Source organism: Haemophilus parainfluenzae, from assembly GCF_003252725.1.
In the GTDB taxonomy this organism is placed as follows: Bacteria; Pseudomonadota; Gammaproteobacteria; order Enterobacterales; family Pasteurellaceae; genus Haemophilus_D; species Haemophilus_D parainfluenzae_L.
This window is the reverse complement of sequence record NZ_QEPO01000005.1, coordinates 57672-115342: the sequence shown is the minus strand read 5'-3', so window position 1 is coordinate 115342 and position 57671 is coordinate 57672. Positions and strand designations below refer to the sequence as shown.

Sequence of the window (57671 nt, the reverse complement as noted above, 5' to 3'; positions counted from 1 at the left end):
AAAACAAAGCTTAGGTGGAGATTTCTACGCTTTAGGCCGTGCTGAATGGCGTATGCGTGGTGAAGCACCTTCACAACATGATTTTGACCATGTTTATACTCACCAACTTTATGCCGGTTTTGGCCATAAACAATTCGGTGAATTAACTTACGGTAACATGGTAACTATCACTGATGAAGTAAAACAAAGTGATTTAGCAAATACTTACAGCTTGACTGATGGTTTATTAGAGACTTCAGCTCGTCGTGTAACACAATATGTTTATAATGGTGACTACGGTTCAAATAAAGTGAAATTTGGTGCGTACTACGGCGGTTCAAGCAAACGTAACATCAAAAACGTAGATTTAAAAAATAACCGTAAAAACACTTGGGGTACAGGTCTTATCTTCAATCACGAAATTGATAGTATCCAAAATGTAACTGTCGCAGCAGGTTTCACTCGTGAAATTTCTGAAAATGCGAACAAAACAGCATACTACAGCAATGCTTATGCTTTAGGCTTAGCGTATAACTTTGTTCACACTACTTATGGTTTAGACTTAGCTCACAAAGATACTAAAAATAAAGATGGTGCAGGTAACAAAGTGAAAAATAATGAAGTAACTGCAGTGATTCGCCAAGGTTTAAATGAAGATTGGAATGTATATGCAATGTATTCTTACAAAACTGAGAAAACTTTACCTGTAGGTTCTGCATATTCAAAAGCGACTGATCGCCAGTTCTTAGTGGGTACTGAATACTATGTGTATAATCAAGGTTCGTTAAAAGTGAAACCATTCATTGAATGGCAAGCAACTCGTACTAAATACGAGAATACCTTTGATAAAGACTCAGGCAAACAACTTGATCGTAGCCGTGATTTCAAAACTGTTATCGGTTTACGTGCATACTGGTAATTTATCAGTTTAATTTTATAAAGCGAGCGGATAGTGAAAGCTATCCGCTTTTCTTTTTGGCTTGTAATTTTGATTTTCACCCCCATAATACTGCACAGGCACAAAGTGCGGTAACAAAACGACATCTTTTTTGAACGTTTACAATTTATTTTCAAAATTGACCGCACTTTTACTCAAAGAATAAATAGGAACAAATAATGAATTACACTCAAGACAATGACAAACTTTACCGTTACCTTTTTCAAAACCGTGCTGTGCGTGGTGAATGGGTACGATTAAACCAAACTTTTACGGATACCTTGAATACCCATCATTATCCAAAAGCGGTACAAAACTTATTGGGTGAGATGATGGTGGCGACTAATTTGTTGACCGCAACATTAAAATTTAACGGTAATATTACTGTTCAAATTCAAGGTGATGGCCCATTAAAATTAGCTTTAGTAAATGGTAATGATCAACAACAAATTCGTGCATTAGCCCGTGTGCAAGGTGATATTCAAGATGGTATGAGCCTACATGATATGATCGGCAAAGGCGTATTAGTGATTACGATTGCACCAACAGAAGGTGAACGTTATCAAGGCGTTATTGGTTTAGATAAACCAACCATTACGGAATGTTTAGAAGACTATTTTGTTCGTTCAGAACAATTACAAACCCAACTTATTATTCGCACAGGTGAATATGACGGTAAAGCCGTTGCAGCTGGGATGTTGCTACAAATTATGCCGGATGGCCAAGGTACGCCAGAGGATTTTGAGCATTTAACTATGTTAGCTGCAACCGTAAAAGATGAGGAGTTATTTGGATTGCCCGCAGAAGAATTGCTTTATCGTTTATATCATGAAGAAGTAGTGGAAGTGTTTGAACCACAAGCTGTTTCTTTCTTCTGTGGCTGCTCACCGGAGCGTTCAGGGGCAGCATTATTACTGATTCCAGAAGCTGAAATTGATGAAATCTTAGAAGAGCATAAAGGCAGTATTGATATGCAGTGTGAATGTTGTGGCACACATTACTTCTTCAATAAAGAAGCGATTGATAAACTCAAACAAGCCCAATAAGAAAAATCCCCGTTCATGATAACGGGGATTTTTTTATACGCTTTTATTGTTGAACTTGTTCCAAGCAATGTTTGATAGCGTCAGGAATCGAGCCACCATGATTTTTATTGGGAATGGAAATAAACTCTACGGAATTGCCTTGTTTTTCCAATATTTTCGCCAATTGATGCGCATTGATTGTTCGCATTTGTTTCCGTTGATTAATACGCTGTAATTGTTCTTCAGTCATATTCGGATCCTGCTCAGGATGTTCTTCATAATAGCCTAATGTAATTAGAATATGTGACGGTTTTTGGCTAATCCATAGCTTATTTTGAGGTAAAAATGAGCCATTTCCCCACCAAAGAGAAGGGCTTGCCAAGGTGTAATATTGAAATAAATCTGGTTGATGGAAGAGCACGTATAATCCAAACAACCCACCAAAAGAATGGCCAAAGAAATATTGTTTTTCCTTATTAATATTGAAATGCTGCTCAATGTAAGGTTTTACATCTTCTTGAATAAAACGTAGAAAATCAGCAGCTTTCCCTCCTTTGGCAAATTCAGCGCCTTCTACTGGAAAAGTGTAATCTCTCATTCGTTCCTCAATGACGTAAGCTTTATCAGATACATAACCAATACCGACAATAAGGGGGAGAGGTTTGTTAGGATTGACAGCATTCACTGCTATTGGAAATTGAGCGTTACCATCTAGCGTATAAAGTGCGGTCAGTTTTTTCGACGTTTTCGGTGGAATAGCAATAAACAAACGATAATTCTTGCCTTCAAAAGTAAAATCTTTTTGTTGAATTTGGTACATTTTTTTCATGCTTTCTTGAATAGGTGGAATCTTAAAGTCGGGTTCTGCTTGCGTGATTTGCGTAAATATCAGCAGACAAAATAAAAAGAGTAAACGCAAAAATGAGAACATAGTTATTGAGTCTTGAGTTGATAATAGTTCTCACTATATCGAAAATATGATGGGTAAATCAACCTTGTTGTATCTTAGCCTCTTAAACCACCTAAAAAGGGGTAGAATTTTCAGATGAATGTTCAAAAATGAGATCTAGTTAACATTTTTTTTTTGACAATTCCCATACAATAAACGTAGGAAAAATTTTTAAACTTTAATCAAGAGGTGAACTATGACTGATGTTAAAAACGTAATTAAAGAACTTGAAGCCGTTGGTATTCATGATGTTAAAGAAGTGGTTTATAACCCAAGTTATGAACAACTTTTTGAAGAAGAAACAAAACCAGGCTTAGAAGGCTTTGAAAAAGGTACACTTACCACAACGGGTGCGGTGGCTGTTGATACAGGGATCTTTACCGGTCGTTCACCGAAAGACAAATACATCGTTTTAGATGATACCACAAAAGATACTGTGTGGTGGACTTCTGATGTGGCGAAAAACGATAACAAACCAATGACTCAAGAAACTTGGTCAAGCTTGAAAGGTCTTGTGACTAAACAACTTTCTGGTAAACGTTTATTCGTGGTTGATGGTTTCTGTGGCGCAAGTGAACAAGACCGTATCGCAGTACGTATTGTGACTGAAGTAGCATGGCAAGCACACTTTGTGAAAAATATGTTCATTCGTCCGACAGAAGAACAATTAAAAACCTTTAAACCTGATTTCGTGGTAATGAATGGTTCTAAATGCACCAACCCGAACTGGAAAGAACAAGGTTTGAACTCTGAAAACTTCGTTGCATTCAACTTAACTGAGCGTATCCAATTAATCGGTGGTACTTGGTACGGCGGCGAAATGAAGAAAGGTATGTTCTCAATGATGAACTACTTCCTACCACTTAAAGGTGTAGGTGCAATGCACTGTTCTGCTAACGTAGGTAAAGACGGTGATGTAGCAATCTTCTTCGGTTTATCAGGTACAGGTAAAACCACCCTTTCTACTGATCCAAAACGTGAATTAATCGGTGATGATGAGCACGGTTGGGATGATGTAGGTATCTTCAACTTTGAAGGTGGTTGCTACGCGAAAACTATCCATCTTTCTGAAGAAAATGAGCCAGATATCTACCGTGCAATCCGTCGTGATGCATTATTAGAAAACGTCGTGGTTCGTGCAGATGGTTCAGTTGATTTCGATGATGGTTCTAAAACTGAAAATACTCGTGTGTCTTACCCAATTTATCACATTGATAATATTGTTAAACCAGTATCTCGTGCAGGTCACGCAACGAAAGTAATTTTCTTAACTGCGGATGCATTCGGTGTGTTACCTCCAGTGTCTAAATTGACACCAGAGCAAACCAAATACTACTTCTTATCTGGTTTCACTGCTAAATTAGCTGGTACAGAGCGTGGTATTACTGAGCCAACTCCAACCTTCTCAGCATGTTTCGGTGCGGCGTTCTTAACTCTTCACCCAACACAATATGCTCAAGTGTTAGTTAAACGTATGCAAGCTGCTGGTGCAGAAGCTTACTTAGTTAATACTGGTTGGAACGGTACAGGTAAACGTATCTCAATCAAAGATACTCGTGGTATTATCGATGCAATCCTAGATGGTTCTATCGAAAAAGCAGAAATGGGCGAGTTACCAATCTTTGATTTAGCGATTCCAAAAGCATTACCTGGCGTAGATTCTGCGATCTTAGACCCACGTGATACTTATGCGGATAAAGCACAATGGGAAGCGAAAGCGAAAGATCTTGCTGGACGTTTTGTGAAAAACTTCGAAAAATATGCAACTAACGCAGAAGGTAAAGCGCTTATCGCAGCAGGTCCAAAAGCTTAATTAGAGAATATCATATCTAATTAAACATCTCTAAAAATAACCGCACTTTGATTTGTAAACCAAAGTGCGGTTTTTATATTAAGTTTTTTGCGAGTTATTCTTTTGCTACGGTAAGAATAGACCAAATATAAGCCAATATGACCAATACCGCAGAGACAGAAAACATGATGCTGACCACATCAACGAAAAAGAAACTTTCCAGAATCGGTTTAGTGAAGATGCGTTCCGCATATCTCGCGACAAAAGTGATGATATAAGCCCATAAAGCCCAGGTAACTAGATCTAGTACAAAGCTTTTGGCTTTAATCAGCAAGGGAAGGCTGCTACCTTTATTAATAACCATCAATTGTTGTAAAGTGGCGGTTGCCATTATTTAAACTCCTCTGTCAGGGCTTGTCCAGACAGCTAGCTTGGACTTGTTTCTAAAAATCGCTTTTGGGATTCCAATGAGTAAGGTTACCGTATTGAGTAACCAATAAACGTAGGGATACCAAATGCAGGAAATTCCATATTGGATCAATCCTTTTTCATAACGTGAATCAATGTATAAGCTTAAGAGACACTGTAAGAAGAAGGAAAAAAACATGATCGAGATATTTGTTTCAAACAGCTCCATGTTTTGAATACCTACACCTAAGGTAATCTTGCGGTATAGTGAAAGTGCAACCAGTGCAACTAATAAGATTGCCCAAGTTGCGGTAACAAAATATTCGGCATACATTGGCCATAGACGGCGGTTTCTCCAACGCCAGACCTGAGGAAAATATTTGAGAATGGTTTCAGCACCACCTTGTGCCCAGCGTAAACGCTGTTTGTATAAGCCATAAAGACGTTCAGGCATTAATACCCAACATAAGGCACGAGGCTCATACATAATGTTGTAACCGGCTGTTTGGATTTTCCAACTGACATCAATATCTTCGGTGATCATATTGGTACTCCAGCCACCGATTTCTTCCATTACATCTTTTCGGAATAAACAACATACACCAGATACGGTGAAGATGGTTCCCATCAGGCTTTGAGCGCGTTTGATTAAACCGATAATGGAGCTAAATTCAGACACTTGTAAGCGACCTAGGATTGTACTGCGGTTACGTACGCGTGGGTTTCCTGTAACGGCGCCATAAGCACGGTTTAATTCGAGGGATTGCACCATGTAATCGATCGCATCGAAATCCAATACGGCATCGCCATCAATACAGGCCACATATTCACCTTTAGCAACTAACAAGCCATGATTTAATGCGCTGGCTTTACCTTGGTTTTCTTGGTGAAGCGCCACGATGCGTTCGTCAGCTTTTGCCCAACGTTCAATAATTTCACCTGTGTTATCTTTACTGCCATCATTGATAAAGATCAATTCATAGTTTGGGTATCTGAGTTGGAGCAAGTAAGGAATAGCTTCATCTAGATTGTCCCCTTCGTTGTAGCAAGGCACCATAATGCTGACCATAGGAACGCGTTCTTTGGACATTTGTTGGAAAGTCGGTTGCCCGAGTTTTCCTTCCATAAACAGGTAATAACACAGACTTGCCGTTACCCAATATATTGCCATCCCGGCAGGATACATGAATACGAAGATACTCACTGCTTCTAAGAATTGTTGGTTCATGATCAATCCTTATTTTTTCCCTGCATTCGTATTTACGGAAAAATACGGTCTCATTTTGTTCATATCCGGTTGGTTTGTTAAAAAGTTATCCGGATAGTAGCCATAGCTATAAATATGATTTTTTTGTAATAGCGTCATCCAATCAATCAATTCGGATTCAGGAATTGGTTTTTGAGTTCGCCAATTCACCGCTTGGAATTCAAATAAGACTTTATCTAATGGCGCTTGGGCTTTCACATTTTCAATGAGAGAAGCAAACCATTGATAGGCTTCTTTTTGTGAAATAGGCTGTTCATTTTCCATGTATGGCATCGCCATGATGGCAGTGGTATCGTAATTGTCGGTGAGCGTTTTTAAGTTTTGTGCCAACCATTCTTCTGCATTTGGATTTGTGATCACTGATGCATAAAGATTACGAGCCGTTTTAAGAGAATATGAACCACGCAAGAAATAAGGTTTTAACGCATCGGTGAGTTGATGGGTTAATTGGATTAAATCTTGTGTTTTTTGTTTTGCTTGTGGACTAACCATGCCTTCAGCGTGAGTGCCTTCAGCACCTTCAAAATCGGTTAGGAACGCATCATCGTGGAATAAAATGCCATTAAATTTGGCGTAGAATGACAAATCGTTATAAATGGATTTAATGATTTCGACATTCTGTTTGTTATAAGGTGAAAGGCGTAAATAAGCCTTTGTTGAAGGCTTGCCTGTACGGCTATCAATGACATATTCCGCCTCTTTTACGCTTTTTCGTAAATCAAAGGCGAGTACAGGCATCCAAGCATAAACTTGTACTCCTGCGCGTGTTTGTAATTGCCAGGCAATTCGACCAAAAATATCATCGCGAACAGGAAGATATTTATTAGGGAAATACAAGGCATCGGCTACGCCATCCCCATCTGGATCGGAGAAGGCTTGAAGATAAACTGTCGTCACACCATAGCGATAGATGCGGTCGATTAACTTATCAAGGTTTTTGGCTTGCTGAGCTTTATCCGCATCATAGACATAATCTAAATCGACATGCAGTACTCGTTGAATTTGTTTGCTTTCATCAATGCCATCAAGATAGTTTTTAACGGTATTTAGATCGGTTTCTGCATTAAGTAATAAGCGTCCAATATGTTTATCGCCCACTTTATTGATGATTTTTTCACCTAATGAGAAATAGTGTGGCATTCCTGCTTGTCGTGCAAGTTGCACAGCAACATCATTAAATTGTCCATAAGGCCACACCATTATACGTGGTTTCTTACCGATATGATTGACTAACGTTTGAACAGAACGAGTGAAATCAGATTTCAATCTGTTTTTGTAGGCATCTTCAGTTTCATATTTTCCGTTTTTATATTCAGGTGCAATCACTGAGGGTAATTGACCACCAGATGGGTTGGCATTTATACCGTTGTGAAGATTATGAGTATGTGAGGCTACTTCAATGAGCCCACTTTGTTCCATTTCTTTGACTTGCGACCAAGTGGCAAAAACGGAACGATCTAACATTTTATCGGCATAAGCGATTTTTTGATCTGCCGGCGTATCTAACCAGCCTGTCACTGGCGCAAAAACAGCAGGGTAGTTATAGGCCTTTAATAGAGGAAAGACCACGTTATACATGGTTTCATAGCCATCATCGAAGCTTAGCAATACCGCATTATCAGGTAATGTGCCTTTACCATTTTCAGCATCGATAACTTGTTGCCAACTGATCACGTTGTATCCATTTTCTTTTAGCCAATTAAAATGTTTAATTAAGGTTTGGGCTGGAATCGTTTGAGGAAAATAATGTTTTTGATTTTCAGCCGCACTTTCATCTACAACAGAGTGGTAAGCTAATACGCCATAACGATCTTGCGCAAAGGCAAAAGCCGAAAAAAGGGAAAGCGTGCAAATAATGATTTTTGCAAAATGTTTTAGAGATCTCATAAAGTTATACCGCTTAAGTATTTAATAATAAATAGAGAAGTTTAAATTTCCGAAATTGTTGAATTCAGCACTGCCGTCGTAAATATTCTTTTTACGACCAATTTCATAAGACACGCCAAATTTTTTACCAACACGCCATTGGTGTCCGTAACTTATCGACCACATTTTTTCTCGACTGAGTTCTGCCTGTTTATAAGCACCCACACTGGCTTTCAGGTGATGATTTAAGACTAAGCCATAATTAAGTGGTTGGTAGTAACTTAAATCCGCACTGAATTCCAAGCTTGTCGCTTTTGATGGGTTGTAATATTCAGCAGAATCAATGGTTTTATTTTTGCTGTAATCGACTCTGAAATTGTTGGTTAGCGCCCAACGGTCATGTTTGAATGTATTGAGATTCAACCAGAAATTGGCTTCTTTTCTTAAGTTGCCGTCATCAAATTTCATGACGCCACCACCTAGTCCGGCTTGGAAAATATCGGAATAGGAATACGTAGTAGAGAAGCCAATATCTTTGGTATACACACCTTTATTGATGGCTTTAACCGGTGTGCCGCTACCATTAATATTGGCATCTAAATTAAATGACCAGTGTTGGTTGAGGGTATAATTTGCTTCCGTCGAGAAATAGGCTTTATCATTAAGCTTAATGCCTTTCCCACCTTCCATTTTTACTTGAAGTGGATAGAAATTGAGTTCAGTGCCTACACCGATTCGACGCGAAATAAGACTTTCTTTGTCATAAGGGGAGTGAGTTTCTAAATAATGAACGTAGAGATCGTGACCATTTGCTGTTTTCGGTGTGTAAATCGCATAATCTTGACTACTTTCATTGCTATAACTTATTGGTGAGGTGCGATGCTGTAAGCCGACGCTCCCTACAACTTTGCCAGAACGTGCTTGTTCATAATGCTTAATAAGGGATTGCGCTGACTGACGTTGTTCTTCATTCATTGCATCAAGTGTTTTTGAAACTGTTGGTAAATCATTTTGACTCAAGGCCGTTTCAGCTAGGTTATTACGAGCTTCTTGCTGATCATTTTTACTCAAAAAATAACTGGCTTTTTCCGCCCATAATTTAGCATCATCATAATTGCCGAGATTTCGCTCAAGTTCCGCTTTTTGCAACATAACCCATGGATCACCAGGCGTTTTGTTAAATAGACGATCATCAATAAGTTGTTGAGCTAATTTGCTGTTACCGCGCCATAACGCTAAACGAGCTAAACCAAAATAGCGAGAATCGTAGCCAGGATTCAGAATTTTTGATGTTCGGGTATAGTCATTGATATAAACATTTGAATTCATACGCTCTAAATATTGTTGCGCCAATTCAAATTTGCCAGCATCGCTTGCAGTGAGAGAGAGTTTATGAAGTAGACCATCACTCACAGCGAGTTTATTGTTTGAGGCTTGTTGTTCAATTGATTGATAAATCGCTAATGCTTTGTGTGGTGAGCCTTTTGCTGCCCAATAATCACCAAAGGCTTCTTCTAAATATGCAGGCACATTAGATTGAGCCTGTAATGTATTGAAGTCATCTTTTATTTCATCAAATTTATTCAAGCGAACACCCATCACAAAACGATCTTGCAATGCTTGTTGATACAGAGGATGCTCAGGATTAATTTTGGTCAAAAGTGCGGTCAATTCTTCAAATGATTTTTCTTGTTGTGTAGGTGTCGTCGCATTTTTGGAGGAGGTAATCGTCTTACCATGCTCAAACCACATCATATCTTTTTGATTGAATTGATCGGGATAGGCTTTTTGTAGTTTCTCTTGTAATGGTTGAAGGTTGTATTTCGATGCTAAACGATACAACTCTCTCATTAAGGTGATATTTTTCGGATTTTGTTCTAACTGACGTTGCCAACGGCCAAGTTTAGCCATGTCGGGTTCGGTGAAATCAAGCAAATAACTTTCCGCATCAAGATAAGCATTATCTTGTCCAAAACGTTGTTTATAAACATTCAGTGCATTTTTTGCCGCAGTGTAGTTTTTAGTTTCAGTGGAGGCTAATGCGCCACCAAGCCATCCATTTGGATTATCAGGGAATTGCTTTTGCAATTGGGAATAGAATGCAACAGCACGGTCATATTGTTTTTCATTTCGAGCGGCTTTGCCTAAATTTTCCAGTTCATTTTGGGAAAATTGCGCTGGTGCGCAGCTTTCGCAAAGTGAAAGTGCTTTAGCGGATTGATTCGTCCTCAGATAGAGTGTAATTAAATCATCGCGCACTTTAATATCGTTTGTCCTCTTAAATAAGGCCTCAAGTTTTGGAATGGCTTGATTTAATTGTGTCTCTCCTTGACGAGAGAATATGATGATATTTTCTCGTTCGGTATCAATAGAGGAATTTTGGGCATAGGCAACCTGTGCTACCGAGGTACTGACACCTGCTAATAGCATTGCCTTAAAGACATGAGATAGAGATTTCATTTTTAAGTTTTACTATATTAATAATAATTATCTAGTGCTTCGTTATTTCTGACAATGTGAAGAAAGTGTAAGTTTCGTAAAGTGGTCCGACCTCGTGGTGAGCTATGAAAAACATTAGTTATGTATAACAGCGGGAATTTTAGGTGAAAAATAGGCGTTTTAGTAAAATAAAACGCCTATTTGATATTAGAGAAGTGATAGTAGGTTATTTCAAAATAAACATCGGTGTATTGCTGATAGGATCACGATGAATGATGACATCTAAATCAAACACATCCTTCAGTAACTCTTCGGTCATGACCTCATCAGGTGTGCCTTGTGCCATCACAGCCCCCTTTTTCATGACGATTAAGTGATCGCAATAGCGGCAGGCTTGGTTGAGGTCATGTAACACCGTAATCACCGTTTTACCGTTTTGTTGCATTTGTCGCATCATGCCCATGAGTTCTGCTTGGCGGTTTAAATCCAGATAAGTAGTCGGCTCATCGAGTAGCACTAATTCAGCATCTTGCGCAAGTGTCATGGCTAAAAATACCCGTTGTTGCTGACCACCAGATAAATCAGAAACCAACTGTTCGGCGAGTTCGGCAGTTTGTGTTTGCGCCATCGCCCAATTAACCAATTCTTCATCTTTTTGGCTGAGTTTACCCCAGAGGTTTAAGTAAGGTGAACGCCCGTAAGCGATCAATTCGCGTACTTTAATGCCTTCTGGTACCAAGTGTTGCTGCGGGAGAAAAGCCAATTCTTGGGCATATTCTTTAGGGCTTTTTTGCCAAATATCCTGACCTTTATGGGTGATTGAACCTTGCTTCGGTTTGAGTAAGCGAGCAACCGCTTTTAATGTGGTGGACTTACAGCAACCATTTGGGCCGATTAATGCAATCACTTTATTTTTCGGGAATTTTAGCGACAGATTTTTAACCACGAGTTTATCTTGATAACCTAAAGATAAATTATTGATTTCAATGCTCATTATTTAGTTCTCATCAATAAGTAGAAGAAATATGGCGCACCGATAATTGCAGTCAGAATGCCCGCTGGTAGTTCAGTTGGTGGGTCAATCACCCGCGCCAAAATATCCGAAAGTTGTAATAAGAGGGCGCCAATAATCAAGGCTGCCGGTAATAGGGTGCGATGTCTGCCGCCGACTAAACGACGGGCAAGATGTGGCGCAACCAAGCCTAAAAAGGCAATCGGACCACAAATTGCCACGGCTGTAGTAGAAAGGGCTACCGCTAACACTAAAACGCTAATTTGCACTTTATTTACGGTCACGCCCAAGGTGGAGGCTTTGTTTTCACCTAAACCAAGGGTATCGAGATCGCGACAGAAAATAAATGGCAAGGGTAGCAACACTACTAACCATGGCAATACCACATTCAAATAAGACCAGCTGCGCCCCCACAGGCTTCCTGTGAGCCATAACATTGCCGTGTTGATCTCGACCGGATTGGTAAGCATCAGATAATGACTAATGGCTGCCCACAATGCGGAAAGTGCGACCCCAATGATTGCCATTTTGATAGGGCGGAAGTTAAAACCGCACACGATCCATAAAATGACAAAAGAGAGCACGCCGCCTAAAAAGGCAAAAATAGGCATCCAGTAAAATGCCAAGTTTGGCAAGAACATCAATACTGAAACAGCAACCAACCCAGCCGCGTTGTTAATCCCTAAAATGTCGGGAGAGGCAAGTGGATTGCGCACCACGCTTTGCACTAACACACCAGAAATTGCTAAGGCTCCGCCTAATAAAATCGCTAATACTGCACGGGGTAGGCGATATTCCATCAAGGTAAAATAGTTTTTATCATCAGGCTGAAAGGCCGCCCAAATTTCCTCAAAAGAAAGCGTATAAGTGCCAAGGCGAATACTCAATCCAAAGAGTAGTACCATCAGGCTGAGCGTGATGACATAAAAGCCGATAGCACGAAAAGATACATGAGAGGTTCGCATTAGTGTCTTCCTCTGGCAAATAATACAAAGACTGGCGCACCGATTAAGGCAAGTACCGCACCAGCAGGTACTTCGCTAGGGAAGTTGACCGCGCGGGCAATGGTATCTGCAGCCAGCATTAAAATTGCGCCGAGTAGCATCGCCATGGGGAGCGATTTTCGCAAGTCATAACCAATCCAATAGCGGGCAAGATGGGGCACGAGTAAGCCAATAAAGGCCACGGGACCAGCAACACTTACGCTTGAACCCACAATCAATAATGCCATGATGTTAGCGTACCAACGTAAACGAAAGAGATTGATGCCTAGGGAACGAGCGGATTCATCGCTTAAATTGAGTAAATTCAAACGACTGGCAAAAAACAGGCAGAAAAGTGCGGTCAAAATAAAGAACGGAAATAACGTCAATAATTCATTCCAACGAGCATGTGCAATGCCGCCAGCTAGCCAACTCATAATACCGAAGGCATGATCTTCCGCGATAATGAGCACCAATTTCGTGAGGGCGGCACAAAGTAGTGATACAGCAATCCCCGCTAAAATCACTCGGCTACGATCCCCACTGTTGTCTTTCCAACCATTGCTGATCAGCATTACCACAAACCAACTCAGACCGCCGCCGATACTAGCCACTAAAGCAATGCTATAACCAGAAAGAATCAGGGGGCTAAACGCACTGGTGGTCACCATGGCAAGACTGGCTCCCGAGTTCACGCTGAGTAGCGTAGGCGAGGCTAGTGGATTACGCGTAATGGTTTGTAACAACGCTCCTGCCACCGCAAGATTGGCGCCTAAAATCATGCCAACTAATGCGCGCGGTAGGCGTAAATCGGTTACCGTAATTTTGGCAATTTCATCGCCATCGGGGAGGAACGCTTGTAACGCTGCAAGCGGTTGAATTTCGATGGGATAATACAAAAACAGGCTTCCCCATAATAGGAAAGCCAGAATGATAAGGGGAAGTCCCCAACGGAAAGCGGACTTCATCATTATTTTTGTTTCACGAAACCTTCAATTTGTTTTGCCATAATTTTGCTCGCTTCCAAGCCACGGCCACGAGCCCACATGTCGGCATCAACGCTGTAAACATGGTTCGCTTTTACGGCAGGAATAGCTTTCCACAGTGGCTCAGCTTCCCATTTGCGCGCAATACTTTCATCACGATAATGGGCGATGAACAAGTATTCCGGTTTTTCCATTACTAATTGTTCAAGGTTGATTTCCACGAAAGCTTGATCACTATTGAGTTTAGTTGGGGCAAAACCTAATGTCGTTAAGAAACTACCCACATAGCCATTGTCATTTTGGATATTAAATTTATCTTCTCGGGAAGTACCAAATGAGGCTTTTTTGCCTTGTACACCTAGATTTTTTGCAATGTTGGCAATGTAATCGTTATGTTCATTGATCTTCGCTTTCATTTCGCTACTTTTACCGACTAAATCACCAATTTTTTGCGTAGTTTCAAGATTTTCTTGATAACCTTCATGACGAGAATCGAACATCACTGTTGGTGCAATTTTTTTCAATTCTTCAAACACCGCTGTGTGACGGGACGGATCGGCAATAATTAAATCGGGTTTGAGGGAAGCAATCACTTCAAGACTTGGTTGAGAACGCGTGCCAACGGATTGCCATGCAGCAATTTTTTCGCGTACTTGCGGCAAAATACGATCGACTTTGTTGTCGTCAGCCACACCTACTGGACTTACACCGACTTGGGCTAAGGCATCCACAAAAGAATATTCCAATGCCACAACACGGCTTGGGGTTTTATCAAGGGTAAATTCACCTTTCGCATCTTTAACCGTCACGGCGCTAGCAAATGCAGATGCCATTAACAATGCGGAAGCTAAAGTAGTTTTGAATAATTTTTTCATGTTGTGTCCTCAATAATAAAAAGCATTTGGATTATACACTCAAACAATGTTATTGAGAATAGTTATATTCTAGCTATTTGGTCGGATTTCTCTATTTTGCCCGCATTCTGGCAAGTAAACTGACGGCAATAATAATGACTAATGAACCAATCCAGAAATTTAGGCTTGGTACGTTATCCCAGAAGAACCAGTCACAGATGCTGGAGAAAATCACGCCAGTAAAAGCAAAAGGCGTGATGACATTGGCAGGGGCGTATTTAAAGGCGCGAGTGAGTAATAATTGGAAAATAAGACCAAATCCGCCCACTAAAAGCAGTAATGTGAATCCATGTAGTGTTGGTATTTCCCATTGAGTAATAAAAAAGAGTGGCAATAAAATCGAGCCTAATAAGTGGAAGTAAAACACGATATTTTTAGGTGAGTTGTGTTTATTGAGCTCTTGTAAGCTGATAAATGCCATGGCCGCCAATACTGCAGCACCTAACGCATAGCCTACATGGATAGGGTTGATATTCATTGAACCGTTGGTCAGCATAATGATGGATACACCGATAAACCCCATAAAACTGCAAGCTAATACTTTTAATGGCGTTCTGACTTTAAAGAAAAACAGCAATAAAGGCACAAAAAGTGCGGACGTATTCATCAATAAAATCGCAATAGAAATCGGTAAATATTTAATGGCGTAGAAGGTTAGCAACATACTGGCAATGCCGGCTAGATTACGCAAAATGAGAAACTTCCATTGCGACATATCGACTTTGAAATCTCCATCTTTAATTAAAAAGGGCAAGAGAAAAACAAAACCAATAAAGAAGCGGGAAAATAAAATTTCACTGGACGGTAATTCATCAGAGGCGTATTTTACAAATACACCCATTAAGGCAATGCTGATGTAAGCTAACACCATACAAACAACAGCTTTTTGATAATTATTGCGGAGATGTATGTTTGGCATAAAGGTTCCTTGCACAACGTGCGGTAAAAAATTGCCTTATTTTGTAAGAAAATGGGCTTGTCTTCGTCTAATGAAATGCAAGCTGAAGATTTTTCTATAATAAGGAAAGAAAATGAAATATACAAAAACATTTCTCATATTGACCGCACTTTTTGGCGGTTTGCAAAGTAGTTTAACGTATGCTGATCACACAGAATCATCAAAGGAGCAAAAAATGACAATGGAAAGTAAACAAGAACAACAAATTATTTATCTTGCCGGTGGTTGTTTTTGGGGACTAGAAGCTTATATGGAAAGAATTCAAGGCGTGACTGATGCCGTTTCGGGTTATGCCAATGGAAAAGGTGATACCACTAACTACCAATTATTGCATGCGACAGATCATGCGGAAACCGTGAAAGTCACTTACGATCCAAATAAAATTTCGTTAGATAAATTACTGCAATATTATTTCCGCGTGATCGATCCAACCAGTATTAACAAGCAAGGTAATGATCGTGGCAGACAATATCGCACCGGCATTTATTATCAAAATGAGCAAGATAAAGCGGTTATTGAGGCAGCATTGAAAACTTTACAAAGTAAATATCAAGAACCGATTCAAATTGAAGTGGAACCGCTGAAAAATTATGTGGAGGCGGAAGAGTATCATCAGGATTATCTCAAGAAAAATCCGAATGGCTATTGCCATATCGACATCAAAAAAGCCGATGAGCCATTAATTGATGATAAAAAATACCCAAAACCAAGTGATGCAGAATTGAAGCAAAAATTGACCGCACTTCAATATGACGTGACACAAGGCAAACATACCGAACGCTCTTTTAGTAACGAATATTGGGATAATTTCGCGCCGGGTATTTATGTGGATATCACCACGGGAGAACCGTTGTTTTCTTCCAAAGATAAGTTTGAATCCGGTTGTGGTTGGCCAAGTTTTACTAAACCGATTGCCGCTGAAGTGGCGGAGTATCAAAAAGATAATAGCTTTAATATGACTCGTATTGAGGTATTAAGTCGCAGTGGTCATGCCCATTTAGGCCATGTGTTTGATGATGGCCCTCGTGATAAAGGTGGTTTACGTTATTGCATCAACAGCGCATCGATTAAGTTTATTCCATTAGATGAAATGGAAAAACAAGGCTATGGCGATTTGATTCCCTTTGTGAAATAAGAGGAAAAAATGAAAAAAATATTGACCGCACTTTTATTGTTTTTGAGTCCATTGAGCTTTGCACAAGAGAAGGTGTCTTTGGCGGATATATCCTTGAAGACGTTGGATAATCAAACTGTCTTTTTATCACAATATCAAGGCAAACCACTTTACATCAAAATGTGGGCATCTTGGTGTCCAATTTGTCTGGCAGGTTTAGCGGAAATTGACGATCTTAGTGCTGAAAAGAATTTGGATTTTAATGTGATTACGATTGCCTCACCTGGACAAAAAAACGAACAAAATAGCCAAAAATTTATCAATTGGTATAAGGGGCTAGATTATAAAAACATCACGGTATTATTGGATGAAAACGGTGAAATCATTAAACGAGCTAATGTATTAGGCTATCCGTTTAATTTGCTGTTGGATAAGGATTTAAATCTTATCAAAGAACAACCAGGGCATCTCAATTCAGATCAAATAAAACAATTTGTGAAGGAATAAAAAAGTGCGGTCATTTTGGACCGCACTTTTTATATTGGCTTGATTATGCAAATGCTTGTAATTCAGGATTGATTGGGGTTTCAGCGATGTTATTCACATAGTTACATAATGTGGCGAGGCTGACACCTAAAATCACATCAATAGCATTTTCTTGAGTATAACCTACATCAAAGAATGCTTTAAGTTGTGCTTCGGTTAATTTTGCTTTTTGCAAAATAACAGCAAGGGTGAAACGCGCTAAAGTATCGAGTTTTTTATCACTTTCAATACGAGCTGTTGCACGAATTTGGTTTACAAGCTCTTCTTCAAGTTTTAACACTTTTAAAGCAATTTTCGTGTGGCCTGCTACACAGAAACCACAACCGTTAACTACAGCAGCAGTAATTTGCACCACTTCGCGTTCTGTTGCGGTTAGGCTGTTACGACCATTAATGCCACCCACCGTGCGATAAGTTTCAAGTGCAGTAGGGGCATTCGCAAGAACACCAATTAAATTTGGAATAAACCCATTGGCATTTTGTACGGCTTTTAAAGCTTCTTGTGCTGCTTCAGGGGCTGATTCAATGGTGTGAATTTTAAATTGAGACATAAACTACTCCTAAGGGATAAATCATAAATTTCCGTTTGATAATACCTTTCTAACTTAAGTAAGAAAAAGAAGAAAAGCTTATTTCATATAGCTAAAAGTTATGATTATTTTGGCGTTGCTAGGCTAAATGCGTTTTGACGACAGACAGTAATCTCTCTAACTCTGTTTTGCCTTTTTCGGAAAGCACTTTGTTGTCGCGCAACATTTGGGTGGCGCGTGCTTCAATAAAGCGGAGGTAATCGCTGTTTTGGGTTTCTTGGAATTGCTTTTCGGCTAATTGCATTTCGGTGAAATCTTTATTGGTTTGAGCAATTAGCATTTTTTGACCGATTAACACAATCAGCGCCGCAATTAATGCGATGATGGCACCGTAGCCGTTAGTGGGATAATAAAGCATGCCCGCCAGAATAAAAAGTGCGGTCACTAAATTGGATGAATTTTTGATATAGCCTTCAGCCGGTGGTGGCTTGATGAGATCTTTCCAGTTCATAGGATTTATATGTCATGCTAAAAATTTGCCTTCCCACAAGAAAAAGAGGGAAGGCAATATCATAATGTATTAGGCTAACACACCAAAATGATAGCCTAAAATACCCACGCCGAATAAGGCGAAGATGATGTACATGGCGTTGATTTTTTTACGTAATAAATACATACATAAGAAGGTTAAACCTAACGCCGCAAGGCCTGGGAGAAGATCGTTTAACACGCTTTGTACGGTGGTCACTACTTCTTCGCCCATTTGGTTTTTATAGCGGGAAAGTTCTAATGGAATATTAATGCTCGTCCATTTCGATACCAGTGAGCCCATGACAAAGAGACCGAGGATAGACGCCCCCTGCGTTAATTTTTGTAAGCGGCCGCCGCCCATATCGTTAACGATTGTGGTACCTTTTTCATAACCGTATTTGAAACCATACCAACGAGTTACTGCACGGCAAAGGTTGATACCGATGAAGAAAAGCAATGGCCCCAAAAGGCTACCGGTAATGGCTAAACCTGCACCAAGTGCGGCTAATACAGGACGTAATGTTCCCCAGAAAATGGGGTCACCCACACCGGCTAATGGTCCCATTAAACCGACTTTCACCCCGCTGATTGCTGAGTCATCAATATCGTTACCGTTCGCACGTTCTTGTTCCATCGCGGCAGTAACACCAATGATCGATGAGGCCACCCAAGGCTGGGTGTTGAAGAATTCTAAGTGGCGTTTTAATGCCGCTGCTTGATCTTCTTTTTTGCTGTAAAGACGTTTAATGGCAGGGATCATAGATACACAGAAACCCATTGCTTGCATACGTTCAAAGTTGAAGGAACCTAGCAAGAAAGTTGAACGCCAGTAAGTGCTACGAATATCGCCTTTTGTTAATGATTTTTTAGTTTGTTCAGTCATAATTTCTTCCTTATAGTCCTTCAAGTTCATCGTCAGCTAATTCACGTTTTGCAACTGCTTGTGGTGCAGTAGATTGATGGAAACGTGGGTTCAATTGAATGTAAATCATCGCTAAGCATGTGCCTAAAATACCGAGACCGACAAGGTTGTAATTGGTGAAAGAGGCGATTACGAAGCCTAGGAAGAAGAATGGCATTAATGCGCCTGCACGCATCATATTGATGACCATCGCATAACCAACGACCACGATAAAACCACCAGCGATTTGTAAACCGCGAGTGACCACTTCTGGAATCGCATTCAATGCTTCAGTCACTGTATCCGTACCTGCCACTAACGCAACGAAGAAGGTTGGAATCGCCACGCGTAACGCTTGTAACGCAAGACCGCTGAAGTGACAGAATTCAATGCCGCGGAAGTTCGCTTTTGCGGCAAAATCATCGGCTTTGTGTTGAAGGAAGATGGTTAAAGTACGAACAAAGATGGTTAATACTTGACCTGCTGCGGCTACCGGAATCGCAATCGCTAATGCGCTCCCTTTATCTTGGCCGCCTTTGATGACGAGGATAGTCGCAATCACACTGGCTAATGCCGCATCTGGTGCCATTGCCGCACCCACGTTCATCCAGCCTAATGCCACTAATTCAAGGGTACCACCGACAATAATACCGGTTTCTAAATCCCCTAATACTAAGCCGATTAGGGTACAAGCAACTAAAGGACGATGAGTTTGACGTTCGTCCAATACACTCCCCATACCGCAAATGGCGGCAACGAGTGTGACTAAAATAATTTCCATTGTTGTCATAATGAATTGTCCTCGTAATTAAAATTGAATCGCATCAAGCTCTTTGTGTGTGAGCATTGATTTCGGGCTGCTCGCCACTTGTTGCAAGCTTAATTCCACGCCTTTATCTAAAAGCTGTTTAAATGCCGCCACATCAGTTGGGTTGACAGCAACTGCTTGGGAAAGCATCTTATCGCCTTCACGGAATGTCATACCGCCCACGTTAACTTTATCAATTTTCACGCCGCCTTCGATTAAGCGCACGATATCTGTTGGGTTGGTCACTAACCAAAGAATGTTTTTTCCCGCATATTTCGGGTTGTGATACACCTTAATGGCTTTTTCCACAGGAATCACATAAGCTTTCAAATGTTCAGGGGCGATTTGAAGTAATAAATCACGACGAAGCGCATCATTCGCCACATCATCATTTATCGCAAAAATCGCTTCGCATTTCACCGCTTTCGCCCAAGAGGTTGCCACTTGACCGTGGATTAAACGGCTATCAATACGCAATAAGGAAATGTTCATATTGCCAGAAAGTGCGGTTGGATTTGGAGCGGTTTTTGGTGCTTCAGCTGGTTTAGCAGCGGGCGTTGGAGCAGTCTTGCTTTCTTTAGGTTGACGGAAGGATTTCACGGCAGCGACCCCGACTTCTTTTGCGGTTTCTACCAATTCATCTAAGCTGGCGCCATCTTTGGCATCAAGCACTTCTAGCAACATTGGTAGATTAATGCCGGTGACGATATCGGTATTATCTCTTTCACTGGCAACTCGGCTTGCCGCGTTATAAGGGCTACCACCAAATAAATCGACCAGAAAGAGCACCGGTTCATTTTCAGGCAGTGTGGCAATAATCGCATTATATTTCTCGATTAAATGCTCACCGCCTTCACCCGGTAAGAAAGTCACGACATGGCAGTTTTCATCTTCGCCATACACCATAGCGGCGGAATTGACGATTTCTTCAGAAAACTTACCGTGCGTTGCAACGATAATGTGGGTCATGGATATTCCTCCCATTGAGTTGATAAAATCAGTCTATTTTGCTTTCAATACGCATTGCGCAAACGATTGCTCCGAATGGAGTTAAGTGTATTGATTTGAAGATTACCGTCAAATAAAGAATAGTCAAATAGTGATCGAGATCAAATAAACAGGTAAGATGACTTACAACTTTTGAGGTATTTATGAATGAAATGCAAAGTGCGGTTGATTTTGGGACGATTTTTATCGAATGGAAAGCATTTCGCGACAAGACAAATAGGAAAAGGTTAAAATAAGCCAAATTTTCTGTTGGGAGTTTCAATGTTTTTTGTTTATCTCATTATCGCCTTAGCGGCAGGTGTTGCACTTGCCACGCAATCAGCAATTAATACTCAACTCGCGAAAGCCATGAGTGGCGAAGCAGTGATCGCGACCTTTATTTCTTTTGCAGTGGGAACGCTCGTTCTCTTTTTTATTGCTTGGGTAAAAACCGATTTATGGGGCAATTTATCAACCGTCCCTTCACAACCTTGGTGGAAATTAATTGGTGGGATACTTGGTGCAGTTGTCGTGTTCACAACGGTTTTGCTTGCACCTAAGCTAGGCATTACCGCGATGTTATTTTTTATCATTGTCGGACAATTAATTACCGCAGCCACTATCGATCATTTTGGTCTTATCGGTATGCCGATTCGAGAAGTAAATATCACGAAATTTATCGGCTTAATTATTGTCGCCTTTGGATTAGTATTTTATTTCTTTGGGGATAAGTTAGTTGAGCTATTTGGGACGAGATAAGATAGAATACGTCTCTGTTCATTTATTTATCGCGTAATTGGGGAAACTATGCGAAAGCGTTGCCTGTGGGCTTTGATTATTTTGTTGCTCTTGATCGTAGTAAGCGTTGGCTTAGTGCTCGTTTTTGCGACCCCGAAACGAGTGGAACAACTTGCAAATCATTTTTTAGCACCACATTATCACATTGAATTAGCTGATGACTGGCAATGGAAAGCGACAGGTTTAACGCTACCTGAGCTAAAAGTGAAAACAGATCAATGTACCCTCATAAACCTCAATGATGCGCAACTCACTTGGTGGAATACGCATAGTCTTGATATTGAAAAGGCTGGCTTGAATTATGATTGTTTAACTCATTTGCCAAGCGATAACGCTGAAAAAACACCGCCAAATTTAACCGCACTTTGGGCGGCATTGCCTATTTCTGATGTCAAAGTTAAACACTTTCAATTAACAAATACCGACGCACTAAAACAAGCCGCGCTGCAGCCTTTTTTATCGGCTGATTGGGCGTTAGATGCAAACTATAATGGCAACCAATTAGCACTAGAAGCACAAGCGAATAATGATGGGCTTGAGCTGCATCATCAATCCACTGTTACGCCACGAGATGGGATCTTCCAATGGACAGGCAATACCGATATCAAACAATCAGGCGATAAAACCTATGATCTTCAGTTCACTGCAAATTTTGAGCCCGATCTTTCTCAACTTCCTCAACAAGGAAATGTTTTATTCAATTGGAATAACCCAGAACTAGCCGTCACAAAAGGCGAGGCAAAAGTGTCGTGGCAAGGTGCGGATGGTCAGTTAAATGTTCAAGATTTAACGGCAAATTCTCCGTTGTTGGATGTGCCTTTCGTCTTCACCAAAGACGGTTTGGATATTTCATGGGGGAAATTTTACTGGACTTTCGACAGCTATCAACCGATTAAAGGCTTCCTTGGGTTATCTATCCACCGTGCAGCAGAGGGCTTGTTGCCGTTAAGCATTGATATGAACGTGATCTTGCAAACCTTTGGCGAAATGGGCAAAGGGGAGATCGTGATTTCAGGCAAAAATGGTGAAATCGGTGGTGGCGATGATAATAATGAATTGGATTTTGAGCTGAAAACACGTGGGGATTTACGTTATAACTCGACTGTGGCACTCACTAATTTAACTTATCATCTAGGTGGGATTTTTACGCATCCCGTGGTGTATTTTTATCCGGGGTCGGTCTTTAAAATGGATAACGAACAAGAGGGCACCAAGTTACATGTTCGTTTACCGTTAGATGACATTATTATCGGTCGTTATGGCTTAGAAGGGCGTTTGCAGGCAACGTTGAATGGCACAACCCCGCAGTTTGAAAATCTCAATTTAAAATTAGACGGAAACGCCCACGAGTTTATTGCCGGTATTAAAACCGTGTTTGACTTCCGAGATGAAGAACATAAGTTACAGTCGGTGGAAAAACAAGCGACAAACCGTTGGGATTGGATTATCAATGGAAGCGCAAACTGGAAATCCTTAAATACGCCAGTCAAAATGGAAGGTAAAGGATTTTGGGAAGCCGATCATATCGAATTAAATCAACTTTCTGCTCATTCTAAAGAAGTCAAAATGAAAGAGGTAAAAATGGCACCACTTTCATTGGAACTTAAAGATCGACTCCGCTGGGATTATGAAGAAGAACATATTCGAGGCTTGTTACAAGCGAAAACAGATTGGATTGAACTGGCTTATGGCGGTCGTTTTGTTTCGCCTGTTTTTGGCTTAGGCATTGATGGTAAGAGTATCAGTAACTTCAATTTTGCAGGTGATTTAAAGGCTGGTTCGCTTGGGCCTTTAGATGTTTTGGGTGTATATCAGAATAGTGCACTTTCAGGTGAAATCAGCTGGAAAGAACAATCCGCAAAAGTGTTCCAATCACTCTTCCCACAAAAATGGAACTGGTTAATTCATGAGGGTAGCATCAAAGGACAGAGCAAATTCGTGATTAATACCAATGGCGTGAAAATGGGCGGGGAATTGAACCTGAAAAACGGTAAAATCACCATGCCAGATGGTGAAGTGTATGGCTTGAATATTCGCTTCCCAATGAATTATGAAAACGAGGCATTACAAGTGGCCTCAGGTAAGCCAATTCATATTTCGACTAAAAATATTCGCTATGGCGCGCTTTCTGTCTCAAATGGGGAATTAGATTTATTCGGTCGTTATCCGAATACCATGAAAAATCCACTTATCTTAAAAAATGTGAAACTTTCCTTATTTGATGGTGAATTGACGGTACCTCAGCTCACTTTCCCACAAAGTAAAATGGCGACACTTTCTTTTACCAATATCGATTTAGCCCAAGTGTTAGCCTTAGCGCAATATAATCAAGTAACCTTAACCGGCCGCGCGAATGCGACCCTGCCATTTTGGCTCGGGCATAAGGAATGTTTGATTTGTAATGGCACATTGGAACAAGTGGGAAATGTGTCCATCAAATTAACGGATGAAATGGTGAAAGGGCTGAAAAAAGGCGGTTGGACAGAGAATATTTTGGTGGATTTATTAAAAGAAATGGAACTGCAAAATTCCCATGCGGCAGTGACGCTCGATCCGAAAGGACAAATGACGTTGCGTGCAAGTATTAGCGGGTTTAATCCAACCAAGCGAACCCATAATCCGATAACGTTAAATTATACGCACCAAGAAAATATGTTTGAATTGTGGAATATGATTGACTATGGCTCACAATTTGAACAAAATCTGCAATATAAACTTTATAAGCAATTAGACAAAGACAAATGATAAAACACCTTAAATTTCAACCGCACTTTTTTATTTTTGCGGCAATGTTTACACTTACAGCTTGCACACCAACCATTCAATTGGATACACCAAAGGAAGGCATCACCATTAATATGAATGTGGTGGTGGACCATAATATTAAAGTGGAAATGGATGAAAAATCCCAGAAAGCTGTGGGTGAAGTAGAACCTGCGAAGAAATAATCGAATAAAAAAGACAATCTAAAAAGATTGTCTTTTTTATATGTATCTAACCTCTTATCAATTCAAAATCACAAAGCCAGGCCAACCTAATGACAAAGCAATCAACAAGGCATCAGATGCTTTTCTATTCGTTTTCTCCCAACTGCGCTGCAACGCTTCGAAAACTCATCAAAGCCGCTTCGATATTTTCAATGATTTCCTCGGCCAAAATATCAGGGGCGGGCAGATTGTCCAAGTCGGTTAAAGAATGGTCTTTCAACCAGAAAATATCCAGGCTGGTTTTTTCTCGCTGATTGATTTCATCGATACTAAATTTACGCCAGCGTCCGTCGGGATTGTTTTCGGCATGATAGGTTTCTGTGCGCTTTGAACGGTCTTCAGGGCAATAGCAGGCAATGAAATCCTGCAAATCTGCCAACTGCATCGGTTTTTTCTTCAGCGTGTGATGCACGTTGGTACGGTAGTCATACACCCAAACTTCTTGGGTAACGGCTTTTTCCTGTGCGGGGCGGTTATCAAAGAACAACACATTTGCTTTCACGCCTTGGGCGTAGAAAATACCCGTTGGTAAACGTAAAATCGTATGCAAATCGGTCATCTGCAAGAGTTTTTTTCGCACGGTCTCGCCTGCGCTACCTTCAAACAGCACATTATCGGGCACGACCACGGCAGCGCGCCCGTTGTTTTTGAGCATCGTGTAAATATGCTGCAAGAAGTTGACTTGTTTGTTGGAAGTGGTTGCCCAAAAGTCTTGGCGGTTATAGACAAAATCTTCGGTTTCAGCTTCGCCCTCGGCATTGGTAATGGTCATGGTGCTTTTTTTACCGAATGGCGGATTGGCCAAAACCAAGTCTACTTTTCGAGGGCTTGGTGCAACCAAGGAATCATCGGAGCTGATCGGGCTTTCGCCGTCCATTTCTCCGATGCCGTGTAAAAACAGGTTCATCAAACACAAACGGCGGGTATTGGCGACAATTTCATTACCGAAAAACGTCCCGTCTTTTAACCGCGCTTTTTGCTCGGCATTTAAATTGGCATGTTTTTCCAGATAGCTGTATGCACCCAGAAGGAAACCGCCAGTACCTGCTGCAGGGTCGGCAATCAGAGTATCTGCCTGCGGGCGGACGCATTCGACCATTGCCTCAATCAGAGCGCGCGGTGTAAAGTATTGCCCCGCGCCTGATTTGGTATCTTCGGCATTTTTTTCCAAAATGCCTTCGTAAATATCGCCTTTCACATCCACGCCCAAGCGCGTCCATTTGGTTTCATCAATCATTGCCACCAAACGGGACAATTTGGCCGGGTCTTGGATTTTGTTTTGCGCCTTGGCAAAGATTTGGCCAAGTAAGCCTTTACGTATACTTAAATCGCGCAACAGCGCAAGATAATGACTTTCCAATTCCGCACCCGTGCGAGCAGTCAGACTTTGCCAGTTGTATTCTTCCGGAATACCAACATGACGGTTATAAGGCGGCTGGCTATATTCAAAAGCCATTTTCAAGAAAATCAGATAAGTAATTTGTTCCAAATAGTCGCCGTAGCTTACGCCGTCATCGCGGAGCATATGGCAGAAACTCCAAACCTTTTGGACAATAGCATTTGAAGTGTGGTTTTGCGTTGTGGTCATCGTTGATTTCTCTTCATTTTTAGGCCTAAGAGCATCATTTAGATAATAAATCTTGACCTTAGGATCCTGCATAATTATAATTAGCGCCAATAACTCCCCCTACTTTGCCAACTCAAGAGGTTGGAACTACAAGGTTGGGGGCTTTCTTTTTTAAGTTTTTTTCCATAATTGCCAATGGGTTAAATCAGTAATTACTCCCATTTGTTCCAATCTTACCGCCTGATTCTCAACTTGTGGGAATTCATTCAATAGGGCAAGAAAACGTTCGCCCCAAGTTGAGTTTGGACAAATCACGTCCAACATTCTTTTCATTAAGCAAAAATAAACAAAAGGCTGGGCTACGTTCAATTGTTTCCACTGATTACCATCTAATCCCTTTAAGTTTGCCTTAAATATTACAGGTTTATTCCATAAACGGCTATGATGTGCTGAGACATTGCGAATGAAATTTAAAGCGTGCAAATGGGTTTGCAGATGCTTTCCTTCTCTTAGATGATATATCTTTGCAATATGATCTTTATCTTTCGATTGCATTCCTTTGTAGAGCATTGACATTGTGCCAAAATCTAACACCTCGCAAGCTGCCCAAATTGGCAAATCGCCATAATGCTGCAAATGGTGTTTGACAAAACTATTTTCAGATTCTCTCTCCACCAAATTTTGGAATTTGACCAACCAATTTTCATGTTTGAAGTTTGCTTCAAAATATTGGGATTTTTGATATACCAAAGGGTCATATTGGCCAAGGGTGTAAGCTATGTTTGTCCGCAACGCAATTTCTATACGTTCTAACGCATCAAGTGCAAGTTGTCTTAATTTTTTATCAAACATATAAAGCTGTTTGACATCTTCAAAGCGGCTATTAGGTATAAAGTTATCAAGACGGCTTTTACTATTGTTTGGATCAAACTGACGAAAAGAATACAAATAACCACTTAGACGATAATAGCCAATGGCTTTTAAATAACCTAATGCTTTCTTTTCATCTTCAATTATTAGTCCTCTATTTTTTAAAATTTCCAGCTGATCATGGAAACTTTTCCAAATTTTTTGCTGCTTCATGTTTATTTATCCAAAAGGCTGCCTGAAAAAGCCGCTTTTAAGACGGCCTGTTTAAGCAGCTCGGCTTGTTTGAGTTGCTTAGAAAGTTCGGCGGCGAGTTGGTCGCAGGCGTTGAGTTTGCTTTCTAAAATGGCAACGATTTCGGTTTGTTCGGCTAATGGAGGCAAACTAAAAGCCCAAGTAGATACAAAGTCTTTTGGAACTCGCTTGTGTCCAACAGAACCCGTCATATTATGAATGCCTGCTTGTCTAAAGTCTGGTGTATTAACAAGAAAATATAAAAATTTTGGAAGTATTTGGTTACTAGATCTCAAGACCATAAATTCTGTTGAGCCTGTACCAATTCCATTAATTAAATCTTGAGCGACGGCACTTTTCCCATTTTCAAAACAAGGAGTAATTTTAGCTAATAACACATCGTTATTTCTAAATACAGTAAATCCTTTTTTTACGTCTGCCCATTTTTTAATTTCATATGTCAAATGTTCTGAAAGCGATGATGACATCAAGTGCATTGATGAAAAAGAAACATCAGTATCATCATCGATAGCCTTTTCTTTTTTAGGTGAGATTGTTACAACTTCACCAATAGTTATATTCTGCCAGTCGGCAAGCTGTTGGGCGTGGTGTTGTTCTCGGGCCGTCTGAATTTGGGCGAGCAGTTCGTTTTCAGACGGCAGGGTATCTGCGTGCTTGCTGCGCCATTCTTTGGTGAGTTCGCCGTTAAAGGCGTTTTTGAGCAGGGATTGGCGGTATTGTTGGATTTGCCGCGCTGCGGTTTTCAGACGGCCTATGCCCTCGTCGATTTCGTCAAACAGGCTTTCGATTTTATTGACGATGGCTTGTTGGGTTTCTTGGCTGGTTGGGTAGATAATGGGGATTTTTCTAGCATTTGAGGCGGATAGCTCAAGAAAAGTTGTTCCGCTTCCTAAGCTCTCAATGGTACTTTTGATTGATTTTAAATAATAATATGCATACTCAGAAAGAATGTCGTCTGAAAGAATAAAGTTTTTGAAACCTTGATTTGTTGATAATTCATTTTGAGCAATAGCAACATATCCAATTGGTGCCCTACTGCTTAAAAGAACTGTTCCTGCTGGTAATAGTTTTGCTGAACAAGATTTGTAACCATCATTACTTAAATCTCGCGCACCATTCGAAATAAATTTATCTGTATGTTTGCTTAAATCAGCGGGAGTAATCCAACTTATTCCCTTTCCTTTCTCAGCAAAGTTTGTACCTAATTTAGTGTTTGGAGTGCCGCCACTTACTACTTGTGCAATTTCTCCAAAAGTCGTTTTCTTCCACCCTTTCGGCAATTGCTGTTCCGCGGTCATTGTTATGCTGTCCATTGTTGATTAATCTCGTCTAATAGGGTGTTAAAGTCTTGGTCGTTGGCGGCAATTTCACTCAATACATCATAGGCTTGCCCCAAGCCGCCGTATTGGTTGAACGGGGTCAGTTCAAAGTCGTTCCCTTCGATGGCAAAGGAGGTGATGATGTGGTCACGAATCATGGTCAGCCATTGCATTTGCTCTTCGGTCAGCGGTTTTTCGGCGCGGCGGTTGTGTTCAAAAGTCCATGTTTGGAAGTTTTTACGCACGGTTTTGCTAAACGGCGTGATTTTGCCATCAATGCCAATCACTCGACGAACAAGGCTGACTAAGGCGGTGAGTTCGCTTTCTGCCTGTTCGCTGACGTTATCCAAATGTGCGTATGCCTGCCAGATATGACTGAATGCCAATTTCGGTTTGGCTTTTTTGATGGCGGCCGCCAGCTCTTTAATCATTGCAAGGCTTAAGGCTTGGCGTTGATAAGGCTGATTATAGAAAATCTGCAAGGCGGTGATTTCGTCTTTGTTGCTGCTTATCCATTCGGCAAAATCTTGGGTCAGGCTTTCATCATTTTCCGCCCAGCCTGCGTGGATGACTTCATCAATCTCGGCGTCAATTTTCTGCTCGTTTTGTTTGCGGATGTCGTCCAGCGTGGTGATGAGCTCCATGGAAAGCGGACGTGTGGCGGCTTTGACGCGTTGTTTTTGAACCTTGGCAAGATTTTCTTCAGACGGCATCTCATCGATGGAAATGCCTTCTTGTTCGCAGGCAGCTTGATGAACTTCATCGGCATTGATGGCGTGAAATAAATCTTTGACCAGTTGCGATAATGGAATGCCGCCTGTAATGGCTGTAATCTGCTGCTGTTGTTCGTTATCCAGCTGTTTGTTTAAACGGGCAAGGCGTGCGGCCAATGAGCTGATGCTGTCGCTATCATATGCGCCGCCAAAGACGACGGCTTTTCCTAAATCGGAGAAGCTGACCAAACGCTTGGTGTCTAATTGTTGGCTTGCCGTTTTGAGCGATTTTGTAACGCCAATCGCATCGACAATGACATAATGGGTTTTGGCGGATGATGCGGAAGGGCTGACTTTTTGTAAGCCCTCTTTATCAAGCGTACGTGTGCCGCGCCCTTTCATTTGCTCGAAATAGTTGCGGCTTTTGACATCGCGCATAAACAGCAGGCATTCGAGCGGGCGGACGTCCGTTCCCGTGGCAATCATATCGACGGTAACGGCGATGCGCGGGTTGTAGCTGTTGCGGAAATTCGCCAAGACGGTTTTGGGTTCTTCGCCTTGTTCGATGATTTCGCCGTTTTCACCCACAATATCGTCTTTGGCTTTGTACGTAATCTTTTTGCAGAATTCGTTGCCTTGCCCGAACTCTTCACGCACCATTTTGATGATGTCGTCGGCGTGGCTGTCGTTTTTGGCAAAAATCAAGGTTTTGGGTACTTCTTGACGATTTGGGAACATCACCGGTAAATGGTCGCGGAATGTCCGGATAATGGTGCGGATTTGGCTTGGATTGACAATATCCCTGTCGAGTTGCTTGGCGGTATAGTCTTCATCGCTATCTTGCTGCTGCCAGCGTTTGCGGCGTGTGGTGCGTTCGCGGTGTTCGACCAGCTCCTCGGCTTTGAATTTGCCGCCATCCAGGCTGATTTTGGTATTAATCAAATAGACTTCATTGCCTACGTTTACGCCATCGGCAACGGCTTGCTCGTGGCTGTATTCGCTGACGACGTTTTGATTGAAAAAGCCAAAAGTGCGGTTGTCCGGTGTGGCGGTTAAACCAATCAGATAGGCATCAAAATAATCCAACACTTGTCGCCAAAGGTTGTAAATGGAGCGATGGCATTCGTCGATAAAAATAAAATCAAAAAATTCGGGTGGCAGATCCGGTTGATAGGCAACGGGCAAGGGCTCTTTTAAACGGTTTTCCCATTCTTCTAATTCCACGCTTTCATCCGGTATCGCCATCTCTTCCCCTTTTAATAGGGAATACATGCGTTGAATGGTACAAATACAAACTTCTACGCCTTTGGGAATGTGCGGCGATTTAATCACTTGGGCGTTGTAGAGTTCGGTAAATTTGCGGTTGTCGTCAGACGGGGTAAAAACCAACATTTCTTGCTCGGCCTGTTCGCCCAAATTGACGGTATCGACTAAAAATAAAATACGGCGTTTGCCTGTGTATTTGAGCAAACGATACATGATGCTGATGGCGGTATAAGTTTTACCTGCACCTGTGGCCATTTGAATTAGGGCACGCGGTAAATCTTTTGCCAAAGAATCTTGCATATTTTCTATGGCGGTTAATTGGCAATCGCGCAAGCCGAGTTCAGCCGCAGATAGATGATTGGGATTGAGTGGCGGGATAGCCTTGAGTTTGGCACGCAGGGTGTTTTTGCCTTCGTTTGCCCATTTTTGCAATGTTTCAGGACGGTGAAAATGAAATACTTCACGGGCACGAGGAGCTGGATCGTTGCGGTTGGTAAAGCGGGTAATTACACCAGTGCTTTCATATAAAAAAGCAATATCCGCTTGCGGGATATGTTTGAGTTCGCTATCGGCATAACGCGCGCTTTGCTCTTCAACTGTGTTGAGCTTATGGCCAAAATTTTCTTCTTTGGCTTCAATAATGGCAACCGGCTCTCTATCGACAAATAGCAAATAATCTACCGGTCCGCTGTCTGTAGGGTATTCACGCACTGCTACGCCCAAACCATTGTTGGGATTAAAGTGCTTCACCGACTGTATCGTCCAGCCTGCCTGCTCCAGTTTTTTATCGATAATGTCGCGGGCTTGCTGTTCTGGATGCTGGTTGTAGGTTACCGGCTTAGTCATAGATATTTCCTAGGCGTGTATCAAATTTCACAAAAAATACAAATAAAACAGTTTTTTAATTATATTTAATCTATTGAAATGATTGCAATCATTGTGGATTCATATTTTTCTATTTAAAGATTGTAATAAAATTCAAACTATCTGGAAACTACTAAAACAAAATAAAAAAGTGCGGTCAAATTTTCAAGTATTTTTGCTTAATTTACCGTTTATTGTCATTCTATTTAGGAGTACTATGAACAATGATAACTAAATTATTAAGCAAACCTATTATTTCTATTTAATGGAGATTAAACGATGAAAAAATTATTCGCTGTAGCAATTTCAGCGGTTGCCATTAGCACCTCTTTTGTTGCTTATGCAAATACTGCACCACAAACGGAACAAAGCGCAGTACAACCAGAAAAAGCAAAAGGCATTTGGATTGATGTGCGTTCAGCTGAGGAATTTAACGCAGGTCATTTACAAGGTGCGGTGAATATTCCACACGATAAAATCATTGAAGGTGTTAAGGCACTTGGATCAGCTAAAGATGAACCAATTAACCTTTATTGTCGTAGTGGTCGCCGTGCCGAAGCAGCACTCACTGAGCTGAAAAATGCAGGCTATACCAATGTCACCAACCATGGCGGTTATGAAGATTTGGTTAAAAAAGGTTTGAAATAACAGCATATTATTTAAAGTAAAAATCCCCTAGATTCAGCATTTAGGGGATTTTTCTTATAAAGTACGGTAGATTTTCGTTTACTAAATACAATAATCTTCTTTTAATAAGTGACGATAGGCATAAAGATAAGATGCGCCGACAAATGCTGCACCACCAGTAACATTGCCTAAAAAGACAGGAATCATATTGAAGAAGAATTGGCTCCAAGTTACATTAGCACCAGCAAAAATCCCAGCTGGAATAATAAACATATTGGCGACAAAGTGTTGTAATCCGATAAGCACAAAAATCATCACTGGGAACCATATGGCGAGGATACGACCGGAGGTTTGTTTGGCGCCAAAATAGAACCAAATCCCCATGCAGACCATCCAGTTACAGGCAATGGCAGAAACAAAGGCGCGACCAAAATCCATTTGCACTTTAGCCTCAGCGATAGCAATGGTTTTAGCAGAGGCAGCACCTTCTGATAAACCAACATAATGCCCTAAGAAATATGCCATAAACAGCGCACCGAGCAGGTTGCCCAAACTCACTACAATCCAGTTACGAAATAATTTTTTAAGGCTTACTCGTTTTGTTAAACGGCCTAATGCCATCATCATCATATTTCCCGTGGCTAATTCACCACCACCGATTAGAATACAAATCAAACAAATAGGAAACACGGCTGCACCAAGTAATGTTGATAGCCCACTCCACTCTGGAGGAATACCGCTCACGACTTTTAAATAGGCCATATAACCAAAACTCACATAGCCGCCACCTAAAAAACTTAAAATAGCCAGTGTTTTTAGGTGTCCTTCCGACTTAGCATAACTTTTATCAATAACATCTTGTAAGATTTCGTGGGGATAAAGATCGCGATGCTGCATAGTTGTACCTCTAATGAAAATAAGACGGTAAAAATGTAGCAAAGCACATAGAAAAACCGAAAGAATTGTTAAATATATGTACTGATTTTTAGTTATAACGAAATTGAATAATAATCCGAACCTAAAATTAGCTTTTTTGTGGAGAAGAAAAAAGAGCGGTCAAATTTTAGGGTGTTTTTGCAAAAAGTTATAAAAATCTGACCTCTTGCATGTATAGAAAAAGCGTTGCTCTAGTGACATAGAACAACGCTTTTGTTTTTTAAATTATATGTAACTTAGAATGGAATGTTATCATCAAATGCGTCCATTGGCGGCTCAGCTTGTGGTGCTGGCGCAGATTGTGCCGGATGAGATTGATAGCTTGGTTGCGGTGCTGATTGTGCGGGTGCAAAGCCGCCCATCTCTTGATTACGACCACCTAACATTTGTAAGTTATCACCTTGGATTTCAGTGGTGTAACGATCTTGGCCGTTGTTATCTTGCCATTTACGGGTTTTTAAACGACCTTCAACATAAACTTGTGAACCTTTGCGTAAATATTGCCCCGCAATTTCTGCTAAACGACGATATAACACGATACGGTGCCATTCGGTCACTTCACGACGTTCGCCTGTGTTTTTATCTGTCCAGCTTTCACTTGTTGCCACGCTGATATTCGCTACCGCTTCGCCATTTGGCATCGTACGGATTTCAGGATCGTTACCTAAATTACCCACGATGATTACTTTATTAATACCTGCCATAGAATCCTCTATATTTTAGAAATAAGGTGAAAAATTTTGGTTATTTTGCCTTAAAAGAAACAAAAGATCCATAAAAATTAACTGGATATTTGCACAGATATTGAAATATGCGATAATGGTCGCAATTTTTGAATTTATTTTCTTAAGGCAATCGCTTTTTTTATGGATACTATCGACATTCGTGGGGCTAGAACCCACAACCTCAAAAATATCAATTTAACCATTCCGCGCGATAAATTAATTGTGATTACAGGCTTGTCCGGTTCGGGCAAATCTTCTTTAGCATTTGATACGCTTTATGCGGAAGGGCAGCGCCGTTATGTAGAATCGCTCTCTGCCTATGCGCGTCAGTTCCTTTCTTTGATGGAAAAACCAGATGTGGATTCTATTGAGGGCTTGTCGCCGGCGATTTCTATTGAGCAAAAATCCACTTCTCATAACCCGCGTTCAACTGTGGGCACGATCACAGAAATTTACGATTATCTGCGTTTGCTGTTTGCTCGCGTAGGAGAACCACGTTGTCCTGATCATGATGTGCCATTAACGGCACAAACCATCAGCCAAATGGTGGATAAAGTTTTAAGTCTGCCAGAAGAAAGCAAAATGATGTTGCTTGCGCCCGTGGTGAAAAATCGTAAAGGTGAGCACGTTAAGCTGTTAGACAGCCTGGCGGCACAAGGTTATATTCGCGCAAGAATTGATGGTGAAATCTGTGATTTATCTGATCCGCCAGAACTTGCTTTACAGAAAAAACATACCATTGAAGTGGTGGTGGATCGCTTTAAAGTGCGGTCAGATTTAGCTACACGTTTGGCAGAATCTTTTGAAACGGCTTTGGAGCTTTCTGGTGGTACAGCGGTTGTGGCGGATATGGATAATCCTAAGGCTGAAGAATTGGTTTTCTCAGCAAACTTTGCTTGTCCGCATTGTGGTTATTCTGTACCGGAATTAGAGCCCCGCTTATTCTCATTTAATAACCCGGCAGGGGCGTGTCCGACTTGTGATGGCTTAGGTGTTCAGCAGTTCTTCGATGAAAGCCGTGTGGTACAAAATGAAAGTATTTCTCTTGCAGGCGGTGCGGTAAAAGGTTGGGATCGTCGCAATTTCTATTACTATCAAATGCTTACCTCGTTAGCGAAACATTATAAATTTGATATTGAAACGCCATACGAAGATTTGCCACAAAAAATTAAAGATATTGTGATGCACGGTTCAGGCAAGGAAGAAATTGAATTCCAGTATATGAACGATCGTGGCGATGTAGTGATCCGCAAGCATCCTTTTGAAGGGATTTTGAATAACATGGCACGCCGTTATAAAGAAACGGAATCCATGTCTGTGCGTGAAGAATTGGCGAAAAACATCAGTAACCGCCCTTGTGCAGATTGTGGTGGTTCACGTCTTCGTCCTGAAGCTCGCAACGTGTATATTGGCAACATTAACTTGCCACAAATTTCAGAGAAAAGCATTGGTGAAACCCTTGAGTTTTTCCAAGGGCTTACTTTAACCGGTCAAAAAGCACAAATTGCGGAAAAAATCCTGAAAGAGATCAAAGAGCGGTTAGAGTTTTTAGTGAATGTTGGGTTGAATTATCTTTCCCTCTCTCGCTCAGCCGAGACCCTTTCGGGCGGTGAAGCACAACGTATTCGTCTTGCGAGTCAGATTGGTGCGGGCTTAGTGGGTGTCATGTATGTGTTGGATGAGCCTTCTATCGGTTTACATCAACGTGATAATGAGCGTCTGTTAAATACGCTGATTCACTTGCGTAATTTGGGTAACACCGTAATTGTGGTGGAACATGATGAAGATGCTATTCGAGAAGCCGATCATATTATTGATATTGGCCCAGGTGCGGGTGTACACGGCGGCCAAGTGATTGCACAAGGGACAGCCAAAGAGATTATGGCAAATCCAAATTCGATTACAGGTAAGTTCTTATCGGGTGAAGAAAAAATCGAAATTCCGAAAAAACGAACCGCACTTGATAAAAGCAAGCTTTTAAAATTAAAAGGCGCGACAGGGAATAATCTAAAAGGCGTGAATTTAGAAATTCCAGTGGGCTTATTTACTTGTATCACGGGGGTATCAGGTTCAGGCAAATCAACGTTAATTAATGATACCTTATTCCCACTGGCTCAAAATGCTTTAAATCGTGCGGAGAAAACGGATTTTGCGCCTTATAAATCCATTGAGGGCTTGGAATATTTCGATAAAGTGATCGATATTAACCAAAGCCCGATCGGTCGTACACCTCGTTCTAATCCAGCGACTTACACGGGATTATTTACCCCAATTCGTGAATTATTTGCGGGCGTGCCAGAAGCGCGTGCGCGTGGTTATAACCCAGGACGTTTTAGCTTTAACGTGCGCGGTGGACGTTGTGAAGCATGCCAAGGTGATGGTGTGCTGAAAGTTGAAATGCACTTCTTGCCGGATGTGTATGTACCTTGTGATCAATGTAAAGGTAAACGCTATAACCGTGAAACCTTGGAGATCCGATACAAAGGCAAAACTATTCACCAAGTATTAGATATGACGGTGGAAGAAGCCCGTGAGTTTTTTGATGCGATCCCAATGATTGCACGTAAATTGCAAACCCTAATGGATGTCGGCTTGTCTTATATTCGTTTAGGTCAGTCTTCTACCACGCTTTCAGGTGGTGAGGCACAACGCGTTAAGTTAGCGACAGAGCTTTCAAAACGCGATACAGGTAAAACTCTTTATATTTTGGATGAACCGACAACTGGCTTACATTTCGCTGATATTAAACAACTTCTCGACGTGTTACATCGCTTACGCGATCAAGGCAATACTATCGTGGTGATCGAACACAACTTAGATGTGATCAAAACCGCAGACTGGATTGTTGATCTTGGTCCAGAAGGGGGCAGTGGCGGTGGTCAAATCATCGCGACAGGCACACCGGAAGAAGTTGCCAAGGTGAAAGGTTCTCACACCGCGAGATTCCTAAAAGACATCTTAGCAAAAGGCTAGAAAAAACGACCGCACTTTTGAAGATCATCAAAGTGCGGTTATTTTTTAACGAGACCATTGAAGGTTAATGAACAGATTGATATTATCTTCAGCATATAAACAAAGGGGGATAATATGGAATGTTCTCACCCAGTTAGTTGTCAATGCCAACCTATTGCAAAAGTGAATGTTTTAGGTGCTCAGATTTCTCATATTGAGCTGTCTTTTTCGCAGCCCATCTCGGCGTTTTCATTATCTCAAGTTTCTGTTTGGGTGAAGAGTTTAAATACTCAAAATGAATGGGTAAAACTTGATTTAAATGCTTGCCATCAAAATAATGAGAGCAATTTTATCTTATTGATTCAACCAGATGCACATTGTCTCGCTACTAAATTGTTATATTTTGATATTGAGCGATTTACTCAAGTGCGGCCAGAATTACAGCTAAAAATTGAATTTGACCAAGCACTTCATATTTCAGCCTCTCAATGTAATATTTTGCCGATCCTTTGTCTTGATACTCAAGGTTTCACTCATTTTACTTATCAAGATCTTACTTGCAGTTTCTACCAGCCTAAGTTTTCTTTTCAATTACATCCATTAATTATTTGTTTGCACGGTGCAGGTGAAGGGGGAAATAATCAGAGTAATATTCTCGCCGATAAAATGGCTGTGACTTTCGCAAACCAATTACACCAAGAGATGCTAGATTATCCTTATATTCTTGCTCCTCAATGCCCTAGTTTCTGGGTGGATAAGTTTCTATTAAATGGTCAATATTATTATGGTAAACGAGATTACACCGATGATTTATTAGCTTTAATTCAAGATAGTTTGATTAAGTATAAAGATATTGATCCTAAACGTATTTATATCGTAGGTGGTTCAATGGGCGGATACCAAGGATTACGACTTTTTTCTGATGCTCCAGATTTATTTGCTGCAGCTTTAATTGCTTGCCCTGCGAAACTTCCTGCTCTAGAAAAATTGCATCATTTAAAGAATAAAAAAATATGGCTTATTCATAGTACTTTAGATGAAGTCGTGCCGATTGAAAATAGCCTCAATCTTCTCGAACAAATCTACAATGAAAAAGATACGCAAGCAATGTTTACACTTTATGAAAAGGTTGTCATAGAGGGAAAAGTTATCGATCCACATTGTGTTTTTTTACCTCTTTATGACAACCAATTAACATCAGGACAAAATTCCATTTTTGAATGGTTGGGAAAACAAGGAGTTTAAGATGAAAAGTGCAGTTATTTATATTTCTGTCATTGCTGCATTAGGAGGCTTTTTATTTGGTTTTGACACGGCGGTGATAAGTGGTACGGTTGAGTCAATCAAAAGCCCAGAATTCGGTTTTGGCTTAACGGCGGGTGAATTAGGTTTTGCCGTAGCATCGGTATTGATAGGTTCAGCAATTGGTGCTTGGTATGCAGGGATTGCAGCAATTAAATTTGGACGAGTGAAAGTGATGCTTATTGCTTCTGTATTGTTTTCACTTTCAGCTGTAGGCTCTGCATTAGCGTTTAATTTATGGGATTTTTCCTTTTGGCGCTTAGTTGGCGGTCTGGGTGTAGGGATTGCAGCGGTTATTGCTCCTGCATATATTGCCGAGGTTTCTCCTGCTCACTTACGTGGGCGTTTAGGTAGCTTACAACAATTAGCTATTGCAATTGGTCTGCTCGTTTCTTTTATTTCAAATTATGTGTTAGCTAATATCGATAATTCCCCTAATGCACCTTTATGGGGGGGATTATTTGCTTGGCGTTGGATGTTATTAGTTGAGGTATTTCCAGCTGTACTATACGGTATTATGGCACTTAAGTTGCCAGAATCACCACGCTATTTAGTCAGTAAAAATAGACTTAATGAGGCAAGAAATGTATTAGTGAAATATACTAATGAAACTAATCCAGATTTGAAGTTAGAGGAAATTCAGATCAGTTTGGGCGATCCAAATGATGTGGTTTCGATAAAGAATGTTTTATCAAGTAAAACCTTATTTGTCCCTGTGGTTTGGCTGGCGATTAGTCTTGCTTTCGTTGCTCAGTTCACAGGTATTAATATTATTCTATATTATGCTTCTTCACTTTGGAGTGCCGTGGGTTTTTCACAAGGTTTATCTTTTGCCGTTCCAATTGGTACAACTATTATTGGTGTATTGATGACGATTGTAGGGATGCTTTATATTGATAAATTAGGTCGTCGCAAATTATTGCTGATCGGTTCTATTGGTATGGGAATTTCCCTTTGGGTTACAGGATTTATCTTTATGAGTGCCGATCAGTCTTCTGAAACACTCGTATTGTCACCTGTGCTTTCATGGAGTGCATTAATTAGTGCACATATTTTTTATATCTTTTTCTGCTGTACTTGGGGGCCTGCATTATGGGTTATTCTGGGGGAAATTTTCCCTAATCGAATTCGTACAACAGGATTAGGTATTGCCACTTGCGCAAATTGGATAGGTAATGTGATTGTCACTTGGACTTTTCCTCCTATGCTAAAATATTTAGGACTTGCTCCGACCTACTTATTCTATGGTGTTTGCTGTATCGGCTCTTTCTTTATGGTCAAATATTTCATTCCTGAAACAGCAAATAAATCTCTAGAAGAGATGACATTTAACCTAAAACATGAATAAAACCAACCGCACTTTTGAACATCATCAAAGTGCGGTTATTTTTTGAGGTTTTTTAATGGCGATTTCCAAAAGGCGGTTTGGCGAACCAGACGATAATGAATAATGCTAGGAAAGTAATTGCCGATAACCAGAAAATCTCATTAGCGCCAATAATAAAGCCCTGAGCAGTGATTTGTCTGGCAAGATATGATGCTGTTTGTTGTTCGTTTAAACCAAAACTTGCCATAGTTTGGAAGAATTGTTGGGAAATCGGATTATATGGATTAATGACTTCCGTGAGTTGTGTGTGATGTACGGCTTCGCGGTTATACCACATAAATGTCGTGAGAGATGTACCTATTGAGCCGGCAAGGGTTCGAAGGAAATTAAATAAGCTCGATGCCGAAGCCATTTTTTCGGGCGGTAAACCCGAAAGTGTGATGGTGGTCAGCGGCATAAAGAAGCAAGCAACCGCTAAACCTTGCACAAATTGTGGCAAAGCAACATCGGCAAAGGTCATGCCAGGCTCAAAGGTTACGGCTCGCCAATAAAAGGTCAGGGCATAAACCATAAAGCTGATTGTGACTAAAATTCGCATATCAATTTTATGCCCTAATTTACCGATGATTGGCGAAAGTAAAATTGGGAATAACCCCACTGGGGCGGCTGCGAGCCCTGCCCAAGTCGCGGTGTAGCCATAAACTTGTTGGAGTAGAAGAGGGATAAGTACAACCGATCCCAAATACACTAAAAAAGCGAGACTAGTTGAAAGGCAGCCTACGCTAAAGTTGCGTGATTTAAAAAGTGAAATATCTACAACGGGATTATCATCCGTCAGTTCCCAAATAGTGAGCGCGATCAAACACACAACCGCAATCACGGTGAGAACAATAATCTCCGTTGAATTAAACCAATCTTGCTCTCTTCCTTGGTCCAGCATTAATTGCAAGCAGCCTACGCCAAGAACTAATAAAACAAGCCCAACGGTATCAATAGGTTGATGAGATATTTGGCTTTCTCTATCGCCTAGAATTTTCCAACTCATTAAGACGACGGCCAATCCAATGGGAACATTGATGAAAAAGATCCAACCCCAATGAATGTTATCGCTGATCCAGCCACCTAAAATGGGCCCAAAAATAGGAGCGACCACCACGGTCATTGACCAAAAAGCCAGCGCCATGCCGCGTTTTTTAGGCGGATAGTTATTGAGTAATAAACTTTGCGAAAGAGGAATGATTGGACCGGCTACTGCACCTTGGATGACACGGCAAATAATCAACATTTCCAAACTGTGTGAAATGCCACAAAGCCAAGAGGCAAGGACGAAAAGTAAGGTTGAGATTAAAAATAACCGCACTTCACCAAAACGTTTTGCCAGCCAACCGGTGATAGGAATTGAGATTGCATTGGCTACACCAAACGAGGTGATGACCCATGTCCCTTGGCTAGACGATGCCCCTAAATCACCAGCAATAGTAGGAATAGCAACGTTAGCGATGGTGGAATCCAACACCTGCATAAAAGTCGCAAGCGAGAGCGCTAACGTGAGAATAACCAGTGCACCGCCTTGTACCGGCGAAAAATGAGATTGCGACATCGTGAAACCTAATAGCTATTGTCGCGAATAATGGATTCGATCAAATTATTGACCGCACTTTCATCATATTGCAGCACATTCGTGGAATAAAGCGTTGTAGCTGGCGCTTGGTCACGCAAGGTTTCACCTTGGCTATCACTCACATCCACTTTCACGGTGGCAGAAAGACCGATACGTAATGGGTTTTCAGCTAGCTGTTGCGGATCTAATTGAATACGCACAGGCACACGCTGCACCACTTTGATCCAGTTACCGGTCGCATTTTGAGTGGGTAATAATGAGAATGCGCTGCCTGTCCCCATTTCAATTCCGACTACTTTACCATCAAAGGTTTTATCTTTTCCGTAGAGATCAAAGTGAATTTTAACCGGTTGACCAATTCGCATATGGGTTAATTGTGTTTCTTTGAAGTTGGCATCTAACCACATTTGATCGGTAGTCACCACTGCCATTAATGCCCCGCCAACAGAAACCGCTTGCCCTACTTGCGCATTACGACGAGCCACATAGCCTTTAATTGGACTACGGATTTTCGTACGTTCTAAATTTAACCAAGCTTGTTTTAAATTACTGACCGCACTTTGAATTTGGGGCTGTTCACTTAAAGGACCATCTAGCAATAAGGCTTGATTTGCCTCAAGTTGGTTTTGTGAGGTCATTAAGTTCGCTTTTGCCAGTTCAACGGCTTCTTTTGCATGTTGGAACGATTCTTTATCAATAGCCCCATCTTTGACTAATTGCACACGACGGTTCAAGTTTCCTTGTGCTTGAGCAAGGGTTATTTCATTCGCACGAACAGCAGATTTTAATTGTTTTACGGTGTAATTCAGTTGAGAAACTTGGCGAACGGCATTGGCTAAATTGCTTTTAGCTTGCTCAAAACTCAATTTGGCGTTGGTGTCATCCAGTTCTAATAACACATCGCCCGCTTGTACGGGATCCATATTATCGACATTAATTTTCGAAATATTCCCCGCGACTTGTGCCGATACCATCACCTGATTGCCGCTGACATAGGCATCTTCCGTTTCTTCAAAGCCTTTAATAAAGAAAAACCAATAAGCTGCAGAACCGATTGCAATCAGAAGAAGCAAAAGAATAAAAATGGAAAGCCCTTTTTTACGTTGTTGAGATTTATTATTTGAAGAGTTTTGTGTATCTGTTTGTTGATCGGACATAATGTGAGCCTTATCGGAAAATGCTGAAGTAAAAAAGCTTCAGTCTATAAAATATGAATGTTTGTTCATTATGAACGTGAATTAGAATTATTTCAAGAATGACCGCACTTGTTTAGATAAAAGTGCGGTCAATTTTAATGACGTTTTTTCATAACAAACAGGTGTCGGTATTGCTAAAGCAGAGAGTGGGATTTTGTTATAGTATTTGGATATAAAAGCAAAATTAATATGTGTTTGTTTTTTTAGGATAATTTATTTACATACATTTACATAAATTATATTGAAAATGCCTAGATTTTATTAAGCGTGTGTTAGATAATGGGGATTGGTCTCTGCTTGGGTGTTTTGAGGCAGGCTCATAGTTTTATATTATTAAATTTATGCAAGGGAGTTTCATTTTTTTATGAATAAGATTTTTAAAGTAATTTGGAATCGTACTACTCAGTCGTTGGTGGTGACGTCCGAATTAGCAAAAGGGCAAGTAAAATCATCTTCTGATATTTCAGTGCCGACAGTTGTAGGTCGAGTCAGTAAATTATTTAAATTAAGTGCTGTTGCATTGGCAACATTGGGTGTTGCAGGACAGGCAGATGCGATTTCGGCTCCTCTAAATAATTTCACTTATCAACCGAATAACTTTTTGATTGCTGGTGGCGGTGGTACAGCAACTGATACTGGCTCTGTTGCTATTGGTCATCAAGCCTCCGCAGATCATGGGGGGGTGGCTTATGGCCGTTTTTCTAAGGGAACAGGGGCTAATAGCGCGGCTTACGGTATTGCTACAAAAGCAACAGGTACTAAATCAGTTGCAGTTGGTTCAGATGCTGTAGCGAGCTCAAATTTTGCAGTAGCAGTAGGGGCTAGTGCTAATGCAAAAAATACTGATGATGTCGCGTTAGGTGCAGGTTCAGTCACTGGAAATCGTAATTCATTAACTTCAATTACAATTAATGGAAATGAAGTTGGTAATAATGGTCAAGAGAGTGGAACGTCTGTTCTCGCGGTCGGTAATAGTACCTCTGCTAGACAGGTTCAATATGTTTCAGCAGGCTTAATTAGCGCAACTTCTACCGATGCGATTAATGGTTCACAGCTTTACAACGTGATTACAGTCGTAAATTCAACGGCAAGTACGGCAACATTAGCACAAGCTACCGCAGATAATGCTAAAACTGTTGCAGATGATGCTAAAACTAAAGCAGAAAGAGCAGACGATGCAGCAGCCGGTGCGAAAGGTACGGCAAATAATGCTCTAGCTCTCGCAACAACGGCAAACACTACTGCAAATAATGCATTAGAGTTGGCTAATCAAGCCGCTAATATTTATTTCCATGTAAATGATGGAACAGAGGATATAGATAGACTTCCTTCAGAGGAGAGTTTAAGAACTAATGGCGGCTCAGTTCGTTCGTCTGCTGGTGCACAAGGTATATTTTCTATTACAGCAGGTATGCGAGCAACAACCACCGAAACAGCATATAATGCAATTGCTATGGGTAACGGTGCTTCAGCAGCATCTGAAGATGCAGTGGTAGTGGGGTCTAATAGTGCAGCTCGCACAGGGACAGTAAATGCAACCGTATTAGGTGCTAATTCTGTGGCCGAAGCAAATTCAGTGAATGCGACTGTAGTGGGACAATTCTCTGCAGCGGGTAAAGATTCTGTGAATGCAACCGTTGTAGGTTCAAGAAGTTATGTTCGTCCAAATACAAATGATGGTACAGCATTAGGTCATTACGCTGGTGTGGATAACAGCACAACAAATGGTACATCAGTTGGTGCTCGCACTTGGGTTGGTGAAAATGTAAAAAATGGTACAGCATTAGGGGTGTATAACCTTGTTGGTAATAACACCCAAAATACTATTGCTGTAGGTGTTGCAAATAACGTAAAAGATGGCGTTAAAAATAACACGATTATTGGACACGGTAATACTATTGCATCAAACGGTACAACCGTATTGGGTAATAACTTAAATATCGCTGCAGGTTTAGATGAAGCAGTGGTTTTAGGTAATCATTCAACTACGACAGGTTCTCATCCTATTGCAAATGTAACTGAAGCAACTGTGGGTAATTTAACCTATAGTGGCTTCAAAGGAACCGTTGCAGGTGCGGGTAGCTTTGTAAGTGTCGGTGCAGTAGGTGATGAGCGTAAATTGATCAATGTTGCAGCAGGAAATATTTCCGCGACTTCAACAGAAGCGATCAATGGTTCACAACTTTATGCAGTAACTTCACAGCTAGATCAAACAAATGAAACAGCCAAGACAGCCGCTTCAAGTGCAAGTAATGCAGTTTCTTTAGCCTCTACAGCAGCTTCAGCGGCAACATCAGCGGCGGAAGTGGTTACCAGCAACTTAAGTAAAATTGAAAGTGCAGCTTCAGCAGCTGTAAGTGCCGCTTCATCAGCAAATAGCTCAGCAACAGCTGCAAGTACTTCAGCATCAGCGGCAGATTCTTCTGCAACCGCAGCAAGCTCTTCTGCATCAGCGGCAGATTCTTCAGCGAAAGCCGCAAGCTCATCAGCGTCAGCGGCAGATAGCTCAGCGACTGCAGCAAGCTCTTCAGCTTCAGCGGCAGATTCTTCTGCAACCGCAGCAAGCTCTTCAGCTTCAGCGGCAGATTCTTCTGCAACCGCAGCAAGCTCTTCTGCATCAGCGGCAGATTCTTCTGCAACCGCAGCAAGCTCTTCTGCATCAGCGGCAGATTCTTCAGCGAAAGCCGCAAGCTCTTCAGCTTCAGCGGCAGATTCTTCTGCAACCGCAGCAAGCTCTTCTGCATCAGCGGCAGATTCTTCAGCGAAAGCCGCAAGCTCTTCAGCTTCAGCAGCAGATAGCTCAGCAACAGCAGCAAGCTCATCTGCATCAGCGGCAGATTCTTCTGCAACCGCAGCAAGCTCTTCAGCTTCAGCAGCAGACAGCTCAGCAACCGCAGCAAGCTCTTCAGCTTCAGCAGCAGACAGCTCAGCAACAGCAGCAAGCTCATCAGCGTCAGCGGCAGATTCTTCTGCAACTGCAGCAAGCTCTTCAGCTTCAGCAGCAGATAGCTCAGCAACCGCAGCAAGTTCTTCAGCTTCAGCAGCAGATAGCTCAGCGACAGCTGCAAGCTCTTCAGCTTCAGCAGCAGACAGCTCTGCAACCGCAGCAAGTTCTTCAGCTTCAGCAGCAGACAGCTCAGCGACAGCTGCAAGCTCATCCGCATCAGCAGCAGATAGCTCAGCGACTGCAGCAAGTTCATCGGCTTCAGCGGCAGATTCTTCTGCAACTGCAGCAAGTTCTTCAGCTTCAGCAGCAGATAGCTCTGCAACCGCAGCAAGCTCATCCGCTTCAGCGGCGGACAGCTCAGCAACAGCAGCAAGTTCATCAGCATCAGCGGCAGATTCTTCAGCGACTGCTGCAAGCTCTTCAGCTTCAGCAGCTAAATCTTCAGCAACAGCGGCTGAAAGCACCGCAAAACGTATTGAAGATTCAGGCTTGATCAGTAAAGATGGTAAAACAGCATTTGCAGCGGATAACACCAGCAAACGTAATAGTGCGAAAGCGAAAGGTAAAGATGCAACTGCGGTTGGTTATGGATCAAATGCAAGTGGCGAAAATGGCACAGCGTTAGGTAATAACTCACAAGCTTCAGGTAAAAACTCAACCGCTGTTGGTCAAGGCGCGAAAGCAACTGCAGCTAACTCAGTAGCACTAGGCCAAGGCTCTGTAGCAAATGAAGCAAATACTGTTTCAGTTGGTTCAGTCGGTAATGAACGTCGAATCACAAATGTAGCAGATCCAGTTCGTGGTACGGATGCAGCAAACAAACAATATGTTGATCGTTCTGTTGGTGCAGTTCGTAGTGAAATGAAGAAAACTGATAAGAAACTTCGTGGTGGTATCGCAGGAGCAACTGCTGCAGCGAATATTCCACAAGTGACTAAACCAGGTGGTTCAATGGTTGGCCTTGGTGTAGGTAACTACAAAGGTGAAAGTGCCGTTGCAGTAGGTTACTCTCGTGCGAGCGATAACAATAAAGTTATCTTCAAAGTGAGCGGGGCAGCAACCACTCAAGGTGATTACAATGTTGGTGCCGGTGTAGGTTATCAATGGTAGTCACTTACTAAACTAGACAAATCACTCGGGTAGGAATATCCGAGTGATTTTTATTATTTAAGCCATTTAAAAATAGTTCTATTTTTGACCGCACTTTTAGATGACTTAAATAATAGAAGAGGAAAAAGAATATGCGTAAATATAAAATTGGAATTACGTTTAATTTAGAGGCGAAGGTTACGGATATTTGGGCAAACGGCGCAAATCAAAATGTCATTCATCTTTTTCATTTATTTCAACATTCGTCAATTGTAGAAGATGTTATTCTGGTTTCTTGGGGACCAGAAAAGCGCACTACACCTCCAGAAGGGTTTATGCTTGATGGATTAAATTTGAAATACGCTTATATTGAGGATGTAATTGATCAATTAGACGTATTGATTGAGGGGACATTAGTGATTGAACCTCATCAAGTTACTCGAATGCATCAGCATGGTGGTAAAGTTGTTTGCTATAAAATGGGCAATGACTTTATTATGGATATGGAAAATTTCCTCTTTGATAAGAAAGCAGGAAGAGTGTTTAATGGTACGTTATTTGATTCTGTATGGATGATCCCACAGCATGAGAATACCTGTAAATCTTATTTTTCCATTATGTATCGTTGTCCTGCTTATGTGGTGCCTGCAATTTGGTCGCCGGTATTCTGTGATCAGGTGATTAAGCGAATCAAAGAGAAGCATAATCTTACTTTTGGGTATAAACCAGATACTGAGAAAAAAGCTAAGCGTATAGCTTCTTTTGAAGCCAATATTAACATTGTAAAAACGTGTTTTACACCAGTGTTAATTGCTGAACAGGCCTATCGTGAAGCTCCTGAGAAAATTAAAAACGTCTATATGTGCAACACCTACGATAAAAAAGATAATCCAACCTTTTTCAATTTTATAGGTCGAACTAATCTTGTTAAAAATGGGGTGATGACGGTAGAAGGGCGTTATCAAATGCCTGATTTTCTTACTCGCTATGTAGATATTGTGCTAAGTCATCAGTGGGAAAATGGTTTGAATTATGCTTACAATGATGCTTTGTATGGTGGCTATCCATTTATTCATAATTCAAAACTTATCCCTAAAGGCGTGGGGTATTACTACGATCAGTTTGACGCATTTGAAGGTGCAAAAGTGTTGCTTGATGTGATTGATAACCATGATAAGCATCATGAAGAATATGTGAAAAGAGCAAATGAATATTTGGATTCTCAATTACCAACTAATCCTGTGAATATTTATTTGTACGAGAAAGAGATCAAGCGGTTGTTTTCTGAATAAGACTTGTAAAAATCCCTCAGTGAGCACTAAGGGATTTTTTATTCAACTTATAAATCTTAATTAGTATTAATAGTGTGTTTATCTATAATATTTACCACAAAGCATTAAATTCTTTTTCGTATTTTTCTTTCAAATTAAGAAAATCTACTTTTTCATTCTCTGGCAGTAGTTCATAGCATGTCATTACATACCCATAAATATCATCTACATATTTTTTAAATCCAGGCAACAACTCATTGTTGAGTTTCATATTTTCTATTTCAGTTATTACATCAGATAGATTTTGAAATAGACTTACTTGATTTTTAGAGGTCGCAACAGAACTAATTGAACCTTTTCTTTCTCTTCTATACATATAAAAGCAGTTTTTATAAATCGCATAACTACTAATATATTTAGTAAGAAAAAAACTCCATGCCACATCTTCAAAAGATCGTCCTTTTATAAAAAAGAGGTGGTTTTTTAAAATTAATTCTCTTTTTATTGTTTTTGTAAAGGGGAACCCAAGATAAATTCCATCTTGATAAAGACCTTGAAAGTCTTCCCTAAAAGAACCTATTAGCTTATCTCGGTTGATGTAATGGTTTACAATTTTGTCAGGATAGATACTGCTCATATAATTGAAGATAATATCGGGATTATTTTCAGTAATTATCTTTTGTAAATCAGAGAGAACAGTTGTTCCTTCCCAATAATCATCACTATCTAAAAACATTAAATACTCTCCTCGAGCAATTTGAATGCCTGCATTTCTTGCGTCGGATACTCCACCGTTAATTTTATGGATAAAAACAATATTAGAATATTGTTTAGCATATTTGGCGCAAATGTCGATAGAATTATCTGGTGAACCATCATCAACTAAAATAAGTTCATAATTCTGATAATCTTGTGCCAAGACAGATTCAATACATTGCTCGAGGTAAGGTTCAACATTATAGATTGGAACAATGATACTAAATAGTGGATTTTCAACTTTATCTTGTTGTTTTTGGCCTGGATTTTCCCCCAATAGATAACGTGCTTGAGCAATATTTTGAGGTTCATAAAAAGCAGTGAATTGATCAGAAAGCCAGTAGGGTTTCGTTTCACTTAAAAGTGCGGTCAATTTTTTTGCGACATTTTTTCGGATGAGATAAAGCGAACCACCATAGTTGTATTGGTTTGTATCTCCATATATTAGCGCATCTGGTTCATCACCAGCTTGAAATAAGCGTTCACCAGAACGAGCATCACCATCATGTTGCAATTTGATAATGCCGTAAGAAGAGTATTTATTAGCATAACCGATAGCATGTTGGATGAAGTTTTCAACAGGTTGTATTTCACTTTCAGCAATTAAAGCAAAATCATTGTCTTGTAGCTGTTCATTTTCAGCAATGACTTTCCAACAATGAATGTGAGACAGCGTATGGGCGATTTCTTTGTTATTGGGAGTGCGCTCAAGTAGTTCTTCCGCTTTCTTTAAATTAAATAAGGCTGAAGAATTACCGAGTAAGCTAACCTGTTCTTTAGTTACTGCAGGAATAGGAACAACGTGAGAATCAGAGGCACATTGTAAAAAATGACTCAGTCCCTCTATTTTTTCAGATGCATAAATCACATAACAGGTTAGTTTTTCCATTGTTTTGATTACCCTTTACTTTTCGCAGTAGTTACTTTCAACGCGATATACCCCACAATAGCTGAAACAGTGGAGCCTAATAAGATCCCTAATCGAGAAAGGGCGTTAATGCTTTCACCGGCATCAGCATTGAAGGCAAGGCTTGCTAAGAACATCGACATGGTGAAGCCAATACCGCATAAAATCGCCACGGCAAAAATTTGTTTGAAGTTGATGCCTTGTGGTAGTTTTGCGATGCCAAGTTTAACGGAAAGATAACTGAAACCAAATACGCCGAGTGGTTTTCCGATAATTAAGCCAAGCGAAATCGCGAGCAATAATGGAGATGTCAGCATGCTGAGATTAATGCCATCGAAGCTTACCCCCGCATTGGCAAATGCAAATAATGGCAGGATAACAAAGGATGACCAAGGGGCAAGAATATGCTCAAAGTCGTGTAATGGTGTTTCGCCATTTTTGCCTTTCAATGGGATACAAAATCCGATGATAACCCCTGCAAGGGTAGCATGCACACCTGATTTTAATACCGAAGCCCATAGGATTGTTCCCACCACCATATAGGCACAAAGTGCGGCCACTTTAAAGCGATTTAATGCGATAAGTACAACAATAGCAACTGCAGCAAATATGAGTGCTTGTACACTCAATCCGTGTGAGAAAAACAGTGCAATAACAACAATAGCGCCTAAGTCATCAATAATGGCTAAAGCAAGTAAAAAGATTTTTAGTGGGAGTGGTACTTGTTTACTTAATAATGCCATGATCCCGAGTGCAAAGGCGATATCTGTTGCCATTGGAATAGCCCAGCCATCGGCTAAAGCGGGATCGTGTTGGGCGATAAATACATAAACTAATGCAGGAATAATCATTCCCCCCACCGCTGCAATAGCGGGGAAAATCGCTTGTTGATAGCTTGAAAGGGAGCCCTCAAATAATTCTCTTTTGACTTCCATTCCAACTAAAACAAAGAATACCGCCATAAAACCATCATTAATCCAGTGAATTAAGGTTTTATCGATAGAAAAAGTACCTACTTGAATGCTGACTGGTAAGTTTAAAAAGTCATTATAGGTTTGATTAAGCGGTGAATTGGCTAATAGCATTGCAACTACCGCTGAAAAAAGTAATAAAATTCCGCCAGCTGATTCCAATTTGAAAAAACGCTGAATTTGTTGAATCAAACTCAGTTTATTCATTCATTCTCTCCTAAAAAAGTAATAAAAAATAATAAAGCTTAGATACTATCACAAATTTACTGATTTTGGAAAAAGCGTCGGTGGATAATGTGAGATTTAATCGGAGTGTGATAGATTTCGTGATCTATTTCACAAAATTTATTTTCATTTTTGGAATAAAAAACAATTTAATAGTAAAATCCTTAAAATTTATTTATTCGAGAATACTTATGTTTTCAAAAAAAGACATCATCGTATTAGGCATGATGATTTTTGCTTTATTTTTAGGCGCAGGAAATATTATTTTTCCACCGATGGAAGGTTACTCCGCAGGTAACCATTGGGCAACCGCTTCGCTAGGATTTGTGATAACAGGCGTACTCATGCCATTTATTACATTAGTTGTTGTGTCAGTATTAGGACGTGGTGAAGAACTGACTAAGGACTTACCCAAGTGGGCAGGCGTAGCCTTTTTAACCATTCTTTATTTAGTCATCGGTTCAACCTTTGCAATGCCTCGAATTACTAATGTCGCTTATGAAATGGCATGGTTACCATTGGGGCTCGTTGAAGATAGTGCGACAACACGTCTTATTTTCTCTGTGATCTTTAATATTATCGCGATGGGATTCATGATTCGCCCAAGTACCATTATTTCAACGGTGGGTGAAGTGATGACGCCAGCATTGTTGGTATTATTGCTCGTTGTTGGGATCACGGTTTTTGTTTCACCTCTTTCTGACATTGTTGCCCCGTCGCAGGCTTATGCCGAGAATTCAGCATTAACCACAGGATTAATTAGTGGTTATCAAACAATGGATGTACTGGCTGCGATTGCCTTTGGTGGCATTGTTGCACGGGCGTTGTCTGCAAAAAATGTGACCAATCCACAAAAGATTGTTCAATATACTATTTCAGCGGGTTTTGTCTCAGTCATTTTATTAGGCTGCTTGTATTTTGCCTTATTCTACTTAGGGGCGACTTCTGATGCTGTGGCACAAGGCGCAACAAATGGCGGACAAATTTTCTCTCGTTATGTGAACAGTTTATTTGGCACGGCAGGAACCTGGATTATGGCTGGGATTATTACTTTAGCAAGTTTAACCACATTAGTGGGCGTAACCAGTGCGTGTGGTGATTATTTCTCTAAGTTTTCGACACGTTTTTCTTATCCATTCTGGATTGTTTTCTTCACTGCCATGACGACAATTATTTCACAATATGGCTTAACAAAATTACTCCGAGTAACGATTCCAGCCTTGTTGTTGATTTACCCAATGGCGATCATGTTAGTGGTTTTACAGCTCGTGCGTAATAAATTGCCTTCTATTCGATTGAGCTATTACACCACTATTTTTGTGACAGTTTGTTTTAGTTTGATTGATAGCCTGAAAAACTTGGATATGTTGCCAGAAGGGTTACATCAAATCATGACTCATTTCCCGCTCTATTCACAAGGGCTTGCGTGGCTTGTGCCTGCATTATGTACTTTAGTGCTTTCCATGATATTCGGGAAAACCATTTCAAAATAATAAAAATGCCGATAATGATTTATCGGCATTTTTTATATCAAGTGCGGTCGTTTTTTCACGTATTTTTAGGCTGCCAGACGTTGTCTCACAATTTCAAATAAACATACACCCGTCGCAACGGAAACGTTGAGGGATGAAACTGAGCCCGCCATTGGAATACTAATGAGTTGATCACAATGTTCACGAGTAAGACGACGCATGCCTTCACCTTCGGCCCCCATCACTAAGGCAAGAGAACCAGTAAGTTTACTTTGATAAATAGTTTCTGTTGCTTCGCCGGCCGTACCTACTACCCAAATATTATGATTTTGTTGTAGATCTCGCAAAGTACGCGCTAAATTGGTTACGCGAATTAATGGCACAGTCTCCGCAGCACCGCAAGCCACTTTACGTGCAATAGAAGTGAGTTGAGCGGATTTATCTTTTGGCACGATAACAGCACTCACACCGGCAGCATCCGCAGTACGTAAACAGGCTCCCAGGTTATGGGGATCCGTCACGCCATCAAGCACTAATAAAAGTGGATTTTGTTTACGAGTAAGGAGTTCATCCAGATCATGTTCATTTAGCTCTTTCGCTTCTTGCACACGAGCAATCACACCTTGATGCACTTCACCATTGGATTTTTTATCTAATGTTTGACGATTTACAAATTGCACCGCAATGCCTAAAGCATAGAGCTCATTAAGTAAGGGTTGTAGGCGTTTATCTTCACGTCCTTTCAGCACAAAAACTTCAATTAAACGCTCAGGGCTATTTGCTAAAATGCTGTTTACAGCATGGATACCATAGATATTTTCTGACATAGGGTTCTCTTATTTATTATTTTTTGTCATTATCCTCCCTCTTTAGCAAAGAGGGGGGAAGGGGAGATTGGGTAAAAATATTATTTCTTCCGTTTTCTAGTTGGTTTCTTAGAAACATCTTTATTTTTGACCGCACTTTTACGTTTTTTTGACGCTTTAGGTGGCAGTTCCTTAAAGACTTTTTTTGCTTTTTGTTTTGCCGTTTTGCCAACACGACGTGGTTTTCTGGCACTTTCGACTAAACTAAAATCTACCATTTTTTGTTCTAAATGAACGGCGACCACGCGAATTTTTACTTTATCGCCAAGGCGGTAGATCATACCACTATTTTCACCGATTAAACGTTGTTTGGCCGCATCAAATTGATAGTAGTCGTTATCTAAAGTAGAAATATGGACTAAGCCGTCAATGAATAAATCATCTAAACGCACGAATAAGCCGAAGCCCGTTACAGATGAGATCACTCCGCTAAATTCAGCGCCCACGTGATCTTGCATATATTCACATTTCAGCCAATCTGCTACTTCGCGAGTGGCATCATCAGCACGGCGTTCGGTCATTGAGCAGTGATCACCTAATAAATCCATTTCATCAAAGGAATAGTGATAGCCGCCAGTATCCGTCGTTTTACGTTTAGCACCTTTTTCTTTTGCTAATAAATACTTAATCCCACGATGAAGGGTTAAATCCGGATAGCGACGAATCGGGGAAGTAAAGTGTGCATATTCCTCTAAAGCCAAACCAAAGTGACCGATATTATCCGCATGATAAACCGCTTGGCTTAAGGAACGGAGCAACATGGTTTGAATGAGTTCGTGATCTGGGCGATCTTTCACTTGCTCTAACAATTTCGCATAATCTTTTGTGGTCGGTTTCATGCCTCCTTCAAGGCTTAAGCCACATTCACCTAAAAACGCACGGAAAGACGTCAGTTTTTCTTCGCTTGGTGTGGCATGAATACGATAGAGTGCTGGCTCTTTATGTTTTTCCATAAAGTTTGCCGCTGCAATATTTGCAAGAATCATGCATTCTTCAATGATTTTGTGCGCATCATTTCGCACAACAGGTTCAATGCGATCAATTCGTCCCATGGCATTGAAAATAAATTTGGTTTCGATGGTTTCAAAATCGATGGCACCACGTTGTTTGCGTGCATTGAGTAACGCTTGATAGAGATGATGCAATTCTTCTAAATGTGGTACTAGCCCTTGATAGCGCGTGCGGAGCTCATCATCGCCGTCTAAAATTGCCGCGACTTTCGTATAGGTTAAACGTGCATGAGAATTCATTACCGCTTCATAAAAACGATAGTCCGTGAGTTTACCTTTGGCAGAAATGTGCATTTCACACACCATACACAAGCGATCAACTTGTGGATTCAGTGAACATAATCCGTTGGATAAAATCTCCGGCAACATTGGCACAACACGATTAGGGAAGTAAACGGAGTTACCTCGGTTATAAGCTTCTGTGTCCAATGCAGAACGTAAACGCACATAATAGCTGACATCGGCAATTGCCACCCAAAGCTTCCAGCCTTTACCGCTTTTTTCGCAATATACGGCATCATCAAAATCGCGCGCATCTTCGCCATCAATGGTAACCAGTGGCAGATTGCGTAAATCCACACGGCCTTTTTTTGCTTCTTCAGGCACTTCTTCCGTGAATTTTTTAACGTATTTTTCGACCGCACTTGGGAATTGGTGAGGAATGTCATGATTACGAAGAGCAATCTCCACTTCCATCCCTTTTGCCATATTGTCACCCAGAATTTCGGTAATAATACCAACAGGTTGAGTGAAGGAGGCAGATCGTTCTTGCAATTCAACCACGACAACTTGCCCCATTCGAGCCCCATTGCGGTGTTCATTAGGGACTAAAATATCTCGTCCGATACGGCTGTCATCAGGCACCACATAGCTAAAGCCATTTTCTAAGAAGAAACGGCCGACAATTTGTTTTTTACGACTTTCAAGTACGCGAACAATACGGACTTCGCGACGACCACGGCGATCTAAGCCTGCAGGTTGGGCTAATACAAAATCACCATGCATTACACGTTGCATTTGGTGATTAGGAATAAAGAGATCCTCTTTTTTACCTTCGACTTGTAAAAAGCCATAGCCTTCGCGATGGCCGATGACCATGCCTTTGAATAAATCTAATTTTTCAGGCAAGGCATAGCGTTTACGTTTAGTGAAAACTAATTGTCCATCATTCTCCATGGCGCGCAATCGGCGGCGCATGGCTTCTTGTTGTTCATCACTTTTAATTGAAAGTGCGGTCAAAATTTCTTCCCGACTCATCGGGGCATTATTTTCACGGATGATTTGCAGAATGTAGTCTCTGCTTGGGATCGGATTACCATATTTTGCTAATTCTTTTTGATAATTCGGATCCGATTTTTTAAAAGATTTTTTGGTCATTTATTGTTTATTTTATGATTAATTTTTAAGTTGTGGGGTAGTTTACAGGTTAAAGGGGGGAATGCAAGCTTGTTATCAGACGTTTGTGGCAGGACGGTTTACGGCAAACAAAAACCGCACCAAAGTGCGGTTTTATTTTTAAGCTGTTTTAATGCTTTAATTACGCTAATTTTTTGATTTGAGCAGCTAATTTAGCTTTGTGGTTTGCTGCTTTGTTAGCGTGGATTAAGCCTTTAGAAGCCATACGGTCAACAACTTTTTGCATTTCAACGAATGCTGCTTCAGCTGCTGCTTTTTCACCTGCTGCTACTTGAGCATATACTTTTTTGATGTAAGTACGCATCATAGAGCGTTGGCTTGCGTTGTGTTGGCGGCGTTTTTCAGATTGAACCGCGCGTTTTTTTGCTGACTTGATATTAGCCAAGGTCAAACTCCTAAAATTTCTGTTAGATGATTATGACAAAATAAGGGCGTAGAATATGCCGATTTTTTATACTTTTGTCAATGAATAATTTGTGTTGATTTCGGTGAGACACAACCGAAAGTAAGCATCGTTATTTAAAAAAAGCGCTTTCTATTGGCTCACACAAACGATGTGGGCAGGATTTTATCAGTTTTTTTCGTTGGAATATAGCGTAAAAACAAAAATTCTATACAATTAAGGCAAATTTTTTTGAAGAGACCCCTATTTTGAGTAAACGACTTTTAAAATCCGGCATTATCGTGAGTGGGATGACATTAGTGTCCCGTGTGTTAGGTTTAGTCCGCGATGTGGTGATCGCCCATTTAATCGGTGCTGGTGCAGCGGCGGACGTGTTTCTATTCGCTAACCGTATCCCAAACTTTTTACGTCGTTTATTTGCGGAAGGGGCATTTTCTCAGGCTTTTGTCCCTGTGTTAGCCGAATATCAAAAATCGGGCGATCTTTCTAAAACGCGAGAATTTATCGGGAAAGTGTCGGGTACGCTAGGCGGTTTAGTCAGTATTGTCACCTTGCTTGCTATGGTGGGATCACCTGTTGTGGCGGCGATCTTCGGGATGGGCTGGTTTACCGATTGGCTAAATGACGGACCCGATGCACACAAATTTGAACAAGCCTCTTTACTCTTAAAAATTACTTTTCCTTATTTATGGTTTGTCACCTTTGTGGCACTTTCAGGCGCGATTTTAAATACGATAGGCAAATTTGGCGTGATGTCGTTTTCGCCTGTTTTGCTCAATATCGCCATGATTGCGACCGCACTTTTCCTTGCACCAAGATTAGACAATCCCGATCTTGCCCTTGCTATCGGGATCTTCTTAGGCGGTTTGCTACAATTTTTATTCCAAATCCCTTTCTTGAAGAAAGCAGGCTTGCTCGTCAAACCAAAATGGGCATGGCATGATGAAGGAGTCGCGAAAATCCGTCGATTGATGATTCCTGCCTTGTTCGGGGTTTCCGTAAGTCAAATCAACTTGCTGCTTGATACGGTCATTGCCAGTTTCTTAATGACGGGATCCATTAGTTGGCTTTATTATTCTGATCGTCTATTGGAGTTTCCACTTGGGCTATTTGGTATTGCGATTTCCACTGTGATTTTACCGACGCTTGCTCGTCATCATGTGAATCGAGAAGACAATTCTTCCCAAAGTGCGGTTGATTTTCGCAACACAATGGACTGGGGCGTACGAATGATTTTATTACTCGGCGTGCCGGCTGCGATTGGTATTGCCGTGTTAGCCCAACCAATGTTACTGGTATTGTTTATGCGTGGCAGTTTTACCTTAACAGATGTGCATGCAGCCTCTTATTCTTTATGGGCATTCAATGCCGGTTTACTTAGCTTTATGCTGATTAAGATTTTGGCTAATGGCTATTACGCACGCCAAGACACTAAAACGCCTGTAAAAATCGGGATTATCGCCATGGTGAGTAATATGGGCTTTAATGTGTTGGCGATTCCATTTAGCTATGTGGGGTTGGCGATTGCTTCTGCCATGTCAGCTACCTTAAATGCTTATTTGCTTTATCGTGGTTTAGCTAAAGAGGACGTATACCATTTTTCACGTAAAAGTGCGGTCTTTTTTCTGAAAGTTTTAGGTGCAGCCTTAGCCATGGGCGGTTTGGCTTGGTATAACTGCCCGTCGATTCAAGAATGGGCAGCTATGACATTTTTAATGCGTATCTATTGGTTGGTTTGGTTAATTGGACTGGCTGCGGTCGTTTATTTAGGCGTATTGGTGCTATTAGGTGTGCGTAAACACCATTTACTGACAAAACATTAAGTTACCGCTATAATACACCGATTATTTTTGTTTTTTGGATAAGATGTAATGCAATTAATTCGTGGGCTTCATAATTCACCGCCATATTTGTCAGGGTGCGCATTAACCATTGGCAATTTTGATGGGGTGCATTTGGGGCATCAGACGATTTTGCGTCATCTTCGTCAGAAAGCGAATGCGCTGAATTTACCCATGGCGGTGATGCTTTTCGAACCACAACCGCGAGAATATTTTATGGGTGACAAAGCCCCTGCGCGCTTAA

At 40.9% G+C, this 57671-nt stretch carries 44 protein-coding genes and 1 pseudogene (2 of these 45 cut by a window edge); 17 read left to right on the top strand and 28 right to left on the bottom strand.

The window, feature by feature from the left end; translation table 11 throughout:
* Positions 1–898, top strand: the 3' portion of a protein-coding gene (locus tag DPV85_RS07305; RefSeq protein ID WP_070867708.1) for a porin. The gene continues 227 nt to the left of window position 1, outside the view; only the last 898 of its 1125 coding nucleotides appear in the window; the start codon falls outside the window, past its left edge; its stop codon occupies positions 896–898.
* Positions 899–1095: 197 nt separating this feature from the next.
* Positions 1096–1962 (top strand): Hsp33 family molecular chaperone HslO, encoded by an 867-nt coding sequence (gene hslO / locus DPV85_RS07300; protein WP_111327558.1) that lies wholly within the window; start codon positions 1096–1098, stop codon positions 1960–1962.
* A gap of 43 nt (positions 1963–2005) precedes the next feature.
* On the opposite strand, the gene DPV85_RS07295 is transcribed toward hslO, so the two are convergent.
* Complete coding sequence (locus DPV85_RS07295) at positions 2006–2872, bottom strand: alpha/beta hydrolase (RefSeq protein WP_431830607.1); 867 nt, start codon at positions 2870–2872, stop codon at positions 2006–2008.
* A gap of 214 nt (positions 2873–3086) precedes the next feature.
* Here DPV85_RS07295 and pckA point away from each other — a divergent pair, with 214 nt between their 5' ends.
* Positions 3087–4703 (top strand): phosphoenolpyruvate carboxykinase (ATP), encoded by a 1617-nt coding sequence (gene pckA, locus DPV85_RS07290; protein WP_111327557.1) that lies wholly within the window; start codon positions 3087–3089, stop codon positions 4701–4703.
* 94 nt (positions 4704–4797) lie between these two features.
* Here the strand turns inward: pckA and DPV85_RS07285 are convergent, their stop codons facing one another.
* From DPV85_RS07285 to DPV85_RS07245, 9 genes are all read right to left on the bottom strand, one after another.
* Positions 4798–5073, bottom strand: coding sequence for an HmsD (locus DPV85_RS07285; protein ID WP_065420546.1), 276 nt, complete (start codon positions 5071–5073; stop codon positions 4798–4800).
* A gap of 3 nt (positions 5074–5076) precedes the next feature.
* Complete coding sequence (gene pgaC, locus DPV85_RS07280; RefSeq protein WP_111327556.1) at positions 5077–6318, bottom strand: poly-beta-1,6-N-acetyl-D-glucosamine synthase; 1242 nt, start codon at positions 6316–6318, stop codon at positions 5077–5079.
* Positions 6319–6327: 9 nt separating this feature from the next.
* Positions 6328–8244, bottom strand: coding sequence for a poly-beta-1,6-N-acetyl-D-glucosamine N-deacetylase PgaB (gene pgaB, locus DPV85_RS07275; protein ID WP_111327555.1), 1917 nt, complete (start codon positions 8242–8244; stop codon positions 6328–6330).
* A gap of 21 nt (positions 8245–8265) precedes the next feature.
* Entirely contained in the window at positions 8266–10683 is a 2418-nt protein-coding gene (gene pgaA, locus DPV85_RS07270; protein WP_111327554.1) for a poly-beta-1,6 N-acetyl-D-glucosamine export porin PgaA, read from the bottom strand.
* Between the two features lie 205 nt (positions 10684–10888).
* Positions 10889–11656, bottom strand: coding sequence for a Fe(3+) dicitrate ABC transporter ATP-binding protein FecE (fecE, locus tag DPV85_RS07265; RefSeq protein ID WP_049374859.1), 768 nt, complete (start codon positions 11654–11656; stop codon positions 10889–10891).
* A complete protein-coding gene (gene fecD, locus DPV85_RS07260; RefSeq protein ID WP_048953924.1) occupies positions 11656–12639 on the bottom strand; it encodes a Fe(3+) dicitrate ABC transporter permease subunit FecD in 984 nt (327 codons plus the stop codon). The genes fecE and fecD overlap by 1 nt, the downstream gene beginning before the upstream one ends.
* On the bottom strand, positions 12639–13628 hold the full coding sequence (fecC, locus tag DPV85_RS07255; protein WP_111327553.1) for an iron-dicitrate ABC transporter permease FecC: 990 nt from the start codon (positions 13626–13628) through the stop codon (positions 12639–12641). Before fecC ends, fecD begins: the two co-directional genes overlap by 1 nt.
* The gene (locus DPV85_RS07250) at positions 13628–14518 is read right to left on the bottom strand and encodes a Fe(3+) dicitrate ABC transporter substrate-binding protein (RefSeq protein ID WP_111327552.1); all 891 of its coding nucleotides are present in this window, start codon (positions 14516–14518) and stop codon (positions 13628–13630) included. The genes fecC and DPV85_RS07250 overlap by 1 nt, the downstream gene beginning before the upstream one ends.
* 91 nt (positions 14519–14609) lie before the next feature.
* On the bottom strand, positions 14610–15476 hold the full coding sequence (locus tag DPV85_RS07245; protein WP_070592649.1) for a DMT family transporter: 867 nt from the start codon (positions 15474–15476) through the stop codon (positions 14610–14612).
* 112 nt (positions 15477–15588) lie between these two features.
* Between DPV85_RS07245 and msrAB the strand changes: the two genes are divergently transcribed.
* Entirely contained in the window at positions 15589–16650 is a 1062-nt protein-coding gene (msrAB, locus tag DPV85_RS07240) for a bifunctional peptide-methionine (S)-S-oxide reductase MsrA/peptide-methionine (R)-S-oxide reductase MsrB (protein ID WP_005695172.1), read from the top strand.
* A gap of 9 nt (positions 16651–16659) precedes the next feature.
* Positions 16660–17136: a redoxin family protein gene (locus tag DPV85_RS07235; protein WP_111327551.1), complete on the top strand. Its 477-nt coding sequence runs from the start codon at positions 16660–16662 to the stop codon at positions 17134–17136.
* Between the two features lie 43 nt (positions 17137–17179).
* On the opposite strand, the gene DPV85_RS07230 is transcribed toward DPV85_RS07235, so the two are convergent.
* From DPV85_RS07230 to DPV85_RS07210, 5 genes and pseudogenes are all read right to left on the bottom strand, one after another.
* Entirely contained in the window at positions 17180–17725 is a 546-nt protein-coding gene (locus tag DPV85_RS07230) for a carboxymuconolactone decarboxylase family protein (protein WP_111327550.1), read from the bottom strand.
* A 121-nt stretch (positions 17726–17846) separates the two neighbouring features.
* Positions 17847–18215: pseudogene (locus DPV85_RS07225) on the bottom strand (hypothetical protein); the annotation flags it as partial.
* 69 nt (positions 18216–18284) lie between these two features.
* Positions 18285–19118, bottom strand: a complete 834-nt coding sequence (gene manZ / locus DPV85_RS07220) for a PTS mannose transporter subunit IID (RefSeq protein ID WP_049364739.1) — start codon at positions 19116–19118, stop codon at positions 18285–18287.
* Positions 19119–19128: 10 nt separating this feature from the next.
* The gene (locus tag DPV85_RS07215) at positions 19129–19926 is read right to left on the bottom strand and encodes a PTS mannose/fructose/sorbose transporter subunit IIC (protein WP_005695178.1); all 798 of its coding nucleotides are present in this window, start codon (positions 19924–19926) and stop codon (positions 19129–19131) included.
* A gap of 18 nt (positions 19927–19944) precedes the next feature.
* Entirely contained in the window at positions 19945–20913 is a 969-nt protein-coding gene (locus DPV85_RS07210) for a mannose/fructose/sorbose PTS transporter subunit IIB (RefSeq protein ID WP_111327548.1), read from the bottom strand.
* Between the two features lie 300 nt (positions 20914–21213).
* Here DPV85_RS07210 and DPV85_RS07205 point away from each other — a divergent pair, with 300 nt between their 5' ends.
* The 3 genes from DPV85_RS07205 to DPV85_RS07195 are packed head-to-tail and all read left to right on the top strand — an operon-like array spanning position 21214 to position 24677.
* Positions 21214–21690 carry a DMT family transporter gene (locus DPV85_RS07205; protein WP_049364740.1) on the top strand — a complete coding sequence of 159 codons (477 nt, stop codon included), beginning with the start codon at positions 21214–21216 and terminating at the stop codon, positions 21688–21690.
* Positions 21691–21738: 48 nt separating this feature from the next.
* Entirely contained in the window at positions 21739–24474 is a 2736-nt protein-coding gene (locus tag DPV85_RS07200) for a YdbH family protein (protein WP_049364741.1), read from the top strand.
* Positions 24471–24677, top strand: a complete 207-nt coding sequence (locus DPV85_RS07195; RefSeq protein ID WP_005695183.1) for a YnbE family lipoprotein — start codon at positions 24471–24473, stop codon at positions 24675–24677. The genes DPV85_RS07200 and DPV85_RS07195 overlap by 4 nt, the downstream gene beginning before the upstream one ends.
* Positions 24678–24801: 124 nt before the next feature.
* On the opposite strand, the gene DPV85_RS07190 is transcribed toward DPV85_RS07195, so the two are convergent.
* Genes DPV85_RS07190 through DPV85_RS07175 form a run of 4 tightly spaced genes read right to left on the bottom strand, consistent with a single transcriptional unit; the run spans position 24802 to position 31549 of the window.
* A complete protein-coding gene (locus DPV85_RS07190) occupies positions 24802–26394 on the bottom strand; it encodes a class I SAM-dependent DNA methyltransferase (protein WP_243584675.1) in 1593 nt (530 codons plus the stop codon).
* Positions 26395–26454: 60 nt separating this feature from the next.
* Positions 26455–27366, bottom strand: a complete 912-nt coding sequence (locus tag DPV85_RS07185) for an Abi family protein (protein ID WP_049364743.1) — start codon at positions 27364–27366, stop codon at positions 26455–26457.
* Positions 27367–27368: 2 nt separating this feature from the next.
* On the bottom strand, positions 27369–28703 hold the full coding sequence (locus DPV85_RS07180) for a restriction endonuclease subunit S (protein WP_049364744.1): 1335 nt from the start codon (positions 28701–28703) through the stop codon (positions 27369–27371).
* 2 nt (positions 28704–28705) lie between these two features.
* Complete coding sequence (locus tag DPV85_RS07175) at positions 28706–31549, bottom strand: type I restriction endonuclease subunit R (protein ID WP_049364745.1); 2844 nt, start codon at positions 31547–31549, stop codon at positions 28706–28708.
* 297 nt (positions 31550–31846) lie between these two features.
* Between DPV85_RS07175 and DPV85_RS07170 the strand changes: the two genes are divergently transcribed.
* Positions 31847–32215: a rhodanese-like domain-containing protein gene (locus DPV85_RS07170; RefSeq protein ID WP_049364746.1), complete on the top strand. Its 369-nt coding sequence runs from the start codon at positions 31847–31849 to the stop codon at positions 32213–32215.
* An 81-nt stretch (positions 32216–32296) separates the two neighbouring features.
* On the opposite strand, the gene DPV85_RS07165 is transcribed toward DPV85_RS07170, so the two are convergent.
* Positions 32297–33091 (bottom strand): formate/nitrite transporter family protein, encoded by a 795-nt coding sequence (locus DPV85_RS07165; RefSeq protein ID WP_049364747.1) that lies wholly within the window; start codon positions 33089–33091, stop codon positions 32297–32299.
* Between the two features lie 275 nt (positions 33092–33366).
* Positions 33367–33834: a single-stranded DNA-binding protein gene (locus DPV85_RS07160; RefSeq protein ID WP_049364748.1), complete on the bottom strand. Its 468-nt coding sequence runs from the start codon at positions 33832–33834 to the stop codon at positions 33367–33369.
* A gap of 162 nt (positions 33835–33996) precedes the next feature.
* On the opposite strand from DPV85_RS07160, the gene uvrA reads away from it, so the two are divergent.
* From uvrA to DPV85_RS07145, 3 genes are all read left to right on the top strand, one after another.
* Complete coding sequence (gene uvrA, locus DPV85_RS07155; protein WP_111327547.1) at positions 33997–36828, top strand: excinuclease ABC subunit UvrA; 2832 nt, start codon at positions 33997–33999, stop codon at positions 36826–36828.
* A gap of 114 nt (positions 36829–36942) precedes the next feature.
* The gene (locus DPV85_RS07150; protein WP_111327546.1) at positions 36943–38052 is read left to right on the top strand and encodes a carboxylesterase family protein; all 1110 of its coding nucleotides are present in this window, start codon (positions 36943–36945) and stop codon (positions 38050–38052) included.
* A gap of 1 nt (position 38053) precedes the next feature.
* The gene (locus DPV85_RS07145) at positions 38054–39457 is read left to right on the top strand and encodes a sugar porter family MFS transporter (RefSeq protein ID WP_111327545.1); all 1404 of its coding nucleotides are present in this window, start codon (positions 38054–38056) and stop codon (positions 39455–39457) included.
* Between the two features lie 52 nt (positions 39458–39509).
* Here DPV85_RS07145 and DPV85_RS07140 read toward each other — a convergent pair whose 3' ends face one another.
* Complete coding sequence (locus tag DPV85_RS07140; RefSeq protein WP_111327544.1) at positions 39510–41036, bottom strand: DHA2 family efflux MFS transporter permease subunit; 1527 nt, start codon at positions 41034–41036, stop codon at positions 39510–39512.
* Positions 41037–41044: 8 nt separating this feature from the next.
* A complete protein-coding gene (locus tag DPV85_RS07135) occupies positions 41045–42214 on the bottom strand; it encodes an EmrA/EmrK family multidrug efflux transporter periplasmic adaptor subunit (RefSeq protein WP_111327543.1) in 1170 nt (389 codons plus the stop codon).
* Positions 42215–42617: 403 nt separating this feature from the next.
* Between DPV85_RS07135 and DPV85_RS07130 the strand changes: the two genes are divergently transcribed.
* Together DPV85_RS07130 and DPV85_RS07125 are read left to right on the top strand one after the other, a co-directional pair.
* Positions 42618–46310 (top strand): YadA-like family protein, encoded by a 3693-nt coding sequence (locus DPV85_RS07130; RefSeq protein ID WP_111327542.1) that lies wholly within the window; start codon positions 42618–42620, stop codon positions 46308–46310.
* 131 nt (positions 46311–46441) lie between these two features.
* Positions 46442–47581 carry a DUF2827 family protein gene (locus DPV85_RS07125; RefSeq protein ID WP_111327541.1) on the top strand — a complete coding sequence of 380 codons (1140 nt, stop codon included), beginning with the start codon at positions 46442–46444 and terminating at the stop codon, positions 47579–47581.
* A gap of 91 nt (positions 47582–47672) precedes the next feature.
* Here the strand turns inward: DPV85_RS07125 and DPV85_RS07120 are convergent, their stop codons facing one another.
* Complete coding sequence (locus DPV85_RS07120) at positions 47673–49205, bottom strand: glycosyltransferase family 2 protein (protein ID WP_111327540.1); 1533 nt, start codon at positions 49203–49205, stop codon at positions 47673–47675.
* Between the two features lie 8 nt (positions 49206–49213).
* Entirely contained in the window at positions 49214–50401 is a 1188-nt protein-coding gene (nhaA, locus tag DPV85_RS07115) for a Na+/H+ antiporter NhaA (RefSeq protein ID WP_111327539.1), read from the bottom strand.
* Between the two features lie 209 nt (positions 50402–50610).
* Here nhaA and brnQ point away from each other — a divergent pair, with 209 nt between their 5' ends.
* On the top strand, positions 50611–51912 hold the full coding sequence (gene brnQ / locus DPV85_RS07110) for a branched-chain amino acid transport system II carrier protein (protein WP_111327538.1): 1302 nt from the start codon (positions 50611–50613) through the stop codon (positions 51910–51912).
* 65 nt (positions 51913–51977) lie between these two features.
* Here brnQ and rlmB read toward each other — a convergent pair whose 3' ends face one another.
* The 3 genes from rlmB to rpsT form a co-directional block, all read right to left on the bottom strand.
* Complete coding sequence (gene rlmB / locus DPV85_RS07105; protein WP_005698098.1) at positions 51978–52718, bottom strand: 23S rRNA (guanosine(2251)-2'-O)-methyltransferase RlmB; 741 nt, start codon at positions 52716–52718, stop codon at positions 51978–51980.
* Positions 52719–52798: 80 nt separating this feature from the next.
* Positions 52799–55144, bottom strand: coding sequence for a ribonuclease R (gene rnr, locus DPV85_RS07100; protein WP_111327537.1), 2346 nt, complete (start codon positions 55142–55144; stop codon positions 52799–52801).
* Between the two features lie 160 nt (positions 55145–55304).
* Entirely contained in the window at positions 55305–55568 is a 264-nt protein-coding gene (gene rpsT, locus DPV85_RS07095) for a 30S ribosomal protein S20 (protein ID WP_005695217.1), read from the bottom strand.
* 266 nt (positions 55569–55834) lie between these two features.
* On the opposite strand from rpsT, the gene murJ reads away from it, so the two are divergent.
* Together murJ and ribF are read left to right on the top strand one after the other, a co-directional pair.
* Positions 55835–57409: a murein biosynthesis integral membrane protein MurJ gene (murJ, locus tag DPV85_RS07085; RefSeq protein ID WP_111327536.1), complete on the top strand. Its 1575-nt coding sequence runs from the start codon at positions 55835–55837 to the stop codon at positions 57407–57409.
* A 48-nt stretch (positions 57410–57457) separates the two neighbouring features.
* Positions 57458–57671, top strand: partial view of a bifunctional riboflavin kinase/FAD synthetase gene (gene ribF / locus DPV85_RS07080; protein ID WP_111327535.1) — the start only. The gene runs 713 nt beyond the window's last position; only the first 214 of its 927 coding nucleotides appear in the window; it begins with the start codon at positions 57458–57460; its stop codon lies beyond the right edge, outside the window.

Bases quoted from the DNA above. Each gene is read 5' to 3' on its own strand.
- hslO (WP_111327558.1), top strand. From the start codon at position 1,096: ATGAATTACACTCAAGACAATGACAAACTTTACCGTTACCTTTTTCAA.
- DPV85_RS07295 (WP_431830607.1), bottom strand. From the start codon at position 2,872: ATGTTCTCATTTTTGCGTTTACTCTTTTTATTTTGTCTGCTGATATTT.
- pckA (WP_111327557.1), top strand. From the start codon at position 3,087: ATGACTGATGTTAAAAACGTAATTAAAGAACTTGAAGCCGTTGGTATT.
- DPV85_RS07285 (WP_065420546.1), bottom strand. From the start codon at position 5,073: ATGGCAACCGCCACTTTACAACAATTGATGGTTATTAATAAAGGTAGC.
- pgaC (WP_111327556.1), bottom strand. From the start codon at position 6,318: ATGAACCAACAATTCTTAGAAGCAGTGAGTATCTTCGTATTCATGTAT.
- pgaB (WP_111327555.1), bottom strand. From the start codon at position 8,244: ATGAGATCTCTAAAACATTTTGCAAAAATCATTATTTGCACGCTTTCC.
- pgaA (WP_111327554.1), bottom strand. From the start codon at position 10,683: ATGAAATCTCTATCTCATGTCTTTAAGGCAATGCTATTAGCAGGTGTC.
- fecE (WP_049374859.1), bottom strand. From the start codon at position 11,656: ATGAGCATTGAAATCAATAATTTATCTTTAGGTTATCAAGATAAACTC.
- fecD (WP_048953924.1), bottom strand. From the start codon at position 12,639: ATGCGAACCTCTCATGTATCTTTTCGTGCTATCGGCTTTTATGTCATC.
- fecC (WP_111327553.1), bottom strand. From the start codon at position 13,628: ATGATGAAGTCCGCTTTCCGTTGGGGACTTCCCCTTATCATTCTGGCT.
- DPV85_RS07250 (WP_111327552.1), bottom strand. From the start codon at position 14,518: ATGAAAAAATTATTCAAAACTACTTTAGCTTCCGCATTGTTAATGGCA.
- DPV85_RS07245 (WP_070592649.1), bottom strand. From the start codon at position 15,476: ATGCCAAACATACATCTCCGCAATAATTATCAAAAAGCTGTTGTTTGT.
- msrAB (WP_005695172.1), top strand. From the start codon at position 15,589: ATGAAATATACAAAAACATTTCTCATATTGACCGCACTTTTTGGCGGT.
- DPV85_RS07235 (WP_111327551.1), top strand. From the start codon at position 16,660: ATGAAAAAAATATTGACCGCACTTTTATTGTTTTTGAGTCCATTGAGC.
- DPV85_RS07230 (WP_111327550.1), bottom strand. From the start codon at position 17,725: ATGTCTCAATTTAAAATTCACACCATTGAATCAGCCCCTGAAGCAGCA.
- manZ (WP_049364739.1), bottom strand. From the start codon at position 19,118: ATGACTGAACAAACTAAAAAATCATTAACAAAAGGCGATATTCGTAGC.
- DPV85_RS07215 (WP_005695178.1), bottom strand. From the start codon at position 19,926: ATGACAACAATGGAAATTATTTTAGTCACACTCGTTGCCGCCATTTGC.
- DPV85_RS07210 (WP_111327548.1), bottom strand. From the start codon at position 20,913: ATGACCCACATTATCGTTGCAACGCACGGTAAGTTTTCTGAAGAAATC.
- DPV85_RS07205 (WP_049364740.1), top strand. From the start codon at position 21,214: ATGTTTTTTGTTTATCTCATTATCGCCTTAGCGGCAGGTGTTGCACTT.
- DPV85_RS07200 (WP_049364741.1), top strand. From the start codon at position 21,739: ATGCGAAAGCGTTGCCTGTGGGCTTTGATTATTTTGTTGCTCTTGATC.
- DPV85_RS07195 (WP_005695183.1), top strand. From the start codon at position 24,471: ATGATAAAACACCTTAAATTTCAACCGCACTTTTTTATTTTTGCGGCA.
- DPV85_RS07185 (WP_049364743.1), bottom strand. From the start codon at position 27,366: ATGAAGCAGCAAAAAATTTGGAAAAGTTTCCATGATCAGCTGGAAATT.
- DPV85_RS07180 (WP_049364744.1), bottom strand. From the start codon at position 28,703: ATGACCGCGGAACAGCAATTGCCGAAAGGGTGGAAGAAAACGACTTTT.
- DPV85_RS07175 (WP_049364745.1), bottom strand. From the start codon at position 31,549: ATGACTAAGCCGGTAACCTACAACCAGCATCCAGAACAGCAAGCCCGC.
- DPV85_RS07170 (WP_049364746.1), top strand. From the start codon at position 31,847: ATGAAAAAATTATTCGCTGTAGCAATTTCAGCGGTTGCCATTAGCACC.
- DPV85_RS07165 (WP_049364747.1), bottom strand. From the start codon at position 33,091: ATGCAGCATCGCGATCTTTATCCCCACGAAATCTTACAAGATGTTATT.
- DPV85_RS07160 (WP_049364748.1), bottom strand. From the start codon at position 33,834: ATGGCAGGTATTAATAAAGTAATCATCGTGGGTAATTTAGGTAACGAT.
- uvrA (WP_111327547.1), top strand. From the start codon at position 33,997: ATGGATACTATCGACATTCGTGGGGCTAGAACCCACAACCTCAAAAAT.
- DPV85_RS07150 (WP_111327546.1), top strand. From the start codon at position 36,943: ATGGAATGTTCTCACCCAGTTAGTTGTCAATGCCAACCTATTGCAAAA.
- DPV85_RS07145 (WP_111327545.1), top strand. From the start codon at position 38,054: ATGAAAAGTGCAGTTATTTATATTTCTGTCATTGCTGCATTAGGAGGC.
- DPV85_RS07140 (WP_111327544.1), bottom strand. From the start codon at position 41,036: ATGTCGCAATCTCATTTTTCGCCGGTACAAGGCGGTGCACTGGTTATT.
- DPV85_RS07135 (WP_111327543.1), bottom strand. From the start codon at position 42,214: ATGTCCGATCAACAAACAGATACACAAAACTCTTCAAATAATAAATCT.
- DPV85_RS07130 (WP_111327542.1), top strand. From the start codon at position 42,618: ATGAATAAGATTTTTAAAGTAATTTGGAATCGTACTACTCAGTCGTTG.
- DPV85_RS07125 (WP_111327541.1), top strand. From the start codon at position 46,442: ATGCGTAAATATAAAATTGGAATTACGTTTAATTTAGAGGCGAAGGTT.
- DPV85_RS07120 (WP_111327540.1), bottom strand. From the start codon at position 49,205: ATGGAAAAACTAACCTGTTATGTGATTTATGCATCTGAAAAAATAGAG.
- nhaA (WP_111327539.1), bottom strand. From the start codon at position 50,401: ATGAATAAACTGAGTTTGATTCAACAAATTCAGCGTTTTTTCAAATTG.
- brnQ (WP_111327538.1), top strand. From the start codon at position 50,611: ATGTTTTCAAAAAAAGACATCATCGTATTAGGCATGATGATTTTTGCT.
- rlmB (WP_005698098.1), bottom strand. From the start codon at position 52,718: ATGTCAGAAAATATCTATGGTATCCATGCTGTAAACAGCATTTTAGCA.
- rnr (WP_111327537.1), bottom strand. From the start codon at position 55,144: ATGACCAAAAAATCTTTTAAAAAATCGGATCCGAATTATCAAAAAGAA.